Raw genomic sequence first — 57,671 nt, 5'->3', positions numbered from 1 at the left:
GTTATCCCCGAAATCCAGAGACCTTTCGTCTGGTCTGCAAACAAAGTCCGTAATTTTATTGATTCCCTTTACCATGGTTATCCTGTCGGATATCTGATTACGTGGCCCAAATCAGATATTTCCCTCCGAGGGGGTGAATCATCAATCCGTGAACGTGTTTTGATTGATGGTCAGCAACGGATGATGGCACTTCGGGCAGCTTTGTTAGGGAAAGAGATCCTAACAAAAAAATATAGAACCCAGCGAATTCAAATAGCCTTTCATCCTGATAAGGAAGCGTTCGCGGTGACGACTAATGCTATCCGTAACGACCCAGAATGGATTTCTGACATATCTACTGTTTTTAACTCTAATTCGGGTTTGCTTCGATTGGTTGATGAGTACTGTGAGAGAAACGATGAGGTTGATCGATATGAAATGGGAGAACGTATAGGAAGGCTTTATGAGATTCGGAATAATTCTCTCGGTGTTATTGATCTCAATGTGGACCTGAATTTAGGAACTGTTGCAGAAATTTTTCGACGCATTAATGGGACAGGTGTGAAATTAAATGCTGCGGATTTTATTATGTCGAAAATGGCTGCAAGTGAACAATATAGCGGACACCTCCTGCGCCAATCCATTGATTATTTTTGTCATCTAGCGACTGTTCCAACTGCTTATGAGCAATTAGTTGATGCTAATTCTATTTTTGCTAGTAGTGATTATTTTCACGCACTGGAATGGCTAAAAGATTGGAGTGATAATATCTATGTACCCGCTTACACGGATATGCTTCGGGTGGTTTTCACGTATGAGTTCAAACGTGCGGACTTAAACAATTTAGTAGACTCGCTCTCGGACGGCTCGGCAGAAAATACATTTCAGCGACTTAAGAACAGTATACGGGCATACATAAATGAGACTAATTTCAAACGTTTTATAGCGATATTGCGATCAGCAGGATTTACAGATGCCTCAATGCTTACGTCGAGAAACGCTGTCAATTCTGCGTACATCCTATTTTTGACGTTACGTACCAAGAATATGGATTCTGGGCGAATTGAAAGATTAGTCCGTAGGTGGTTTGTGATGTCAGTCCTTACAGGTAGATATAGTGGTGAACCACAAGCCACTTTGGGTGAGGATGTTCGAGGTATGAACGCTGAAGGTGGAGCAGAGGTGTATCTTGCAGGACTGGAACGAGCTGGACTTTCAGACGCTTTTTGGAATGAGGAGTTTAGGCAGAACCTGAACCTATCAGGCTTTAAAAATGTTTATTTTAATTTATTCCTCGCAAGCCAAATTAAAGTAAATGACAAAGGTTTTCTATCTCGCGATATTACAGTCCGAGACCTTTTTGCGGGCCAGAGAGACATTCACCATATATTTCCGAAGAATCACCTTCAGAGGATAGATGTTGCTGACAGTAAATACAATCAACTTGCTAATCTTGTAGTGACCCAAGAGGAAATTAATCGTTCAATTGGTGATACTGCCCCCGCAACGTATTTTTCAGAGCTGCAAACAGCATGTGGAGAGGGTGAATCTCGCTATGGTGGTATAGACAACCTCGAAGATTTGAGTGCTAATTTCAATGCGCATTGTATTCCCTTCAGCGGGACAGACACGGCAATTTTTGAAAATTACGATGAGTTTCTGGAGGAGCGTAGAAAACTTATAGTGGCTAAGATACGGGACTACTATCAATCCTTATAACGTAAATTGAGGAATTTATACGGTGAATAATACAACTGAACCTATCAACGCAGCCCCAACAGCGAGGTATGATAGACCGCTTAGTGGCGTGAAAAACATCCTTACGGATGCGCTTTACGAGATGGGTTATGATAACACGTTGGTAGACGTACTCATAGAAAGAAATATTATTGACTTTGACCTCGTTGACTATACGAAGCATGTCATATACCAACTTGAAGAGTACTATGGAGAATCCGCTTTATGGGGTGATCTTGAAAGTGCTGTTGCTATTGAAAGTCTTGAGGCTTCTTTGACCGGAGAACTTGGGGAAACTTGGAGTGCTTCTGAGGGCACCACTTTTCAAGAACGGATCCGAGATACGATCACCGAACCAATTGAGAACTTGGGGTTGAAAGCGGTTTTATGCTATGATTTGCGGAATAGCTCTACCTTATCCGAAGAATTGGAAGGTGTAAAACGGAATTTGGCAATTGACTATAGGGAATCTGATGCTTATCTTCCGCATATTGATCTCGTTGTTTATTCTCCCCGAAACTCGCGCATCATCGCTCTAATCGTCTGCAAGGTTAATGTAGAAAGACAAATTTTTGATATAGCTTATTGGAAACTCAAACTTCAGACAAATGAAAATAGTGCTGCCATCAAATACTATCTCATCACAACCGATATAGACAAGACCTTAAAAAGTATGGATTTACCACATATCCACCATCGAGCCATTATTGAAACGGAGATCGATAGTACATACGTTCTAACAGCCAAGCCATTTGCAGAAAACGGCAAAGTCAAACTCTTTGAACATTTCATTGATGATCTTAAACAGGTCATCAAAGAGAGTGAGTCGTAGAAGACAGGAATCTGGTTATACGTGTGCAGACCGATTTGCAGTTCTGGAAAATTTATCTTGATACATGTTGTCTGAGTCGGCTTTTCGATGACCAGACACAAACTCGAATTCGCCAAGAAACCGAAGTGATTAGCTGGATTCTTACGCAATTTCGTATCGGACATTGGTACTGGGTCTCCAGCGATGTTTTGGTAGATGAAATAGAGCAAATCCGAGATTTAAACCAACGTATGCAAAGCAAAAATCGGCTAACCCAAGTGCACCAGACTATTCCGCTTGGAATCAGCGAAATATCAAGGGGTAAACAACTTGAAGTATTAGGGTTTAAGGAGTTGGATGCTTTGCATCTTGCTTGTGCTGAGAGTGGTTCTGTAGATATTTTTCTTACAACAGATGATAGACTACTCAGAGGAGCGAAACGTAATAACTCGTTCCTTCGCGTTCGGGTCGAAAATCCTTATGTGTGGTTCCAGGAGGTACCAAGAAGTGAACGTCTTAGAGATGACAGATAGTGAACTTTATGAGATGGGATTTAAGATCCTCACCGATAAACTCGGTGCCTCTGAAGTGCCACGCTTCATTCGGCAGTGTCAACCCGGCACAGGTGATTATTCCGTTGACCGACATAAGTGGTTAGATGATGAAGATATTGACACTATCGTCAAGCGGATCCAAGAGAGTCGCGCGGCAAGAGAAGCAGAAGAACGCGCACGTGCTGAAAGATTCGCTGCACCTCAAAGCGAAATCAAAAAAATGGCGGATCTTGAGGTTTTTGAAATTGGAAATCAAATCCTTGTTGAGAAACTTGGCATTGATGGGTTCATCAGGTTTACTTGGCACTGTCAGGAACTTAACGGCGGTCATCCTCGGGACCTAATTAAAAATGAGAAGGATGCTGAGGAAAGGATTAAACTTTACACGATAGGCTTAATACTAAATCCAAGGATGGTGGAAACTTACATCAGACGTGGAAACGCCTATAGGTACATTGGTGAGTATGATAAAGCCATTAATGACTATAGTGAGGCGATAAAGATAAGACCGGATTACGCGGAAGCCTATTACAATCGCGGCAACGCTTATCGGGATAAAGTTGATTTTGACAACGCTATCGTGGATTATACCAAGGCAATAGAACTCAAACCTGATTATGCCGAAGCCTACTACAGTCGCGGTAAAGTTTACGCAGAGAAGGACCAATAACTTGATGAACATCGCAAATGCCCCATGCTCCTGGGGCGTACTTGAGTTTGAATTAGACGGCAAAGCACCCGATTACGTCCAAGTGTTAGACGAGATGAGCACCATCGGCTACACCGGCACCGAATTAGGCGATTGGGGATTCATGCCGACAGATGGCGCGCAACTTCGTGCTGAACTTGAAAAACGCGAGTTGAAAATGTTAGGTGGATTCGTCGGCATCGCACTCGCTGATCCAGAAACACACACAGCCGGTGAAGCGAAAGCACTCGACCATGCTCGGTTGATGGCAGCTGCCGCCGGTGAAACACCCTTCATCGTGCTTTCAGATGAAAACGGGGTTGTAGCGGAGCGCATCCGCTATGCAGGGCGCATCCGTCCCGAACACGGTTTAACGTCAGAACAGTGGGATACTTTTGTGGACGGTGTGCATCGTATCGCTCAGACGGTGAAAGATGAAACCGGACTCCGAACCGTTCTGCATCCGCACTGTGCAGGATACATAGAAACACCAGAAGAGATTGACACACTCATGGAACACACCGACCCAAACCTGCTCGGATTGTGCTTCGATACGGGACATTACCGATTCGGCGGTGGTGAGCCGCTTGAGGCATTTACGCGGTACACCGATCGGATCTGGCACGTTCATTTCAAGGATTGCCATCCCGATATTGCTAACCGTTCTCGCGAGGAAGGGTGGGACTACTTTGAATCGGTAGGTAAAGGCGTTTTTTGCGAGTTGGGCAAAGGTGAGGTCGATTTTCCAGCGTTTATTGGGGAGTTACGGAAGCGGAACTACGACGGTTGGATCGTCGTCGAGCAAGATGTTTTACCCGGCATGGGCAGCCCTTATGAGAGTGCCGAGCGGAATCTACAGTATCTGAAGTCAGTAATATAGTATCATTTTTAATTGAATACTTTTCCAAAAGAATGAATTGAGCCTATCACCAGACGAAATCCGGGATTGATTTCTGTGAGTTTGCGCGTCGCATTCCTAATCCTGCCAATCCTTATTCTGACGACAAAATGAGTCCAAAATCCGTGTAATCCGCGATTCACGCAACTTATAACTTATAACTTATAACCAACAACTATCCTACAACCTATCGACTGTATACGCCTCCAACAACGCTTCGTCCAAATCCACACCGAAACCCGGTGCATCGTTTAGGCTGAAAAGTCCATCTTCGGGAGCAGGTCGCAAAAGACGATACAACTCATTTTCAACACCGTCGCGAGAAGGACCGAAAGTCTCCGCCATACACGGCATCGGAAGGCACGCAGTGAGATGTAACCCCCAAGGTGTCCCGGCTTGGTGGAGCCACGTCGGAATCTCCTGCGCAGCGGCTTCTCGAGCGATACACAGACATTCCATAAAACCGCCCGCCCAACTGATGTCTGGCTGAATCATATCCGCCGCCTTCCAACGCAACAGTTCACGGAACCCGTATCGCGTAAATTCATGCTCCCCAGAGACGATCCATGTCGGCTGGATATCGCGAACTAATTGCGCCATACCTGCGTAGTCATCCAGCGGTATCGCTTCCTCGATCCATTTGATGTCCACGTCAGAAGCCGCTTCAGCAAAACGGAGCGTATAATCCACATCCCAACGGAGATAGATGTCCGTCATCAATTCTACATCCGCGCCGATGGCATCCCGTGCGGTGTGTATCATCTCCACGTTTTCCGCGAACCCGTCTTTACCTTCCGCAAGACCATTTCGGAGCGGCAGCTTACAAGCAGGGAACCCGTTTTCGGCGTAATAGCTGACATCCCCGCCTGTCGCATAAGCAGGAATCTTAAGGCGCGGAGAATCTGTGATGAGGCTATAGACAGGCGCGCCTACAATCTTCCCGCATAGGTCAACGAGTGCAAGTTCTACGCCGCTTAAGGCATAAATAACCACGCCACGCCTTCCGTAAATTGAGGTGATGTGATAGAGACGGTCCCAAATCTCTTCGACATCAAGAGGATCGCGTCCGTGAACAAAATGCTGGAGATGTCTCTCAATAATCAGTGCACCCGCGAGTCCACCGCCGCCGAGTCCGTATCCCTTTAAGCCTTTATCCGTCGTTATCTCGACAATTAACGCTCCGGCTTGCGCTGCGAATGGACCCCGCCAGTCAACGTGCCCTGTTTGAGCAGCTGGTTTCTGCCACTCACCGCCTTTCGCAAACCCCAAACTCGGCATCGCGCGAGGGTTCAAATTGACGTGCCACGTGCGAATTCCAGCAACAGTGTGTCGAGTTTTCGCACGCGTTTTCCACTCAGATGCCAGATGGTATTCCTTAGATTGCATAATGTTCCTCCTTAACCCATAACCCACAACCCATAACCCAATAACAGATCACGACGGCAACGCAAAATAGCCGATCCCCGTGAAAAACCCAACGATCATCCATAGACCTACCATCACGTATTCCCCAAAGATTAAACCGAAAGCGACAGGACGAATCTTCCGATAGGTTGAGGCACCGCCAAACTTGAGTGCCATGTATTTGATGAACCAGCCAACCAGAATTGACGACCAGAGATGAAACGGTGGGTATGTTGCTCCCAGTAGATAGCCGATCGGGTGCAACGACCACCAGACGAAGTTCTGCCGCATCCAGAGCATGAAGCCTGTAAATCCCGCGCCTGCAATCATGCTGTATACCTCGTCCCACTTCGTTTCAATCGGGAATTGGATAAGGCTGCTCATCCGTTGAAAATAGTTGCGAGGTGCTACCACAAAAGTCCAGCTCTGTAGGAATAGCGCGCCTTTATCGTAAATCAACGTTAGCGATGCGTAAACAGAGACGAGGGCTGCGACAACAATTGCGATGCCTAAGATAGGGATGAGCCGCCGCCGAGCCAATCGCACCTCGTCCGCCGCCTTAAAACTGTGGAGGAAGTTCGGCATCATGAATTCGCCCCAATCTCTTAAGAACGTCCGTTGGAAACTCAATATCGCCAAACTCTTATGTCCTAATGCATTAGAACCTAAGGTAATATCAATGTACTCTGAGGGAAAAAACGGTGCCTGCACAAGCAGTAACCCACCGTTGACGACCATCCACGTTAGCACAACAGATGTGATAAAGATAGAAAGCAGTGTAACCAAGGCGACCCATGTTGTTATGCCAGCGACAACTAAAAATATAACGAGCGTGATAAATCCCAAGAAAAATCCGAGCAGCGCGACGCGGTATGAAACCGGTTCGTTTGAGTCGTCTATATGTCGTCCGCCCGGTCCTGCCCGTTCCATGCCAAACGTCTTTCTGAAAATTGTCCCAATATGTTCACGTCCCATCCAAAAAACCGCAGGCACAAAGACGAGATACCCACCCATTACTTGACGGCTGCAACTAATCCATGGACCGATGCTCAGACCGATCGCATTCATGATGATATATTGGAGTTTGAAGAAGAGATAGAAAAACCAGAGGCTGAACGACACCTCAAGCGTTAGTAAAGAGGCAATCCCGATAACCGAAAAATAGATGACAAACCGCATCGCGGGCCACCATCCGAGCGTATGCCACGGTTTCTCCGTAAAAACTGTGTAAATATTGTAGATGAGGGGAATCTCTGGCACTTTCGGAAAGTGGGCGTGTAATCCGTTGATGAGGTGCAACACGACAGGAAGTGCCATCCCTGCCCAAAGCAGTCTGCTTTTGAAAAAAGAATTAAGAAGACTGCCACGCTCAGGTTCCGCGGCGAGTTGTATCGGAATCTGAATTAAGGGGAACGAGAATCTTTCACGTTCTACCCACTGCTTTCGGAGAATCGTTGAAAGGCAGAGCGTTGTGAAATAAAAAATAAGAACGAAAAGCCCCCAGATGAGGAGCGGTTCCAGCCAGACCATCCACGGAACACTTTCTGCGGGACCGATGCCCTCATAAAAGTCCGTTACAGCCTGCGGTTCCGTAACAACAAGCCATTCTGGGATATGCGGATGGAGCGTTTCTGACCAGTCATTTTCCGTTGTGGCGAAGTACCGGACCGCAACCAGTGATGGCAGCAGAAACTGCAACAATCCCATTGACGGGATGCCCACTGCAGCAATCAGCATGATCCAGATGACGGTCAGTTCAAGCGCGGAAAAAGCAAAACGTCCGCGCCGCATCAGTTTGCGCAACGGCACATTGACGAGAAATACCAGAAGGAGGATCCCGAAGATTGAACCGACAGGGAGGTGATTCCCCGCAATCTTGGAGTTTTGTAGGTAATAATTGTTGTAAGGCGTGACTGCACACATCGCCGCTACTAACAACAGACCTACGAGGATAGCAGGAAATCGAATTTTTTGGCGTGACGTGTTGTCAAAGCTCGTAGGGGCGAGGTTTCCTCGCCCACCATCTACCCTCCGCTCCGATGATTGTTGCTCCAAAGCCTTGCTCCTACGTGCGTCAGCCTTCTTCTCTTACTGAAGGACTGTAGAGACAGATTTCGGCATCCACGACGCGACCATCAGGGAGTGTGTATTGATTCGGTGTCCCTCTACCCCACGGTTCCTTAAATTCTCGGCTTCGCACCTGATCCGCTGCTTTCTGCGCAGCGACGGCTTCCCATGAGAAGTCTGCCATGAGCTGCTCGTGCAGGGATGCCGCTAACTCCCTATGTGCTGCCTGACCGGCGAGGTTCTCGAATTCGTCCGGATCTGACTCTAAATCGAAAAGAATGGATTCATCTTCAGGGAAGGCAACATACTTATAGCGGGGCGTTCGGAGCATGCGCATCGGACCCGTCGTCTGATTTGACCAGTACTCGGTAATAGCAGTGTCGCGCCAACCTTCACTGTTCCCGGACATAAGGTTCGTCAGATCGTCGCCGTCTAAGCCCTCAGGGATTGGGATCCCAGCCCTTGCACACAGGGTCGGGAAAAGGTCGTTTAATTCGACAGGTGCTGTCACTCTCGCTTCGTGCGATTGTGTTGAACTTCTATCTGACACAATTAACGGCACGCGTGCCGCCGCTTCATAGTAGCTTGATTTCCACCACTGTCCGTGTTCTCCTGCCATCTCGCCGTGGTCGGTTGTGTAGACGATAATTGTATTATCCAAGAAGCCGTCACGTTCTAAGAGCGCGAGTAAATCCCCGACGGTTTCATCTAAGAACTCACAACAGGCGTAGTAAGCCGCTCGCGCTTTCCGGGCTTCTTCCAGTGGAATGTCCTCTGTGTTGAAGTTATCTCGTAAGCCTTTTGCATAGCGGTGTGTCTGCTCTAAATGTCCCGGCGGGATATTGGGCATATCTACATTGTCGGGAAAATACTTATCGAAAAGGCGTTTCGGGGCTGTCAATGGGAAATGGGGACGGCTATAACTCGCGAGCAAGAACCACGGCTGTTCCGACGGTTGCGATCTTAAATATTCAAGCGTCTCTGTGTTAATAACCCGTTCTTGCAGGAGGCTGGTGGGAATCTCCGTGATACCTGCCAATCGCGTCCGTTGTCGTGTACCAGATGATATCAGGGGGTCTGTCTGATGTCCAGCATGGCCGCGCAGGTCGCCATAAGGTCGGGATTGGAAGCCGTTGAGTTGTTCTTTTCCGCCGAAGTGCATCTTACCAACAAGTGCGGTCGCGTAGCCGTGTTCTGCGAAATGTGCTGGCATCGTGAGGTGTTCGGGGAAAAGAATTGACCCGTTATTCCATGCCGAACAGCGGTGGGCGTGTTTGCCAGTCAGCATGCACATCCGAGAGGGTGTACAAAGGGGGACTTGGCAATAAGCACTCTCAAAATAGGTGCCGGATGCTGCAAGTTGGTCCAGATTCGGGGTTTGGACAATTGTATTCCCTTCACATCCTATCGCGTGTGGACTGTGTTCATCACTCATTAAAAATAGAATATTCGGTTTTTGCGCCATCAATCAGTAAATCTCCTGTAACTTTATAAATGTGCCTTTGTTGTTTCACCTGACCTACGTGTGTGCTTAGAAAGTATGATTATGGAAAGCGTGTATTCAATTTAGTTTACACGATTTATGAAGGATATGCAAGTAGAATCTGAGGTGGATTAGGAGGATAAAAAATAGACGCTATCATGATTTAATTGGGTTAGGACTTACAAAAGTAGCTGCCTTTATTTTTCAGACGGTTTTGCCTTGCGTTTCGTGATACCCATCGCCAATGCCGGTAACACAGCCTCAGAAATATCAAGAGAGTAGTCAAAAATCACCCACCCTGAACCCCCTAAGGAACGGGACAGATAGATCTGCTCAACAACAGCATCTGGTTTCAGAAGAGAGTTAGAAGCCGTCGCACCTATACCCGGATAGATAGCGAACCCTTTGGGCAGTAAAGCAAGTTGGTTGTTTAACAATTCCGTAAAATAGTCCGTATTTTCTGTATAGTTCATCGGGCACACAAAGTCGATATAGCCAGCCTTTGCCCATGCAATCCAATCCTGTCCTATGGAGGTAACGCATGCTGGATAACTTCCGAAAACTGCTGCGGAAATTTTGATCTCAGGATCCACTTCACGTGCCCGTTTGTGCAATAAACGCACCAGACGTGTTATCTGTTGCGTCCGCCACGCAATGTAACGATCGCCGTGTTCCCCTGTCCTTGGTAGGACTTCCGCGGGCCATTTCTCAATTTCCTGTCGTGTTGCACGCACAAATCTTTCACGGCATGCGTCGCAGTAGCAGGCATGGCTTCCCGGATAACGGATATAATCCAAATGGATACCGTCTACATCGTAATTTGTTATAATTTCCAGGACACTCTCCAACTCCAATTGAACATTTTCTGGATGCGATGGGCAAAGCCAGTTAAGGGGTTTGCCAGTTGCAGAGACTTGTGTCCGTCCTGCCTCCCGCAGTTTTTCAACAAATTCTTTCGGCGCGCCTTCCAAGTTCCATGTGATTTTCCATACATGGACCCCCAAGCCGTATTCACGTGCCGCTGTCACACATTGTGCGAGTTGATCCCCGTATTGCGAAAAGGTTTTGCTTTGAGGTAAGACCTGACTCGGATAATGTGCTACACCCGCCCACGCCATATTCGGAAGAATCATGTTAATCCCCGCCGCCGCTAATTCTTTGGCAGACCGGTGCCAATCTCCCGGATACGCACCGAGTCCGGAGTGATTCCATACGGCGCGTCCCTCTGTTTCGATGCTGGTGTGTGATAAGAAATAGGCTTTTGAAAGTATTTCACGGCTTGCGCGGGCTGTGGTTATCGCTGCTTTGTAGTTCTTGGCTTGGTATGCAGCGCGCGTCTGCTGCATCAGATCACTTCCTGTTTTTAAAGCCTGTATCGCTTCCTGCACACCGCCTCGTTGCACAAACTGCTCCAGTTTCTCAAAAGTCTTTGTGTGTCCGATAGCAGGCATCGCCGCTATTGCCTGTTCAGCAAGCACTTGCCAAAATTCTGGCACGAGGTGTCCTAAGAGTGCCGCAAGTAATCGGGTCTTCGTTTGAATGTCATCAGGGAGAAAAATGTGACTGAAAAAAACGCCTGCCTCGTTCATAAAAAGCGCAGGTAAACCGGTCGATTTCCCCGTTGCATCGTGCCAATAACCGATGATTTTTGTCTGAGATGTTGTGGGCTCCGCCACTGTAATGTTCCATGAGGCTTGTCTGACAGCGGTGGGTATATCGGGTACTTCAGGCGCCCGCAGCTGAATAGTGGAGAATCGTCCGGGTGGATCGTCTTTTAACCAATCCGTTTGCTGTAAACCCAGCAGAGGTGCCACTGTATTTGGGAGGTTATAGGTTACAAAAAGTTTACCTCCCTTTGCAACAAAATCTTGCAAGAGTCTTGTTGTTTGAGGGGTTACTGTGGAATTTAAGGGGAGAATAATTAACCGCCGAAATTGCAGTGCCGCTTTAGAAAGCGACGCTTCTTCGAGCGTGTCCGCGGTGAACCCGATACTGTTGAGTATTCGGTTGAATCGCTTGCTAACAGAACGGGCGTATTGAACATCGCCTTCTGATGTTTGGGATGTAACGGATGGCAAAACGATTGCAATCTTCGCCTGCTGTGCGGACACAAAATTGTGTCCATTGACGATCCAAAGCGTCGCGCATACGAGGAGGATCTGCCGGATAATCCCTTGACCTCTGGCGTTTACTGGAAGATGGGTGTGCGAAATGTTGTCTGCTGTGTATGATAAATTTTTGCTGGCAAATCGAGTCAAAAAGGTCATCTCTTTCTCGCAATACTTTTAGCCGAAAATTTTGGGCTTTGCCTCTGGACAAAAGGGGATTCCCCGGTCTTGCCCAAAAATTCGTCAACGCCTTCGGCAACCGCAGTGGCTATTTTGGATTGATACGCCGATGTTGCGAGTTTCTGGCGTTCTGTTGAATTTGAAAGAAAACCTGTCTCAATTAGGACAGCAGGCACCCTTGTTCCAATCAGAACTACAAAGCGGGCATGCTTAACGCCTCGATCTGCTGCCCCGGTCGTTTGTACCAATTTTCGTTGTACATGTTCTGCCAAACGTCTGCTGTCCTCACTCTTGCTTTCTTGGATGATTCCCTTTAGTAGGGATTCGAGTTCTTGGATGCTATAGCCGGAATTTATATTTTCCCGCGCTGCAATCTGTTCTGAAGCTTTGTCTGTACTGCGGACATCCAGATAATAGGTTTCGATACCGTTCGCTTGCGGGCTTCCGCTGGCGTTGGCATGGATGCTCAGAAAGAGGTCCGCCTTATGTCGCGTTGCGAATTGGGTGCGTTCCTTGAGTGGAATAAGACGGCTGGTCTCTCGTGTCATTAATACAGTATAACCTTTTGCAGTTAAGATCTCTTTGAGTTTTTTTGAAATACTGAGAACAACCCCTTTTTCTTGGATCACGCCATCCCCTAATGCTCCCGGGTCTTTGCCACCGTGACCGGGATCAATAACAATCGTTTTTGCCATCAATCCAAACTCACGCGTCAGTGATTCCGGGTCTAACCCTTTTTTAGCCGATGTTGACGCTGAAAGTTTTGGTTTCGGTTTCGATTGTGTAGGTGTCTGTTTCGGTTTGTTTGGCTGCTCTGCAAAAGTCTGTTTCGGTGTGTCTGTCTGTGTTTGTACAATATTTTCAGGAGACGATACTACTTGTTTTCGTTTCGGTTTGAATGCCTGTAATTCCACGGAAACGGCGGTAACAATTTCCTTATTTGTTGAAGTGCTGATGAGATTGCTATAGAACGTCTCGGCGCGTGTGAGGGAACCTTGCCTCGCGTATAAGCGCGCCAATTCTAATTGTGCGTGATCCAACAACCCAGAGTCAGCGTAGCGGTTTTCTATCATCTGGTATTGTGTGATAGCTTGATGATCTTGGTTAATATGGTCGTAGCAACGTCCTAACCAATAGTGAGTGTATGGTACGTACGGCGAATTGGGGTAGGTATGAACCAGTTCTTGAAGTGCCTTGATTGCGTGTTGGGGTGCTTCGGGGTCGCCGTTCTTAATGCTCCACATCCAACTGGAAGCAATCGCATATTGTGAATCATCGGCGAAGGGTCCTTGGGGATCTGTATCAATAACTTTTTGAAACTCAGGAACCAAGGCGCGCCACTCTGCAGTGGTAGCCTCTTTTTCACCGCTTGCATACGCGTGATGGTGCAATGAAACCTCTTTATAACCTGACATACTTGTACATCCTGCCAATACTGCCAGAAAGACTATTGGCAGACACAAACTATATATTTTCACGTTTTTTTCCTCTCTCATTATATTTTTTTCGCTATTTTATGTGCCTTAAAATAAAACGGAATTTTTTCAGTTTTCGTTACTAAATTGTACCATCGCGATCCGATTCATCTCTGCTTTGTAGAACCTAATGCTGTGATTCTCTGTTGACCTCCATTGCAATTCGTGCTAAATTGATTTTCTATGTTTGTTCCGAGTACAAGGGAAGGAAACTCATGAAACTCACGCCTCAAGAAATTCAGCTGTTTCGTCACAACGGCTTCATCAAATTCCCAACGCAGCTGCCTATGGATCGGGTAGAGGCACTAAAAGCAGCGGCGTTAAAGGACATGACGGATGTTGTAGAACCTGTAGCGAGGCAAGACGGTAGAATCATCCGAATTTCCGCAATTTGGGAACGCGGTGGTATCTTTCGTGAGACAATCACCTGTGATGAGATCCTCAATCCATTGGAATCGCTATTGGGTTCGGATATAGAATATGTATTGAACCGCCACAATCACATTTATCTCAGGGACGCAGGTTCAAGTCATTCGCTTGCGTTGCATCGTGATGTCCGCCACTGGTCTCGCACAATCGCCACGGTTCTCGTCTATTTGGAAGACACGAATTTGGAGAATGGTTGTACGCGTGTTGTACCAGGGTCTCACCATCTACCTGCGTTCGCAACGCTTAAGGATGACACAGTTCAGGAGATTGCCGCATCACAAGCCATTCCGTTGCCAATGCCAGCGGGCGGTTTGCTCGCTATTGATAGTATGATAGTTCATTCTGCGGGTGTTAATCACACTGATGGCACGCGGATGAGTATGACGCTCGGTTACCATAGTGCCGATGAACTCGTATGGGAAGACAACCCCAGAAGGGTGCTTGTTCGCGGCACGCGACCATATCGCGGAAACGATAAACCCCGAGAATAATTAAGGCGAACTTGCAGGTGAGACTTGAAGAAATCAGCTGTTTTCATTTTTTTTCAAAAAAATCCCATTTTTTCTTGACAAACGTCAAACGATGTGGTATACTTAATAACGTCCTTGAGATGAAAAGCCTCTTGATGACGAGATTGAAAGATGACGAGATTGAAAAATTTGGGCGGGTAGCTCAGGTGGCTAGAGCGACAGCCTTACAAGCTGTAGGCCACAGGTTCAAGTCCTGTCCCGCCTACTTGCTGTGACTGTCGTGAAGTGAAAAGTTTCTCGATTGCGAGGTTAAAAAAGAAGTAAAAATATTATGGGCTCGTGGCGCAGTTGGTCTAGCGCGCCTGCCTGTCACGCAGGAGGTCGCGGGTTCAAGTCCCGTCGGGCCCGCTTTGATTATGCCGAATTAGCCACACGTTGTGTCCTACAATGCTGTGGCTTTTTCGTTATAGGACAGTTTACCACAGAATCTCTATCTAAAAATCTCACTTTAAATGCAGGCTTGCAAATAGAACTTCACTATAGAGGAGCGGAACCGTTGTGCTCGATCTTAAACTTATTCGCGAAAATATTGAAGCTGTCCGCCAGATGTTAGCGGACCGCCACATTGAGGCTGATTTGGATCGGTTGGTAGAATTAGATACGCGTTGGCGTGAGAACTTGACGTATACACAATCCCTCAAAGCACACCAAAACAAGGTATCCCAACAGATTGCCCAGCTAAAAAAGCAAAAACTGGATGCGACAGAAACAATCACGGAGATGCGGGAACTCTCCCAAAAAATCAAAGAACTCACCGCCGAGGCTAACGATACAAAAGCCGAAGTAGATGCAATCCTATTGACGATTCCGAATATGCCGGAGGCAAGTACACCTGTCGGTGTCGGTGAAGAGGATAACATCGAAATCAAAACGTGGGGTGAATTGCCCAGTTCCGATTTTGAACTCAAACCGCACTGGGAAATCGCTGAACAGTTGGATATTGTCGATTTTCAACGCGGTGCGAAGGTGGCGGGAAGCAACTTTGTCCTCTTTAAGGGTTTAGGGGCTCGGTTGGAACGCGCCCTGATTCAATTCATGCTTGACCTGCACACCACCGAACACGGCTATACGGAAGTATCTCCGCCGTTCCTCGCCAACCGACCGACAATGACTGGCACGGGTCAACTTCCGAAATTTGAGGCAGATATGTATCGGTGTGACAGGGATGAGGAGAATCCTGACAGCGATCTATTCCTGATTCCGACGGCTGAAGTGCCTGTGACAAACCTCTTCGCTGGTGAGATACTTTCTGCAGATGAGTTGCCTATCTATTATACCGCTTATACCCCCTGTTTCCGACGCGAGGCGGGTGCTTACGGTAAGGATACACGCGGCTTGCAACGCGTCCATCAATTCGACAAGGTAGAGATGGTGAAGTTCACAACGCCTGAGACTTCCTACATTGAGCACGAGTCGTTATTAGAAAATGCTGAGAGTGTTTTGCAGGCACTCGGTTTACCTTATCGCGTTGTGCAACATTGTACAGTGGAGCTCGGCTTCGCCGCTGCGAAATGCTACGATATTGAGGTCTGGGCACCGGCGAGACAAAGGTTTTTGGAAGTATCCTCGTGTAGTAACTTTGAGGCATTTCAAGCGCGGCGTGCGAATATCCGATTCCGTCCAGAACCCGGCGCGAAACCGGAATTTATTCACACACTCAATGCGTCTGGCACGGCATTACCTCGCGTCGTTATCGCACTCCTTGAGACGTATCAGAACCCCGATGGCACGGTTCGTGTACCTGCTGTCCTACAACCCTATATGGGCGGCATGACACAGATTGGGTGATGCCATTGAAACGCAACGACTCTCCAGAAACCGACTCGCTCTATATCAATTTGTCGGTTCCATCCGCGGTCGGAGGACTTTCAATTCCTTGAGTAAGACATCTTTTTTTTCTCTCTCGTCCTGTTTAAGTTGTTCTGTGTCTCCGACGTTTGTTTCCACCACAAATCCTGCGTCTTTGATCATCTGGAGCGTGCGTGATGCCCCTGTCCCTGTTGCGTTCAGATAACCCTCTATAAACATCGAATTTGCCGGATAGAGTGCCATCACTTCCATACTCCGTAGATGGTGTTCCCTACCTGCTGCCACCCGTATTTCGGCGCGCGGATTCAAGAATCGGTACAGACATAGTACGCGTAGACAATAGTCAGGATTCAGTGTCGGTGTTTCTATTAATTGCGTTCCAGCGATTGGAAGGAAGAAATTGACCGGTAGCGAAGCCACCTCAAGTTCTCGCAGTGCTTTTGCGACTTGGATTAAGTCATCTGTCTGTTCACCCATCCCAACGATAACACCAGAGCAGCAAGCCAGTCCAACCGTCTGTGCGGCTTGTAATGTTTCCATTCTATCCTGATAACTGTGTGTACTACATATCCTTGGATAGTGGGCTTCAGAAGTATTCAGATTGTGGTTCAATCTATCCAATCCTGCAGTTTTCAGCGTCCGAGCTGCCTCTACATCAATCAGTCCAGCAGAGAGACAGACTTCAATCGGGTAACGCGCTTTCACAGTGCTAATCAATTCAGCGAGGTGTGCGACCCGTTTACGTGAAGGTCCACGTCCGCTCATTACGATACAGTAGCGGTATGCCCCTGATTCGTAAGCACGTTCGGCTTCTGCTAAAATCTCAGCATCGGGTTTTAGAGGATACGCCTCAATATCTGCTGTCGCGGAATTCGCCTGTGCGCAGTAGTGGCAATCCTCTGGGCAATAGCCGTTCTGGGCATTGTTCAGGATATGTAATTGGACTGTATTTTGGAAATAGGTTTTGCGCACCTGATACGCAGCATCCAAAAGCGGTAGTAATTCCACCTCTGAAGCGGTTAAAATCTTTTCGCAGCAGGTATCAGAGATGCGTTCATCTTGAAGACTTGTGGATGTTAATTTTTCGTAAAATGTTGTTTTCATCTTTCGATTTTCTCTGTTCTATCAGAATTTTAGGGCTTGTATATTTTTCGTCAGTCTGTCCCTAAACATCCCATACAATGTCAATAGCGTTAAAGACTGGACCTTCGGTGCAAACACGTTGATACTCGAAGCTATTAGTGCCTGTGCGGACTGGACAAACGCAGCCGAGACAGACACCCAGTGCACATCCCATCCGATTTTCCATAGCGATTTGGGCGGGAACTTCAAAGCCCACTGCTATCTTTGTAACAGCAGCTAACATGCCGTGCGGTCCACATGCGTAAATCGTCGGATGTAGGAAGGGTTTGCAACCCTGACTCCCGCGCTGCTTCAGTAGGTCTGTGAGAAGGTCAGTGACATAACCGTGATGACCTACGCTTCCGTCGTCTGTCGCAATGTGTACTGTGATGCCAATGGATTCTAAATCCGATATACTCAAGAGTCGGGCGTGATACTGTGCGCCTACTAATCCGATCGTCTCTATACCGTTCTTACGTAATGCCACGGCGAGTAACATGAGTGAGGCAATACCGGCACCACCGCCAACAAGAATTGCGGGTTCTGGTTTTGGTGTGAAGTTGAACGTATTGCCGAGCGGTCCTAATACTTGCAATCGCGCGCCTTTCGGCATTTCTGACAGATGCTTTGTCCCATCCCCAATAATTTGATAAAGCATTGTTATTTCGCCCCCTTCTACCGTATAGATGGTAAACGGACGACGGAGTAAAAGCCCAGGACCTTGTGGAATCATAACGTGGATGAATTGTCCTGGACGTGCATACTGTGCAATCTCAACACACTCACAACGCAATAGGTAATGCGCTTCTGCTACTTCCTCATTTGACAGAATAGTTGTATGGATGTCATAATTGTTTGACAAACGGTCATTTCGCATAGCATATATGTTACCACGAAAAGCGGGATATAGCAAAGTTATTCGGGGGTAAAAGAATTTGCTTGCAATTTTTGCGAATTATGTTACAATTACGCGCCAAGGAGAATCGCAAATAGTGGAAAATATATTGAAGTTTCGCAACGACTACCGTTTCAAAATCGTCCAGTTTACCGATATTCATTGGCACAACGGTGAAGCACCGGATAAGCAGTCGGCAGCGTTGATGAAACAGATAATGAAAGCCGAATCCCCGGATTTAGTTGTGCTAACAGGCGATATTTTGGCTGGTGGTGGCTGCGATGATGCTGCTGACTCCCTCCGACAGGTTATCAAGATTGTTGAATCGGGAGGCATTCCATGGGCAGCGGTTTTGGGCAACCACGATGACGAAGGCAACGCCGATCGCCATAAACTCATGGCGGTTATGCAGGAAAGCACGCTATCCCTTGCTCAACCCGGACCTGCAGAAGTGCCTGGGGTCGGGAATTACATTTTACCCATCCACAGTTCTGAGGGGAGTGTAACAACTGCCATCTTATATTTTATTGATTCGGGCAGTTACGCCCAAACAGATATTGGCGGCTACGACTGGATCAAACGGGAGCAAATTGCTTGGTATCTGCAAGAATCCGCGAAGATTACCGCTGAAGCCGACTATCCACTTCCCGCACTCGCCTTTTTCCACATCCCGATCCCTGAATATAACGAGGTATGGGATTTTCATACCTGCTATGGTGTGAAGTATGAGGATGTTTGCGCCCCTCGGGTGAATAGTGGGTTTTTTGCTGCGATGCATGAGGCTGGCGATGTAATGGGGACCTTCGTCGGGCATGAACATATCAACGACTTTTGGGGTGATTTGCATGGGATCCGGCTCTGTTACGGGCGCGCCACGGGTTACAATACTTATGGTAGAGATGGATTTCCACGCGGGGCGCGTGTGATTCTATTACAAGAAGGTTCGCGGCAATTTGAGACATGGCTTCACCTTGACGATGGTACGACGGTCCATGAGCAACCCGAGCATACGCCGCGCCAGCGAACTGTGGCTGGTGAGAGTGGGTTGTACGGTGTATAACGAATTTAGTTTTCATTTTTTAGGAGGAAAGTGTGAGAGCAAATTCCCAAATCTCTATCCGACACGAAGGAAAAATCGCAATACTTGACATTACCGGGTATCTCACCGATGCTTCTGAACCTATATTAAGTAAGGCTTACGCCGATGTTGAGGTTCAGAATGCCGAAAAGGTCTTGCTCAATTTTGAACGGCGCAGCTTCATTACAAGTAGTGGGTTCGGTGAGATTATCAGATTGCTCTGGAAAATGCGAGACAAAGGTCAGACTTTACGCGTCGCACACCCGTCTAGACAAGTTCGCAATATTTTTAATACCATTGGGCTTACACAGAGTATCGGTGTTTTTGAATCCGAAGCGGCGGCTTTGGAAAATTTCTAATCTGTTTTTTCCTTTCGGGTTTCGTCTCAGTTCAAGGGAAGAGGGTGTACATATTCATATTTAGCACTATACCTAATAAACTCCAAAGGCTTCCGGCAAGGAACTGACCGAATACAAAGCCCAAGAAGAGTGGTAACGCCTTGCGATAGGCGCGCACCCCACCGCCAGTGAAAAGTATCTGTTTAAAAAGCCACCCTAAAAAGATTGAGAACCACATCCAACCGATAGCCCATCCGTTCCCAACGGCGTAGCCGACAGGATAAAACGGCCACCACAGAAACTGGCGTTTCAGAAACGTCAGGACACTGGTGAAGAGAAAACCAAAGACGATATGTTGGATAGCCGGTATATTCGGTGCTCGCGGTGCAATAATCCAACTTTGTAAGCGGTTAAATTCACCAATTCCCCACCGGGCAAACCGGTACTCATAATAGAGTGCCACATGCCCAACGATCGAAACGATTGTCCCCACAATTGATGCCACAATTAGAGCGATGACCAATCTATTCTCATGCAAACGGAAATGCCTACTAATCTTGAACGCTTCCAGTTGATGTGGCATTGGATGGCATCGGTAGCCGTATGCTAACCACGACAGCAACGTGGTGTTCGTTAGATTTTGGGCACCCAAGGGTCGACTCCCTATGAACAGCAACATAATCCTGTCCGGATGCATATTGTGGAGTTCATGTGTCGGTGGTCCCAGTTCAGCACGCATCCGTGTCATCCCCAGACACAACACCAAATAGATGCTGAAGTAACCGAGCGCGATCCACGGCGACAACCCCGCGAAATACCAGAACGCCAACACCGACCCCATACCGATCAATAGCCCAAAGACGGCGAGTTGATATAAACCGTCTTTGGATCTAAAGGAAAACACACCGCTGAGGACTTCAAAAATTTGTCGTCGGCTTGTGACAAGGGCGAGAGCACCGATGCCGATCCATGCCCCGCCGCGCTGCACACCTTGTAAACCGATAGCGGTTGTCCAGCCTGTTGCACTGAAAAAGACGCGCTGCGCGCCCCAAAATAGATAGAAAAACCAAAACGATAATGCCAACTCCAGTGGCATCAAGTATCCAAACCCTATCGCAAATGGATAAACGTAAATGGGCAAACGTCCCACTGCATTCCACGGACGTTCAGAAAAATAGAGTTGATACTTGATTTTCAGCGCGGGGATCGCGGGAAAGAGGTAGTTCAGTCCTGCCAGAATCTCCAACCCAAACGCGATCCCGAAACCGAGCCAAATCAGCTTGTTGCGAAAGAGCGCAGATGTATTGCCGAGCAGCTCGACTGGCAGTGTTGTCAGTGGATAACTCAACTTTTCGTGATCGACCCACTGCCTTCTGATGATAATATTGACGCAGAGCATCATAAAGAGAAGAACGATCACCAAGCCGCTCCACGCCACAATCGGCCACATCCACGCTTGCAAGTAATGTTCCTGCCAAAACGTATCGTCGCCCTCAAAGTAACCCTGTTTCGCGTGATGTCGGTGCGAAACCTTTGAAAATCTTTTTCAGGAGTGGGTTGATGAGTGCTAAGAGGAAGAATGTAAAGAGAACTGTCGGAAAGATAGAAAAGTCGGTGAGTTCCCAAACGACGCGATTTTCTGCAGAGATAATCCAGTAACAGGTGAGGATAATGAGGGCTGAACCCAGAACGAGGGTGCCGACAATGAACCGAAACGTTGATGGCTTTTCGACATCTTCGCTTGTGTGTGACGCTTTGTGATTCATGTTTATAGTATATCATATCGGTTAGTATGGGGCAAACGATACGTGCCTACTTGATAGGGCTATTTAGCTTTCCGCTTTTTTAGGCGTTTTTGGTTCCCAGACCCGGTAGGGGCGGTTTCCTAACCGCACCGGATCCTTGAAAAAAGACGCGAAACTCAATAATTCCCTTAAAACTAAAGGTCCCTAACCCATTGATTTGTTCCCGTGGTTTATGCTATAATTCCCCTAACATCACAAGCAAAGGATTCAGGTATGGCAATCAAAAAATCCCAACTCTACGCAAAACTATGGCAAAGTTGCAACAAACTGCGCGGCGGTATGGATGCCTCCCAATACAAAGATTACATCTTGACGCTGCTGTTCATGAAATACGTCTCTGATAGGGCAGAAAGGAATCCCCGCGAGGTCATAAAAGTCCCAGAAGGTGGAAGTTTCGCTGATATGGTGAAATTAAAAGGCGACAAGGAGATTGGTGATAAGATCAACAAGATTATCGCTAAATTCGCTGAGGCAAACCACCAAATAAGCGACTTTAATCAGGCTGATTTCAATGACGACAATAAACTTGGCAAAGGCAAAGAGATGGTGGATCGCCTCTCTGGACTCGTGGAAATCTTCAACGACCTTGACCTCAGTGCAAACCGCGCTGAAGGGGATGACCTTTTAGGCGATGCTTATGAATATCTGATGCGGCATTTCGCGACAGAGTCTGGCAAAAGCAAGGGGCAGTTCTACACACCTGCTGAAGTTTCTCGTATTATGGCGAAGGTTATCGGCATTGGTCCTGATACCCAAAGGATAAATACGATATACGACCCGACCTGCGGTTCCGGTTCGCTACTGCTGAAGGCAGCCGATGAAGCACTGCGCGGAATTAGTATCTATGGACAGGAGAAGGACAATGCCACCTACGGACTCGCACGGATGAATATGATACTTCACGGTAATGCCAGAGCAGAGATAAGTCACGGGAATACACTCTCTGCACCTGATTTTACAGATTCAGCTACCCGTCTCAAACGCTTCGACTTTGCTGTAGCGAATCCACCTTTTTCTGACAAAGAGTGGATGACCGGGTTCACTCCTAAACAAGACGAATATGCACGTTTTGAATACGGCATCCCGCCTGCCAAAAATGGCGATTATGCGTTCCTCCTACACTTCATCGCATCCCTCAAAAGCACAGGTAAAGGGGCAATCATCCTACCACACGGCGTGCTATTTCGCGGCAACAAAGAGGCAGACATCCGCAGAAACCTCATCGAACGTGGGTACATCAAGGGCATTATTGGTCTGCCTGCCAATCTTTTCTACGGCACCGGCATCCCCGCCTGTATTATCGTTATTGACAAGGAAGGTGCCGCACATCGGACTGGTATCTTTATGATAGATGCCAGCAAAGGTTTCCTCAAAGATGGCAACAAAAACCGACTTCGCGCACAAGACATTCACAAAATTGTGTCTGTCTTCAACAAACAGACTGAAATCGACGGATATTCCCGTATGGTGCTGAAATCTGAAATTGTTAACCCCGCTAACGCCTATAACCTCAATATCCCACGCTATATTGACAACAGCGAACCCGAAGACCTCCACGATCTCAACGCGCACCTGAACGGTGGGATCCCAAACACCGATATTGACGCGCTTGACGACTATTGGGAAGTGTTCCCTACATTACGCCAAGAGTTGTTCAGAGCAAACGGCAGACCCGGTTACAGCGACCCACAGGTGGAAACGCAACACGTAAAAACGACCGTCCTCTCACATAACGAGTTCACAGACTACCAGCAGCGGGTAACCGCTGTCTTTGAGAGGTGGCGCAGCACACATGAACCGCTGTTGGGTGGTATGGATGCGAATACCAAGCCAAGAGATGTTATTGATGCACTCTCGGAAGACCTGCTGATGCAATTCGACAATTTACCGCTCCTTGACCCTTACGATGTCTACCAGAAACTGATGGACTATTGGGATGAGGTGATGCAGGACGATGTATATCTCATCACCATAGAGGGGTGGGTGGAAGCATCGCAACCGCGCGACCTCATCCAAGACAAAGACCTCAAGGAAACTCCCGACCTTACTCTTAAGAAAAAGAAATATAAGATGGATCTGATTCCACCGGCATTGATTGCAGCACGCTATTTCGTCGGTCTACAGGAAGCTGTTGAGATCTTGACGGCAAAGCAAGAGGCTGCTGCGAGTGCGTTAGCGGAATACATTGAGGAACACACCGGTGAGGACGGATTGCTCACCGATGCTGTCAACGACAGTGGCAATATCACCGCTAGCAGTGTCAAGGAACGCTTGAATTCCCTCAAACCGCAGTTGCTGCTGCTCCGCGGGCCAGAGCGAAACCTCATGGACGAAAGCAATGCCCTTAAGCACTGTCTCTCGTTATTTGATGCAAAATCCAAAGCGGACAAGGCAGTAAAAAAGACACGCCTTGCATTGGATGAATGGGTGTTAGCGCGCTACGCAACGCTCACCGAAACGGAAATCAAGCAACTCGTGATTGACGATAAATGGTTTGCCACAATTCAAGCCGACATTACAAGCGAAGTGCAGCGGTTGACGCAGAACCTCACCGAACGCGTCAAGGAATTAGAGGAACGCTACGCACAACCCTTGCCATCTCTAACGCATGAGGTGCAGGGGTATAGCCTGAAAGTTGAGAAGCACTTAAAACGATTGGGAATTTCACAAACGACATCTGTCTGAATCGCGGGTTATCGCGGACTCCACAAATTTCCGTGCGCTTGTTGTAGCACAAACTTTAGTTTGTGCATCTATAGCTCGCAAACTAAAGTTTGCGCTACAAGTAGAAACTTTTCATCCACTTTGTGCACGGATAAGACACAGGCTATCAATTAGGATAGAAAACATGCACACCACAAAAACACACGTAAAAAATCCATCTGATACCTCTGACGAACCCCAGAACTCACAACGATTTAGCGGTAAATGGGAAACAAAGCGGTTGGGCGAGATTTCGGATGTAAATCCCCAGAATTTCTCAAGTAATACGAATCCCAACTACGAATTCAACTACATCACACTTGAGCAAGTTGATTCTGGAAAATTACTCGGTTATTCTGAAGAGGTTTTTCGGACTGCACCTTCAAGGGCGCAACGTATACTTCGGAATGGCGACGTTCTTATGTCAACTGTTAGACCAAACCTTATGGCACATCTATTTTTTCACGGTCAAGTGCCGAATGCAGTTTGCTCAACGGGTTTTGCTGTCCTCCGCGCCAAACACGACTCATCCGTTCCTTATTTTCTATTTTCCCAACTATTTAGCGAGGGTGTGAATGACCAGATTGACAAAATACTTTCAGGCTCAAATTATCCTGCTATCAATAGCCGAGATGTTAAATTAATTGAGATTCCCTGTCCTCCTCAAGTTTCGGAACAACGCGCCATCGCCGCCGTCTTATCAGATGTAGATGGGTTAATCAACGCATTGGACGCACTCATCGCCAAGAAGCGCGCCATCAAGCAAGCCACCATGCAGCAACTGCTCACCGGCAAAACGCGCTTGCCCGGCTTCAGCGGGGCATGGGAAACAAAGCGGTTTGAAGAACTATTTAGACGATTAAACGGGAATTTCCATAAAATCCAAGCCTCTGAATACAGCGTTAATGGGTCCCACCCAGTTATTGATCAAGGCCAAAACGCTATTGTCGGATATTCAGATCAAACAGAAAAACTGTTTAAATGTCCAGCAGATGGAGTGATTGTATTCGGAGACCACACCAGGATATTTAAGTTTGTTGATGTGGACTTTTTAATTGGAGCTGATGGAACGCAACTGCTTGCAGTGAAAAGAGATGATATGACGAAGTTTTTCTATTATCAACTTTTAACAAAAGATATTCCTAATACTGGTTATAATAGACATTTCAAGTTCTTAAAGGAACTCACATTCAAAACTCCAAAATCAGATGAACAACGCGCCATCACCGCCGTCCTTTCGGATATGGATGCCGAGATCACTGCACTGGAGCAACGCAGAGACAAAACCATCGCCATCAAACAAGGCATGATGCAGCAACTCCTCACAGGGCGGGTGCGGTTGGTCAAACCCAAATAACTGGCGTAAGCAACATTTATTAAGGAATTATGATATGCACAAGAAAATAGATAATAGAAAGGATTATATACACAATCATTTCGTACCAGAATTTTATTTGAAAAATTTTACATTTGATGGCAACAGATGTTGGATTATTCGCAATGGAAAAATTTTCAGCAATAGTATATCGACTATAGCTTATGAAGATTACCTCAACTCACATGAATATGAAATATTTTTAGGCAAAAATTATGAAAAAATATTTAGTGAATGTATAAACCAAATGCTACTTGAAACAAGGTTGTATAATTTAGGTTTATATCCTGCTCTATATTCGGGGTGCTGGGATTTCCTATTTGATTTTGTAGCATTTATGTGGTCTCATAATAAATATACTCGGGAAATGGTAGCACAAGAAATATCAGATAATTTGAAACAAAACCCCAAATTTTCATCAGTAAACCATGATATTAGATGCAATGATTTTTATGCTCAGGATGTCTTTGAATCCATAAGAAATGCTATCGCTGGCTCGCGAGCCGTAATAAGAGTGAATAATAGCAAAGAATTTGGATTTATTACATCGGACAATCCATGTCAGATTGCTCGAGTTAATGAGGATCTGCTAAGAAATATAAACTCACCTGAGGTTTTTGAAAAACACAGTAACTTTGCAAATAATGTTAAAGGTAATTACAATGTACAAGTTTTAGAAGGAACAAAAATAGTTGGTGGCAAAATCAACATAAATCTTGATGATGATTCAATCTTGGCGATGCCATTAACACATGACATATATCTGATGATGTTCAAAAATCAGGATGCGGCCGAATTTGTGATGAAAGAGACATCTTTTTTAAAAAATGATATTAGATATGCATGTAATCAATTCACGTCCGCGAATAAAAAATATGAATGTTATTCAAAAATAAAAGATTCTTTAAGTGTTCCAATAGCCTGGCCAGTCTAAAATTGGGAGTAACCCCGCTCGTAGTAGGGCAATTCATTGCCCGTTTCTGAGCGGAGACGTGCGATAAATCGCACTACTACGAACTTACTAACGCTTACGCATTCTTCTTAAAGTCCCCTGATAAGGGGATTTAGGGGATTAAAGTATGGAAAATACTGCTTTTTTGTGTCCAAAGGTCCGACATTTGCCCATCTTGTGTAAGTCCTATTAAGTTTAGAGAAGGAATGTAAATGACGAAACCCCACGAATTCCCAGAAGCAACACTCGGAGATCGGTTGCATACACTCGCAAAGTCGGGTGGGGGCCTGTGCACAACGATGAGTGGAGGAGGCGCGTTCCAGAAAAGAACTACAAAAATAGGGGACTCGTTTCTGGAATTTATCACGGCTCCGTAGACTTCCTATGGACGTGTTTCCAAAGCGCGCCTGTCAACAAGAAAACTGACACAAATCGTGTATATCAAATGAAGTACCAACTTGAGGTATTGAATGCCATTACCTAACCTGAATCATGAGGGCGAATTGCCAGAGGGAATACACCCCGCAACGATTGATGAAGTCGTTGCTCAATTTGGTAGCGGAACGGAACAACGGATAATTGTGACTGAGCGTTTGAAACGCATCTATCAACTTGCTAAGGCAACAGGTCACCTTCAGCAATTACTTATTTTTGGAAGTTATATCACTACAAAACCGGAACCGAATGATATTGACATCATACTTATCTTTAATGATAATTTCGACATGAGAACTTGCAGTGAGGAAGTGAAAAAACTTTTGAACCATCAACAAACGGAAAATGAATTTGGAGCCAGCATTTTCTGGATACGTCCGTCGTTACTATTGTTAGAAACCCTTGAAGAATTTATTGAAGGTTGGCAGGTTAAACGTGACGGAACTCGTCGCGGTATCATAGAGGTAAAAAATGATTCAGAATGATAAGGAACTCAAAACGAGCCAAGAACGTATAGCGTATTTTCAAAAGTTACTCCTACAATTGAGAGTTCAAGCCACGCCTGAAGAATTTCCGTTCGTTTCAAGTGGCTATCGGATGGAGATAGAGAAAATGCAAGCAGAAGTTCTTGACTATCTAACCCGACATATTAGTGAAAAGGCGCGAGCTATGTCTATCAATACCATAGAGAAAGATTTTATTGATAAAGTCTCGGCACAGATTCGGGTTTCACCTGATGGCAGAGATCGTTTTCGCGTGTTTACCCCTTTCCGGTTTGACGACGGTGATCACATAGCCATTGTTCTAAAAAAAGAACAAGGCCGTTGGTTACTCTCAGACGGAGGGCATACCTATATGCACCTGACCTATGATATTGATGATAAACTTCTTCATACTGGAAATCGCAAGAAGATCATCTTAAGGGCCCTTTCTCTCTTTGACCTTGAAGATCGCGATGGAGAATTAATACGTGAGGTATCGAATGGCAATTATGGTGAGGCACTCTATGACTTTGCCCAGGCACTGCTAAGAATCGCCGACGTATCCTATTTGTCAAGGGAACGGGTTCAATCCATATTTACGGAAGATTTCCGCACCTTGTTGAATGAAAATGTGCCAAAATCGCGCATCTGTTTTGACTGGAGCGATCCAGAACGAGATCCACAAAAAAACTATGTCGTAGATTGTCGAATTAACGGGATGCAGGAACCGCTTTTTGTGTTTGCACTTAACAGTGATAATAAAACCCGCGATGCTACAATTGCTCTCTATCAATTCAAGGAGTGGCAGATCCCGTTCCGTTCTCTGGGCATCTTCAAGAATAAATCGGATATCAGTCGCAAGGTGCAGGAGCGTTTCAGCGATGTATGCGATAAAACGTTCTATAGCCTGATCTTAAACTATGCGAGTATTCAAGAGTATCTCGTCGGTAATATCGGCAATACCGAAGAATTAGAAACCAAAAGGAAATGGTAATTCATGATACCTCACCCAATAAATTGAAGAAATGGGAACAGGGACGTTAGACATGATCCGCCGTTTCAGTGATGCCGGCTTACCCGAACCCGAATTCACCGACACCGGTGGATTTAAGATAACAATTTGGCGTACTACATATCCAAAGCAGCCAGAGTCACAGCCAGAGTCACAGCCGAAGGGCCTCAAGTTCAGCGTACTAAACCTACTGACCAGGGGTCCAATGCAAAAATCCGAGTTATCCAGAAACTTAGGGCAAAGGGTCGTCTCAGGGCCCCTGAATGCAGTCGTGCGGAGACTCCTAAACGAAGAGATGATTGAATACACACTGCCAGAGAAACCTAATAGTCGTCTACAGAAGTACCGGCTGACAGATAAAGGAAGGAACGAACTCGCGAATCTAAAATCAGGAAATGCAGTATAATACCAATTCTAATTGATAATTCCTCTTAAAAGGTTGACTATTTTTCAGCGATGCTCGGTGCGGTTAGAAACCGCACCTACCGGGTGTGGTGTGAGTGGGTTCGGTTAATGCGAGATAAACTTTTAGAAATGGTATAAGATGCAGTATATGTAGATTGGTAGATGAACGGGCCCCAAAAATCATTCGGGGAGAAGGAAGGCATGCACATCATTCGTGAAACAGAAAAAGATACACAAAAACGCGTCATAGAATTCTTCCAAGATGCCTTGAACTATACCTACCTCGGCAATTGGGCAGATAGCGTTAACGAAAACAGCAATATCATCCCTGAAGACCTTGCTGACTGGCTGCGGAAACAGAACCACGACCCCAATATTATCAGTAAAGCCGTGTATCAACTACAACAAGCAGCGAAAATCGGTGGAAGTCGAACGCTTTATGATGCAAACTTTGAGGTCTATGAACTTCTACGCTACGGCGTAAAGGTGCAACCGGATATCAGTGAACACCATAAAACTGTCTGGCTCATAGATTGGAAAAATCCTGAAAATAACGACTTCGGTATCGCCGAGGAGGTCGCGATTAGAGGAAAACACAGCAAACGTCCCGATCTTGTGCTGTATATCAATGGTATCGCTATCGGTGTGTTAGAGTTAAAAAGTGCCATCGTCTCTATTTCTGAAGGTATCCGTCAAAACCTTGCCAGCCAAACGGAGACGTTCATTGAGTGGTTTTTTAGTACAGTGCAGCTGGTGATGGCAGGAAATGAAACTGAAGGATTGCGTTACGGCGTTATCAAGTCACCTGAAAAATACTGGTTGCGATGGAAAGAAAAGCCTGCACAGTTAGAGACCGAGAACAATCCGTTACTCAGAGAACTCAGTCAATTTTGCAACAAAGAACGGATGCTTGAAATCCTACACGATTTCATTGTATTTGATGCGGGGATAAAGAAAATCTGCCGTCATAATCAGTACTTCGGTGTGAAGGCAGCCCAAGCGCGCGTCAAGCGTAGAGAAGGCGGGATTATCTGGCACACACAAGGCAGCGGAAAAAGTTTGGTGATGGTCTGGTTAGCAAAATGGATTCTGGCAAACAACCCTAACGCACGGGTCCTCATCATCACTGACCGCGTAGAATTGGATGAACAAATTGAAGGTATTTTTCATGGTGTCAAAGAGAATATTAAGCGAACAAAGAGCGCGGATGATCTGAAGCAAGTGCTTAGCGATTCTACAAATCGGTTAGCCTGTTCTCTTATTCACAAGTTCGGCAAGTCGGGAGAGATAGAAGACACAGATGTTGATATCTATGTAATGGATTTAAAGCAGAATCTTTCCGATGGTTTACGTGTAAAGGGCGAATTTTTTGTATTTGTAGACGAATGCCACCGCACACAGTCGGGCAAACTCCACAAGGCGATGAAGGAACTCCTTCCCAACGCCATGCTAATTGGCTTCACAGGCACACCCTTGCTAAAGCGCGACAAACAACGGAGCATTGAGACATTCGGTAAATTTATTGACACCTATAAATATGATGAGGCAGTCCATGATGAAGTCGTGCTTGATCTGCAGTATGAGGCACGCGATATTGACCAGAATCTCACTTCGCAAGACCGTATTGACCAATTTTTTGATAGCAAAACCCGCGGGTTAAACGATGTCGCGAAAGCGCAGCTCAAGGAACGTTGGGGAACGATGCTAAATGTGGAAAGTTCAATGAATCGCCTACGGAAAATAGTCGCAGACATTGTTTTAGATATGGGCACGCGCGACCGATTGAAAAGTGGGAAAGGGAACGCAATGCTTGTGGCAAACAGTATCCTCTCTGCTTGTAGGCTCTACAATCTATTTCAAGATACACCTTTGCGAAGGAAATGCGCCGTTGTGACATCCTATAGACCGACCACAGAATCCATCAGATTGGAAGAAACAGGGGAAGGGCTCACTGAAAACCAGCAGAAATACAACACCTATCGAGAAATGCTCGCAGCACATTTTAACGAATCACCAGATACAGCAATACATAAGGTTGATCAGTTTGAACAGGAGGTCCAGAAACGTTTCATTGAAGAACCGGCGCAGATGAAGCTCCTCATCGTCGTGGACAAGTTGCTCACAGGTTTTGACGCACCCCCTGCCACCTATCTTTACATAGACAAAAGCATGCAGGATCACGGGTTGTTTCAAGCAATTTGTCGCGTTAATCGCATTGATTCTGATGACAAGGAATTCGGCTACATCGTGGATTACAAAGACCTGTTCGGATCTCTGAAGCAAGCAATGACAGACTACACGGGTGAAGCGTTTGAAAACTATGATATCGAAGATGTAGAAGGGTTATTGAAGGATAGGCTTGAAAAAGGCAGGGAACGATTAGAGGACGCACGCGAAGCGATTAAAGCGTTATGCGAACCCGTGGATCCACCGAAATATATCCAAGATTATATCCGTTACTTCTGTAGCGACGAAAGCGCAAACGCTGAGCAGATCAAAGCGAAAGAGCAGAAACGAATAAAACTCTATAAATTGACTGCAGCCTTAGTGCGTGCTTATGCTAACCTTGCAAATGAGATGGAGGCGGCAGGATATAGTGCCGCGGAAGCAGGGAAAATCAAAAAAGAGGTAGCAGACTACGAATATGTACGTCTACAAGTAAAACTGGCAAGTGGGGATTATATTGACCTGAAGATGTATGAGCCTGATATGCGCCATCTCTTGGATACTTATATCCAAGCCGAGGAGAGTGAGACGCTCTCAACATTTGACAATATGCCGCTTGTTCAACTGATTGTGAATAAGGGTGCTGATGCGGCGGTTGAGAAATTGCCAGAAGGTATTCGCACAAATCCAGAGGCGATCGCAGCAACAATAGAAAACAACATTCGACGCGTCATCGTTGACAAATCAGAAATCAATCCCAAATACTATGAGGATATGTCACGACTGCTTGAGGAACTCATTCGTCAGCGGAGACAGGATGCCATCAATTATCGGCAATATCTATCCGAGGTTACGAGTTTGAGCAAACGGGTTATTGATCCTACTGCAAACTCGGACTATCCCCCAGATATCGATACACCACCAAAACAAGCTCTGTTTGATAACTTACCAGACGATATGCCTGTTGATCGTAGAACTGCGATGGCAATAGCGATAGACGAGGCTATTATGGATGCAAGAAGTGATGAATGGAGAGGGAATGGATTTAAAGAACTTGAAGTCCGTAATGCCATCGAGATAGTTATCTTGGATGATTTTGATGACGATACCATTGACGTTGATAAGATGTTTAATATTGCAAAAAACCAAGATGAATACTAAAATAGATAATTATCATATTGAAGTACGGGGTCTCTCCATACAGATAGTCCGTAAAGACATTAAGCATTTCTATATCAGTGTCCATCCGCCGAACGGACAGGTGCGTGTGTCTGCACCGCTGCGACTTGACGATGGTGCCGTGCGGATGGCTATTATTTCGCGTTTAGGATGGATTCGCCGGAAGCAGTCAGCGTTTATGAAACAAGAACGCCAGTCAGAACGCGAGTATGTGTCTGGTGAAAGTCATTATTTTGCAGGTAAACGTTACAGACTAAAAGTAACAGAGCAGGACCGACCACCAACGGTTCGCTTGCTTAACAATACGAGGATCGGATTAGTCGTACGTCCAGGAACAGATCGCAATAAACGGGAGGCGGTACTTTACGAATGGTACCGTGAACATCTCCGCACACAACTACCACCCCTCATTGCCAAATGGGAACAGAACATGGAGCTAACTGTTAACGAGGTACGTATCAAAAAAATGAAAACGCTTTGGGGCTCCTGCAACATTGAGGCGAAACGCATCTGGCTTAATCTTGAATTGGCGAAGAAACCGAAATCGTGTCTGGTGTATGTATTGGTGCATGAGATGGTGCATCTACTGGAGCGCACACATAACGATCGGTTCCGTGAATTGATGGATCGTTTCCTACCACAATGGCGAACATATAGGGATACGCTCAACCGTGCCCCCTTGGCACATGAAGATTGGGGATATTGACTTAGAAACCTTTATACTGTGTGAAACTGTATACATCTGCAACAGGAACTTGTACGCGAGGAAAAGGTTATGCCATCTCGTGCTTTGGAAAGCTGTAGCATCTTACCTAACATCGATAAAATACTCGTCATCCGCGTTGACGGTATCGGGGACCTGCTGAATTCGACACCAGCGATCTCATTGTTACGAGAGAATTACGCATCCGCGGAGATTGCAGTATTGACGCGTCCACTCAACGCACCTGTGCTGATGGGGAACCCTGACGTTGATAGAATTCTAATCTTTGCACGTAATGGCGAACACCGTGGACTCAAGGCCCGACTCCGATTCTATTGTGAGCTACGTCGCGAAGGGTTCCAACTCGTAGTGGCGATGCAGACGGCAATGTGGTCTCACCTTGTTGCCTTGCTTTCTGGAGCACCCTACCGTTTAGGGCGTTATCAGAAGCGATTCAGGTCTACGCTCACGCACGCATGGCGCGGCAAGTATCCGAAAGGTGAAACCCACGAAGTCGATCGGAACTTGGAACTGGTCCAATTAATCTGTAGAGGCGACGGGAGACGGAAACTGAAATTTTATCTGTCGCCTAACGAAATTGATACCGCAAAGGTGCACCTTGCCTCATGGGGAATTGGTGCTAACACATTTCTTATTGGTATCCATCCGGGTGGCAGTTCGTTTGATAAACGTTGGCCCGAAAACCGATACGCTGAACTTGCTGACAAGCTGGCGCGACAGTATCACGCCACAATTCTTCTCTTGCATGGTCCCGAAGAGGCGGCGTTAGCACACGATATTCAACAGGCGATGCAGTCCCGTGCTATCGTTCATGCACCGGAAACGATTCGCGAGTTAGGAGCACTGTTGTCTTGTTGCAACTTGGTGATCTGTAACGATTCAGGTCCGATGCATCTCGCTGCAGCGTTGGATGTTCCCCTGGTGGCAGTCTTCGGTCCGACAGATCATGTCGCATGGCATCCGTTGAGCGAAAACGCCTCTATTGTACGGAGAGATATGCCGTGCTGGCCCTGTAGCGCGCATAAGTGCAAAATCGGATGGGAATGCACGAAGAAACTGCCAGTTGAACCGGTTTGGGAAGCTACGACAAAGACCATAGAAGTGAGGCCGAAATGAAGATTGTTGTCGTCGGTTGGGGCACAACAGGAGATGTTTATCCTGTCTTAGCATTGGCGGAACGTTTACTTGAAAGGGGACATCAGGTCCGTGTCTGTGCCTTGGCACTTTATAGAGACAGGGTTCTTGAAATCGGCGCGGAATTCTATGAAATCGGAGTCGAGTTTGATTTAGGAGAGTTTCACGCTGCGTTGGATGCTATTATTCCTAAACGCGATCCGCTCGCGATGATGCATCTTATTGTGGAGGAGGGAATTGTACGCCGTGGTGAAAAGTGGTATCGGCACTGCCTTGCTGCGATGAAGGGTGCGGATTTGGTAATTTGCCATTCAGTCGATATTCCCGCCCAAGAGGCTGCTATCCGAAATGAGATCCCGTGGTTTACTGTAACGTATTGCCCTGCTATTATAAAATCTCTCGATTTTGCACCGTATCCGTTTCCGAATTGGGGACGCGCGTTCAATGCAGTCGTCTGGAAAATAGCGCAACTCCGTCTTGGGTCGAGTATAGATCCGCTTTTTAATCAATTTATTGTCTCCGTCGGTGGTAGACCGCGGGCTTCCGTAATGTTAGAGAAAATGTATTCACCGTATCTTAATCTCATTGCTGCATCTCCAACTCTCTGTCCGCCTGCAGATTTTCCACCGAACCACAGATTCACGGGTGTCTGGCATCTCGCGTCTCCGAGTTACGCGCCACCCCCTGAACTCGTGGATTTTTTGGAAGAAGATCCACCCCCTGTCATCATCACATTCGGCTCTATGGGTGGATCCAATGGACGTGAAACAACGGAAATTTTGATTGATGCTGTCAGACGAACGGATCAACGCGCGATTATCCAAGCCGGATGGGGGCAACTCGGTACGCCGGAACCACTACCGAATATCTTCTGTACGGAATATGTTCCCCATCAGTGGTTGTTCCCACAAGGGAGCTGCGTTGTACATCACGGTGGCGCAGGCACGACAGCTTCAGTGTGTCGAGCGAAGGTCCCTTCTGTTGTTGTCGCGCATAACGCAGATCAGCCCTACTGGGGAAAACGTCTTTCAGATTTAGGCGTTGCTCCCAAGCATCTGCACCGTCGAAACCTCACCGCCAAACGTCTGGCAAAACGCATTCAAAAAGTTTTAGATACACCTATGATGAAAGAACGCGCGCGGACATTGGGGACACAAATGGAATCAGAGGATGGATTGACTACAGCTGTTGCTCTGATAGAATCCTTTCAATAACCGAACCGCAAGGAAATTAGCAAAATGAAAAAAATCCTTGTTTTCAGCTTCAGTTTTATTGGCGATGTCGTCCTCTCTACTGCCGTTATTCAACCGTTACGGACACACTTTCCAGATGCCCACATCGCTTTTCTTGTCGGATCACGGGCGTTTGGTCTTCTCGCGACTGCGCCGCATATTGATGCGACCATCGTTCACGACAACCGAGGGAAACACGCCGGCTGGAAAGGCCGACTGCGTCTCATAGAAACCTTGCGATTTCACAAGTATGACATCGTTGTCAACCTACGGGACAGCTTCACAGCGCGGTGTATCGGTGCGAAGCATTGGGGGATGGTACGTGGGGACAGTAACCAGCATGCTGTAACCCGATATCTTGAAGTACTTCAGGAATATGGCATTGACACAACAGGCGCGCGTCCGCATTTGCAGTTAACAACGGAGGAACAGACCACTGCGCACCGTTTTCTTATTGAAGCCGGTTGGACATCAGAGCGATTATTGATTGGTATTCATCCGGGTGGGAATTGGAAATACAAGTTGTGGAACGCGAAAAACTACGCGCAGGTCGCAAGCACTTTAGCAAAGGAATTAGACGCAGCAATTTTACTCTTCGCCGGCCCCGACGAGCGGAAACTCCAAATGCAGGTTGCGCAGATGATGGATAATCCCCCGATTCTCGTCACGACAGAAAATCTGCGTCGCCTTGCGGCGTTAATCTCGATGTGTGATGTGTATATCGGCAATGACACAGGACCGATGCATATCGCTGCAGCGGTGGATACACCGGTGGTTGCTCTATTCGGTTCAACCGATCACATTCGGAGCGGTCCTTATGGCGATAAGCATACGGTTGTCCAGAGTGGAATTGATTTGGGGTGCAACCCGTGTCATCCGGGTCAGGATCCGGGCGGATGCGGTGCTGGCAGTTGTGAAGTGATTGCGGGGATTACGACTGAGCAAGTATTGGAAGCAGTAGCGCGTTATACTTCCCAGGCTTGAGGTATTGTGAGTGTCTCAGGCAACATCTTTCGATTTTCTTAATTCAGGTTTGAGAATCAACCCACCCTTCTCGTCCTTAATTATTGGATATCAAGAGGTTACCAATAGGCAAATGCCAAGTATCAGTAACGCCGTAAAGCAGACAAAGAAAATAGTCGGTACAAAAGTTTCAACGACAGTCAGTCGCCAATAGGTTTTCTGCTCTCTGCCTTCAGCGAGTAGATCCCATTCTCGTTTGAAAAATGGATAGGCGAGTTTTTCTTCCAATTCATGCAACGCTTTAAATTTACCAGAATTCAGTTGGCGATAAGAACGAATGACAATATACCACGCCGACGCCAAGAGCATACCAAATAGCCCAAAGCCCACCATGAGCCATCCGAGCGGTACTCCGTTTTCACGTTGCAGGAAAGCGGAAAAAAGCACTGCCAATCCGGACAAGACCAGCATGTAGAAACGGTTTGCGGTGCCCCGCTGCTTGCTGACACTGTCGGCAAGTTCCGCGTGGAGTTTGTAGATTTCTACCAATTCCTGTTTTTCGTCCATGTTATTCGCCTAATTGTTACGTGCCTAATTTATGTGTGGCTATTATACTATGTTAAATTTAAAATATCAAATCAAATTCTCAAAGAGAGCATATAAAGTTTTTGTCCAACCTCAAATGTTGGGTTTCATTAATTTTCAGGTTTTTCGGAAGAATTCGTGTATACTCCGGGATAAGTCTATGCTCACGTGCTTGTTGCTGAGGTTCGCTTACTTGCTCTTCCACTGCAATCGCAAACTATTCAACACGACAGACACACTACTAAACGCCATCGCAAACGCTGCGAGCATGGGGTGGAGTTCCCGAAGCATATTCGGCACGAAAGGTAACGGATACAGCGCGCCTGCTGCGATAGGGATTAAGAGGATGTTGTAGAAAAACGCCCAGAAAAGGTTCTGTTTAATCGTGCGCATCGTCGCGCGGCTGAGCCGAATTGCTTCGGGGAGTGCCTGCAAATCGCTGTGCATCAGCGTCACGTGTGCTGTCTCCCTTGCAATATCAGTGCCTGTGCCGAGTGCGATGCCTATATCGGCTTGTGCTAATGCGGGGGTATCGTTAATACCGTCGCCTACCATCGCGACGAGACTTCTGTCTTTTGCTTGTAAGGTTTTGATAGCGTTTGCTTTGTCTTCGGGTCGGAGTTCCGCCATAACCTCACGAATCCCTGCTCCTGCAGCGATCGCATCGGCAGTGTTGCGGTTATCCCCAGTCATCATGACCACTTCACAACCGAGTCTCTGGAGGTCCGTAATAGTTGCTTGTGCTTCCGGTCTCAACGTATCTGCGACAGCGAGGAGTCCTTCAATGTGTCCGTCAACAGCAACCCATAACACTGTTTTCGCCTCGGCTTGCAGACGTTCTGCCGCTGCTTCAAAGGTCCTTGTCGGAATGTTATGTTGTTGAATTAAGGGAAGGTTGCCAATCACGACGCTATCTTTACCGACCTGTGCAGTTATACCGTGTCCAGTGACCGCTTCAAATGCACTGGGTGTTCCAATGTCAAGCCCGCGTTCCTCAGCTGCGCGGACAATTGCTTTGCCGATAGGGTGTTCACTACCACGCTCCGCAGCGGCAGAGAGTTGTAGGAGTTCCGATTCATCTTTCTCTGTGAGAATATCGGTAAGTCTGAGTTTTCCCTCTGTCAGTGTGCCTGTTTTATCGAGGACAATTGTGGTTAAGTCGCCTGCGCGTTCCAGTGCCTCGCCGTTTCGGAAGAGGATACCACGCGCCGCGCCGATACCAGTTCCCATCATAACGGCGGTTGGGGTGGCAAGTCCCAATGCACAAGGACAGGCTGTGACGAGGATTGCCACTAAGCGGAGCATTGCTGGGGTGAATCCGGCTCCGACGAGAAACCACCACACGAGAAACGTCACAATGGCAATCCCTGTGACGACAGGTACAAATACATTCGTGACTGCATCGGCGGCGCGTTGGATAGGGGGTTTGCTCTGTTGCGTTGTTTGTACCAGTTCGATAAGGCGCGCAAGGGCTGTTTCGGTTCCGATATGTGTGGCTTCCATTGTGAGCATGCCGCTCTGATTCATCGTCGCCGCTGTCACAGGATCGCCCGGGGTCTTATCTACAGGCATGCTTTCGCCGGTGAAGACGCTTTCATCAATGGCACTTTTACCGCTACGCACCACGCCATCAACAGGAATACTTTCGCCGGGACGTACAAGGAGAACATCTCCCACACCGACCTGTTCAATCGGGATGTGTTGTTCTTCACCGTTTTGTAAGCGGCATGCTGTTGTAGGGAAAAGCTGCGGGAGCTTTTTGAGAGCTGTGGTTATCTGACCTCTGGCACGTGCTTCCAGAAGTTTCCCTAACTTAATCAATGTAATGATAACAGCGGCTGTCTCAAAATAGACGTGGCTCCCAAAGCGTGCCCCTAAGTCGGCCCCTAATGCAATCGTTACAACGAGGCTATAGAAAAACGCCACGGATGAACCCATAGCGACGAGCACATCCATATTGGCGGATCGGTTGCGTAGGGCTTTAATACCGCCGATGTAATAGTCCCAGCCAACATAACCCTGTACTGGTAACGCCAAACCAAACATTAGCCAGTTCACCCAATTTGCTGATGCCCACGCCCCTAATAGATTCATATCTCTGCCCATGCTGAGCAGAAAGAGTGGGAGCGTAAAGATTATCCCGACAGTGAATTGCAGCTTCTGCCGTCGGGATTCCGCAGCACGGGCTTCGTCTTCTTCGCCTTCGTCAACAACCTCGAAACCGAGGTCCCGGATTTTGTCAACGATAGTTTCTTCGTTGAGCGTGGAGGCATCGAAGGTGACGGCGGCGTATTCGGTAGCAAGGCTAACTTCTGCAGCAAGGATACCATCCATCTTTTTTAGGTGATATGTGATGGTACTCGCGCAGCTCTCGCAGTGCATTCCGGTGATGGGGAGGTTCAGCTGCTGTTCCATATTTTTAACTATTAAATCTGGGCACCGCTCCACTACGTTTCGCGGTGGTTTTAGTTAATTCTAACCGCCTCTGGAACTTGAAAAAAGGTTCTTTACCAATTTTAGCACATCGCGGGCAAGGGACGCAAGGCTGGATATAATAGGCGAAAGTCTTTCAGTTAGTCTAAATGGACAGGTAGACCTGTTTCAAGGGATTCGTTGGCAGCGATGGATAAAATGGCGGTTTTCGCGGCATCGGCATAAGGTGATCGGATTGCGCTGCCATCTCCTGTGCGAACTGCCTCAATAAAGGTGCTATCCATGTCAATCGTGCAATTGTTTTCTGGATTCCACGTGGTTTTCTCATCGGCAGTGGAGAGCACGAGCGCGCGACGGAGATGGTATTCAAGCGAACCATCTTCACAGAAGATGTCTAACCCAGAACGCCGCAGCCCATTTGTTGTGAAACAGGCGGAGAACATTATCCCGAAAACACCGCTCTCAAATTGCAGAGAAACCGCAGATGCTTCTTCAATATCGTAATCGGTGTCCGGAATCAGATCGTAGCGTGCCACAGCGTAGACGGTTTTGACTTCGCCGAAGAGGTAGCGCGCCATATCAAATTCGTGCGTCGTCTGCTCCATGAGCTGCCCACCCGATTTTGCCTTCTCACGCCACCATCCACCCGGCATTCCGCCCATCCAATAGCCCATGAAGAACCCAACGCGCCGTGACGCAAGGAGTTCTTGCGCTTTGTCGATAATATCAAGGTAACGTTCCTGATACCCAGCAGCGGTGATGATGCCTTTTTCTTCTATCTCCGCTGCGATTTCCTTTGCTTCCTCGGCATCCATGTGTACCGGTTTTTCCACAAACATCGGGAGTCCAGCGTTGATAACAGCGCGTTCTGGGGCACCGTGGGCAAATGGCGGGATTGAGATATAGACGGCATCTAATTCCTCGCTCGCCAACATCTGATTGTAATCAGCGTAGGCTTTACCGCCGTATTGCGTCACAGCCTGCTCCGCTTTTTCGAGTACAATATCACAAAAGGCGACGAATTGTGAGCCACCAATTTCGGTTAATTCGCGTAGATGACGGTTCATGTTGCCACCTGTACCGATGAAACCTAATCTAACGTTTGACATTTTTTAATTATTGTCCTTTGATAGTCGTTAGCAGTCGTCTGAACCTGGATTTTCATGATTTTAATGACTGTGATTACAAGACATTTAATCACAGCAAATCTGATAATCTCATACAGGACTTACGTAATTTTGACTGCAGCCCGTTCTGTTTGATGCGAATTTTCGGAAAACACAGTGTTCTCGTGCCACAAACTGGGAAGTTTGTGCTACAAAAGAGCAGCATGCGTAAGCCCTATCATAAATCATAGTTCAGACTTTTACCGATGGTTCCTGACGACCAATCACCATTAAAACACTGAATTTTGTGCTGGATTGAGCATCAGTGATGGTAAAATACCGATAAGCAACACACCAATCGCTGCGATAACTAATCCGATGACAAGGGTTGAGGAATACGGACTAAATTCCAACTCCTCTTCCGGTTCACGCATATACATTGTTACGACGACGCGCAGATAATAGAATGCTGATATGGCAGTGTTAACGGCACCGATAATAACGAGCCAGATATGCCCTGCACCAACTGCAGACTTGAAGATGTAGAATTTCCCAACAAAGCCAGCAGTCGGTGGAAAACCGGCGAGCGACAAAAGCATGACCGTCATAAACATAGCAAGCAACGGTTTTCGCAGTCCGAGTCCGGCATAGTCGGAAATCATGAGACTCTCGCCATCAGCGGTTTTTGCCAAAATAACCGCACCGAATGCTCCAATATTCATCACGCAGTAGACAAGGAGGTACAGCATTGCGCTGGAGATACCTTCGCTGTTTGCCGCTGCTAAACCTATCAGGATGTAGCCGGCATGTGCAATACTCGAATACGCCAACATCCGTTTGATGTTGGTTTGTGCAATCGCAATGACATTTCCAACCGTCATTGTCAACATCGCTAATAGAATGATAACGCCGCTCCATTCGACTTGCAGGTTTGGTAACGCCTCCATGAAAATCCTCAGGAACGCCGCAAATCCCGCTGCCTTCGGTCCTGCCGAGATAAACGCCGCTATCGTTGTCGGCGCGCCCTCGTAGACATCGGGTGCCCACTGGTGGAACGGGACGATCGCCACCTTGAATCCGAACCCAACGATCAACAAAAACATTCCTGCTAACAGTAGTGGTGATTTATTCGGAGCCGCAATTGCCTCAGCGATTGCCGGGACACTCGTCGTTCCGGCACCACCGTAAATCAACGCAATGCCGTAAAGGAAAAACGCGCTTGCAAACGCACCGAGCAGCAAGTACTTCATTCCCGCCTCGCTTGAAGCAGGACTCTCTCGGAAGTAACCCGCCAAAATATACAGCGATAGCGACATCAGTTCTAAGCCCAAGAAAATGATAATCAACTCGTTGCCTGCAGCCATCAACATCATGCCGAGCGTCGCAAGCAGGATAAGTAGGTAGTAGGGACCCTGCTTTCTGTCTCTACCCCCTAAGTAGCTTATTGAGATCAGGGCAACTAAAATTGTTGAGACAAGGAAGATAATATTAAAAAAGAGAGAGAAATTATCTACCTTAAGCATTTCGCTGAATTGAGTGCCAACTGTGCCTGCTTGATGCATCTGAATGGAGACCCATAAGGCGATTCCAGCACCAACGATTGTCATCCAGCCGAGAACCGTTTTTGAAATAGAATCAAAAAGGTCGAAGACGAGGACAATAAGCAACGTCAAAGCGATAATCAGTTCTGGCATCAGCAATTGCCAGTTAATCTCTATCGGCATTCAAAAACTCCTTTTTCCCGGCTATCGGCTGTTGGCTATCGGCTATCGGTAGAGCAGTTAGGACAGTGAAGTAATACACAACCACCACACACCGAAAGCCGACTGCTGACCGCCGACTGCCATTATAGGAACACAAACGTCACAATCACAAAGAGAGGGAATAGAATCACTACTGACCAGAGCATGTATCCAAAGAAACTCGGCATGCGAATACCACTCTGTTCTGCAATCGCTTTTACCATGAAGTTCGGGGCATTGCCAATGTAGGTATTTGCACCCATAAAAACCGCTCCAACGGAGATGGCAATTAATAATCTGGCAAACTCAAGATGTTCTGGATTCGTTAATTGACCTGACAAAATTTGTGGTACAACCGTCTCAGTCAGGTGTAATTTCCCGAGTGCCGTGTTGAAGAACGTCAAATATGTTGGCGCGTTGTCCAAGAAACTGGACAAAATACCCGTAATCCAGAAATAGTGAGCAGGTTGTTTCATAGCACCAATTAAACCTGCCAGCGCACCGTTCTCTCCTGCTTTCAGAATTGCTAACGCTGGAATGATTGTCATAAATATTCCAGCGAAAACTTTTGCGACCTCTTCAATTGGCTCCCATGAAAATTCGTTGGATTGACGTAATTCGCCACTAAAGGGTGTATATTTAAGGGATAGTAGCCCCATAACAACAATCAATACTTCGCGAGCAATATTTTGCCAATACACATGAACGCCAAGAATATTGACTTCTCCCCACTTGAAAGTACCGCTCATTAGAACGGCAGCAATGATACCGAATAGGAAGACGAGGTTAAAAAGCCCTTCTACGCGAACGGGTTCGTTGGTTCCATCGTCTGGGACGACACCGCCCTCCCGTTTAAACATAAAAGTGTCAAATATAAAGAAGAAAATAATCAATATCACGCTTATAAATAACATGTGCGGCAATAATGCCGTCGTTGTCCAGAAGAAAGGCACGCCGCGGAGAAACCCGAGGAATAGCGGTGGGTCTCCTATTGGTGTTAAAGAACCCCCGATGTTACTTACAAGAAAAATGAAAAAGACAATTAGATGAACCTTATTCTTTCGGTATGCATTTGCTCGGATTAAAGGACGGATCAGGAGCATTGATGCCCCGGTAGTTCCGACCCATGATGCAATCACAGTGCCGATTAACAGTAGGAATGTATTGAGCATCGGTGTGCCACGCAATGTGCCACGCACAAGAATCCCACCTGCGACTGTGAATAAGCCCCACAAAAGGAGGATGAATGGGATATAGTCTAATAGATAGATGTGCAGGATGTCGTAAAAAGCATCTCCACGAAAAGCAATCAGATACGGGATCGCGAAGACGGATGCCCATACCAATGACATCTTTCCACCGTGATGCACAAGAAAGTGTGAATCTAAAACGAGTGGGAAAATCGCAATTGAGAGTAAGATACCAACAAATGGAATAATACTCCAGATAGGCAATTTCGCGCCATCTACTCCATGGTGCGCTCCATCGGCATCATCTGCACCGAATGCCTCCATTGAGACCAATAGGGCAAGTCCGACAATTATACAAAGAATAAGACAAGATGTGAGTTTAAATTTCACTTACTTCGTTTCTGCCTCCTTTTCAATCTTTTCATGCTGTGCAGGCTGCGTTCCGTGTAATGCGAGTTGACTGTTTGATGGTTCTTGTTTTTCCAGATGTCCGATAGCAGATTGCGCCTGCACCTGTGTTACAACAACGTCTACTGACTTTTCCATCTTACTCAGGAAAGGCTTTGGATAGACACCGATCCAAACGATGAACAGCAAGATTGGCAGCATCACAACGATTTCGCGAGCATTCAGGTCGGGTAATTCCGCGTTTGTCTTATCCAATGTTCCGAACATTACCCGTTGGAACATCCACAGCATGTACACAGCTGCAAGGATTACACCAACAGTTGCGAAAATTACGTGTATTTTAGAGAAAGCCCCCTCAACAAAACTGCCGAACAGGATCATGTATTCACCGACGAACCCATTCAAACCTGGGAGTCCGATTGACGACAATGTCACAACCATAAAAATTGTGGCGAAGATTGGCATCTGCTTTGACAAGCCACCGAAATCGACGATCATCCGACTGTGTCGCCGTTCGTAGATCATCCCAACTAAAAGGAATAGTGCTCCTGTGCTTAAGCCGTGATTAACCATTTGCAATACACTGCCTTGGATGGCTGCAGGGTTTCTTGAAAAAAGACCTAACACAACAAAGCCGAGGTGACTTACACTTGAGTAAGCAACAAGTTTCTTGAGGTCCGGCTGTACCATAGCGACCAATGCTCCATAGATGATACCGATGACCGCAAGTGTAACAATCAGGGGTGTGAACTTAGCCGCCGCGTCTGGAAAAAGTGGTAGGCAAAATCGGATGATGCCGTAAGTGCCCATTTTTAGCAAAACGCCCGCAAGGATGACGCTGCCCACTGTAGGCGCCTCAACGTGTGCATCCGGGAGCCATGTGTGGAAAGGGAAGAGTGGCACCTTAATGGCAAACGCAATGAAGAATCCAAGAAATAACAGGTCGGAATGACTGAAGGGACCACTGAGCGTCGTCAGGTCAAAACTATTGTTGTTCTGGAAATAGAGTGCTAAAATACCAACAAGCATCAGCGCACTGCCTGCCATCGTATAAAGAACGAACTTCACCGTAGCGTAAATCCGCCGTTCTCCGCCCCAAATGCCAATTAGGAAGTACATCGGAATCAGCATGGATTCCCAAAACACGAAGAAGAGGAACAGATCTAATGCACAAAAGACCCCTAACATGCCGGTTTCGAGGGCGAGCAGCGACATCATAAAGCCGCTCAATCCTTTCTCAACCGAATTCCATGCGGCGAGAATACACACCGGTGTGAGGAAAGTCGTCAGTAGCACTAACCACAACGAAATGCCGTCAATGCCGATATGGTAACTTATACCTAAACCCGGAATCCACGCGTGTTGAGTGACATTTTGAAATGCTCCAGTCGTTGCGTCAAATCCCGTATAAAGCCCTAACGAGATAACAAACGTTAGAACCCCAATGGCAAGTGCAATACCTTTAATAGCGGTTGCGCCTAAGCCCCTGAGCAACGCAATCGCTATCACACCGAGCAGTGGTAAAAAAATGACTGTTGAAAGTAACAAGGAAACCTCCTTTAGGACAATTCGATTTTCAGCAATAGGCACGGCCTACCGTTCGCGATTTTCATACGCACTCAGAATAAATCATGAACCGAACAGGCTCCAGATCGAACCAGCGGACCAATCACGTCTACGCTCCTCTTCTCGTTTTAATTCGCGGAGGCGTTTTGAATAAGTATCACGAGGGACACTGTTTTGCCACCATATTTTCAACTTGCGATTGAACGCGGAGATGTCTTTCTCCGATTTCCCACAGTGGTCCAGCACCCATGCCCCTAATCTAATATCATTGTGAATCCGGACAGCGGCTTCCTGAAACGCTTCTGCTGAAATGCCCAAGAAGGACAAAATTCCAGCATCTTGCTTGGAGGCAGCACCGTACTTATAACTTCCAATTTCACCAACATGGTCAGCCCGCGCCTTATCTGTCAATCTTGCAACACCACAAATGCCAGCTACTTCTTTATTAATTAGGTCCCGTGGGCGGAAAGTCCTCTTTTTTTTCATCTTTCTTCCCTCGAAAAAAGGTTTAAGCGAAAAACAGATAGTACGCAAGGAACAACACTATTCCCAGAACCATTGAAACAATGTACGCTTGGACGATCCCTGTTTGGAGTCGTCGGAGCGTGCCGCCAATAATTTGAACAATCGAAGCTACACCGTTGACAATTCCATCAATAACGCCATTGTCCACGATCCGCCACAGTAGGTAGTGAGAGCCGTTTTTGATGGGCTGCACAATGAGTGCATTGTAAATCTCGTCGATATAGTATTTGTTGGCAATCAGTCTATGGAGTGCATTGGTGGGTTCCTCAGACGGCACGCGTTTGCTGTAACGCATCCATGCGAACGCAATACCCGCCAAACCGACGACTGAGGAAATAACCATAAATAAGACTACATTACCCGATGCCTCATGGTGTGCTTCTGGAAAAACGTTTTTTGTGAAGTGGTGGAACCAACTATCATGTCCACCCCAACCTAAGAGTAAGCCGATTAGAGCCGAAGGGATTGCTAAAATTGCCAGAGGGACCCACATCACCGGTGGTGATTCATGTAGGTGTGAAGCAACGTCGGGTTCGACCCGAGACTCGCCATAGAACGTCACAAAAATCAGTCGGAACATGTAAAATGCTGTCAGGAATGCTGTGACCAACCCTATAATGTAAATCAGCGGCGAACTCCCCCACGCACTGTGTAGAATTTCGTCTTTGCTCCAGAAACCGCTCAGAAATGGGAATCCGGCAATGGCAAGCGCACCGATTAAAAAAGTCCAATGCGTTATTGGCATTTTTGCTTTCAAACCGCCCATCCTTCGCATATCTAACTCGTTCGCCATTGCATGCATCACGCTGCCAGCGGTAAGAAACATCAGACCCTTAAAGAAGGCATGCGTTACCAAGTGGAAAACGCCAGAGGCATAAGCACCAACACCGACCCCAAGGAACATATATCCCAATTGGCTTACCGTGGAATAGGCGAGGATGCGTTTGATGTCGTTCTGTGCCAATGCAATCGTCGCCGCGAAGAACGCAGTCAAAACGCCAATCCATGCGACAACTTCACCTGTATGCGCTATGTTGTAAAGCACGGCGGAGCGCGCTATCATATACACGCCTGCTGTTACCATTGTTGCAGCGTGAATCAACGCACTAACGGGAGTCGGGCCTTCCATCGCGTCTGGTAGCCACACATAGAGCGGAATTTGTGCCGATTTACCTATCGCGCCAACAAAGAGTAGCAAGGTTGCAATTACGAGGGTACTACCTCCAAAAACTTTCTGAAAATTATCGGCTTCGGCAGCATCGAATATTGACGCAAAATCAAGCGTGCCAAACGCTGCAAATAGCGTAAACATGCCCAGCAGGAAACCGAAATCACCAATCCTGTTCACAATAAACGCTTTTTTTCCAGCATCCGTCGCTGACTTTTTGTCGTACCAGAATCCAATCAGCAGGTAAGAACAGAGTCCAACACCTTCCCACCCGACAAACATCATGAGATAGTTGTTGCCGAGAACCAGGATTAGCATTGCGAACACAAATAGATTCAAGTAAGCGAAATAGCGGGTATATCCTTCATCACCATGCATGTAGCCGATTGAGTACACGTGGATGAGGAACCCTACACCCGTGATTACTAACAACATTACTGTCGTTAGTGCATCCACTCGAAACCCGATATTGAAGGCGAATGATTCTCCCGTAATCCATTCATAAAGTGTTTCGTCAAGAGGCGTACCACCGCCCTGAAGACTGGCAAAGGCGATGATTGAACAGATGAGGGAAATAAGCACTGCGACCGAACCGATCCACCCACTCAGTTTCTCATTCCCTTTAAGCCATTTCCCAAGCAATCCGTTAATCAGGAATCCAACAAGTGGGGCAACTAACAGGACAACAATTAATTCAAGTGACATATTTTTATCCTTCTTTATCCTTTCAACGAATTAACTTCGTCCACATTAATCGTTTCACGATGCTTGAAGACGCTTACGATAATTGCAAGCCCAATCGCAACCTCTGCAGCAGCGACAGCCATCACAAAGAAAACGAAGACTTGTCCGGTCGCCTCACCCAAACTACGACTGATTGCTACAAAGGCGAGGTTTGCTGCATTCAACATCAGTTCAATACACATGAAGATGATGATGGCGTTTCTACGGACAAGAACGCCTATTACCCCTGTTGTGAACAGGAGTGCGCTTAAGATAAGATAGTACTGTAGTTCCATGTAAAACTTTTTCTCCTCATGCCTGTAGATGCTATCGTCGAAAATATTTTAATTTTCACTTTGGCTTTCACGTTTCACCAGAACGATAACTCCAATTAACGCCGCCAACAAAATGAGCGAGGTAACCTCGAAGGGTAAGAGATACTTACTGAACAGGAGTTCGCCAATATCATACGTCGTTGTGTTTGGAGATACCGTAGCCGGTTGTGCAGAGGCAATCGCGGTATTATTGAGGACGTTTGTAGCGATATAGATGCCTTCAATGGCTAAGAGAATACCTAAAATTATCGCAAAGCCCTTTAGTTTTCCGCCGATGGCTCCTTTCACCGAGAGTGTTCCGAGGTTCAGCAGCATAATCACAAAGAGGAAGAGCACCATGATAGCACCCGCATAGACAATCACTTGTACAGCCGCAACAAAGTGTGCACCTAACAACAGAAACAGTCCTGCTTGTGCGAAAAAGGTCACGACAAGCGAAAGCGCGCTATAAATCGGATGCCGAAATGAGATGACGGCGATTGCGCCAATCAGCGAGACCGCTCCAAAGAGAATAAATAGAATCTGTTCTGCATTCATTCGTACGCCTCCTATTCTATTGCGTCGAGAGCCGTCGGTGTAAGCCGATTGTCACTATCTTGTGTTACTGGCTTTGGGGCATCCATCACAAGCAATCCTGCTACAATAGATACAACAATAAATCCAGCAACTGCGTTGCCGATACCTACTACCAAGCGAGAGTTAGTTATTATCCATAGGGTGCCAGTTACAACGATTGAAGTTAACGTAACGGGCAACAAAAATTTCCAACCGAAGTTCATAAGTTGATCATACCGGAACCGCGGCAGCGTCCAGCGTACCCATATAAACACGAATAGGAAAATGGCGGTTTTGGCAAAAAAGATGCCGAATGAGATAACGCCACTCCACACGGGACCCCCTATATTTTCTAAGCCAAAAAAGTGCCAGCCCCCCAGGAAAAGTGTCACCGTCACAGCAGAGCCGACAATCATGTGCATATATTCTGCCATGAAAAACATCGCAAACTTCATACTACTGTATTCGGTATGATAGCCCGCCACAAGTTCTTGCTCGGCTTCCGCGAGGTCAAACGGTAAGCGGTTTGTTTCTGCAAACATTGCTGTGACGAACGCTAAAAAGGCGGGGAAATGAATCAGGAAATTCCAATGCCACGGATACGCGCCTTGCGCTTCGGCAATTACCCGAAGGTGGAGCGAACTCGTCAGCATCAGCACCCCGATAATCGCCAATCCCAGCGTCAATTCGTAGCTAATCATCTGTGCAGACGAACGTAGACCCCCTAAAAGCGAATACTTGTTATTAGATGCCCAAGCCCCCAAGACGACCCCGTAGACACCAAGGGAGGTTATCGCTAAGATATACAGGATCCCGATGTTGATATCCGCAACCTGGAGGGGTATTTCGTGTCCGAGGACCGTGATAGTACTCCCAAACGGCACGACTGCGATTGTAACCAATGCTGGTATCAAGACCATTGCCGGTGCAAGCACATACAGCGGCTTATCTACATGATCGGGGATGAGATCCTCCTTGAAGAGGAACTTAATTCCGTCGGCGATTGGCTGTAAAATTCCTTGAAAGCCGACCCGATTCGGTCCAAGTCGATCCTGCATCCATCCACTCACTCGGCGTTCTGCCCAGATCATTGCCATTACGCCGATAATTAGTAGATGCGCGATGAAGAGAATCTTGACGATTGAGCTGATAATTAAAACGAGAAGTTCTGAATTTTCCATTTTTTTAATTATTATGTCTGGACGTTGCCTCCGTTGTCGGCAACGATCTAAAATTGGTAAAAAAACCTATTTTAGATTAGAAAAAGTTTGTAACAATTGGAATCCTGCCCTGACAACGGAAGGGCAGTGCAAAAGCAATCGTTAAATTACCAATTTAACCCCTGCGTCTCCGATGTTTTGATGCGTTGCGTCCCCATAGCCCGGCACATTTTCTGTAATAGCGAGCGCAATCTCACCCGCGAAGTGATAGTTCATCTCACCCCCCAACTGTTTGGCAAGCTGCTGCGTGATCTCCCAATCGGCTCGCGCTTCACCGGGTGGATCAATCGCCTTGCGAATCCGCTGTACCCAGCCGGTTGAATTCGTGAAGGTCCCGTCTTTCTCTGCGAAAGTCGTCCCGGGTAGCACCATATCTGCTAATTGTGTAATTTCTGAGGGCAGGATATCTTGCACGATGAGGAAGTCAACGCTTTCTAATGCGGCTTTCTCTGCATCTTCGAGAGGACGTTCCGGCGCACCGCTGACGAGGTAAACAACTTTTGCACCTGAAACCTTTTCCCAAAGTGCATCACCTTCTAAAACGACGTTGCCGTTTGCAGAACCGAGGATCGTTCTTGCACCTGCCGTGTTCGGATTCTTATCCGCTTCGATGGTGAATTGTGGGAATTTGTGTGCTTCGCCCGGCAGCTGCCCAAAGAGTCCTAACGCAGTCGTTTTCAGGACATCGTGTGCGAACTGCTGTAAAACGTAGTTGTCTTCATTCGTTGCTTGCGCGGAACCGATAACAAGGATATCCTCAGCCTCTACTTCCGACAACTTTTCTGTAATTACCGACAGCGCATCTGCCCAGTGTGTTGGGGTTAACTCGTCATCAACCCGTTTTAGTGGGAGTTGGAGCCGGTCATCGCTGTTCACATAATGGTAGCCGAGACGGCCGTCGTCACACATCCAATACTGGTTAATATCTCCGTGAAAACGCGGTTTCAATCGGTAAACGCCATCGGCTTTGTATTCTACAGTGATATTGCAGCCAACACTGCATCCCGAACAGACACTATTCGCCTGTTCCAAGAACCATGGACGCGATTTGAACAGAAAATCTTTGCTAATCAATGCACCGACAGGACAGATATCAACCACATTTCCGGCGAGTTTATTGTCCAACAATTGCAGGGGCGCACCCTCATGGCTTCGCGGAATATCAATTTCATCGTGAGAACCACGCTGGATTAAACCTAACTCACCGCTGCCAGAGACCTCCTCACAGAATCGGATGCACCGCGTGCAGACGATACAACGTGTCGAGTAGAGCAAAACGTCCGGTCCTAAATCCTTCTTCGGCGGCACATTTTTGACTTCGAGGTAACGACTTTTATCACTGCCGTGACGGTGGCTAAAATCTTGCAAGTCACACTCACCGGCTTGATCGCAAACCGGGCAATCCAGCGGATGATGTATGAGCAGGAATTCCAGAATATCCTCGCGTGCTTTTTTCACACGTGGGCTATCCGTTTGAACAATAAAGTCGTATTTTCCGTCAAGTTTCCTATCTGGCGGCGCGGTTCGGACTGTGGTCGTACAGCCCGTTGCCAATTGTCGGTCTGGTACAATCGCGCCAGCGGGTGGAAAGAAAACGTAAGGTTCAACGAGACACATTCGGCAATTCGCAGGACGGCTCAGCCCCTGATGATAACAGTAGTGAGGGACCTCGATGCCGTGTTGCCTCGCTGCCTCAACTATATTGGTTCCATCTTCAACCTCTACCTCGAGGTCATTTAATTTAATAAATGCCATATTTTAATTTTTCCTTCCTACAGGTCAGCGAACTCTTTCGGAACAAACCGCTGTTGATACGCGTAATTCTCCTCCGGTGGAACTGTGGCTTCAGCAACAGGTAAGGTAACCAGTTTACCTTCTCGGATAGCGGCTTCAAACTCAGGACGGAATTTGCGCATATAACTCACGGCTGGCCACGAGACAGCGATGCCGAAGACGCAAATTGTGTTCCATGTCATCGTATCTACATTTGCGATGTTGTTAGCAACACTCTCCAGCAGGTCTAAATCTTCGTAAATTTCTTCTGTTTCGCCGGTATCCCCCCATCTCCCATTTTCAGCAACACCGAATTTCGGACGGGTGATAGTGCTTTTGCGTCCGTTTCCGTCGGCAATACGCTGAACAATGTCGCGCACCCAGGGTGTCCCCCAACGGCACGGCGTACACTGTCCACACGACTCATGTGCATAGAACTTCATGATATTGAGTAAGCAATCAACGATATTCCGAGTCTCGTTCATGACCATAATGCCACCCGAACCGAGCATAGATTTGGCGAGTGTGAGTGAAGTAAAATCAAGCCGCGTGTCCAACTCATAGTGCGTTAAGATCGGTGCAGAACTACCACCGGGGATCACCGCTTTCACCTCTTCGCCGCGCAAACCGCCTGCGACCTCAATGAGTTCAGTGGATGTCAATCCGAGTTCAAGTTCATAAACCCCCGGTTCGTTAACATCACCACTGATGCAGTAGAGTTTCGTGCCTGTGTTAGGGTCAGGGGTCGGCGGATCCGACCGTGTATCGGCGTACGTGGGTCCCATCTGGGTGTACCATTCAACACCGTTACCTACAATAAAAGGAAGATTGCACAACGTCTCGACGTTCTGTACGACCGTCGGTTTTCCAAACACGCCTTCAACCGCGGGAAATGGCGGCTTGTTGCGGGGTTGTCCACGCTTCCCCTCAAGCGATTCAATCAAACCTGTTTCTTCACCGCAGATATAAGCACCCGCACCGGGGTGTGTGTAGATGTCAATGTTGAGTCCTGTGCCGCGAACATCTTTTCCGAGGTACCCTTTTTCGTAAGCCTCCTTGATAGCGGCATCCAACATCCTTTTTCCGAGGGTGAATTCACCACGAATATAGACGTAGGTCGTCTCGATACCCATCGCGTAGCAGCAGATTAAGATGCCCTCAATCAACAGGTGTGGATTCTTTTCCAAGACGTAGCGGTTACTAAACGTTCCCGGCTCGCTTTCATCGGCGTTGCAACACAGGTAACACGGCTTTATGTCTCTGGGGACGAAGCTCCATTTCAAACCCGTCGAAAATCCGGCACCGCCTCTCCCTTTCAACCCGGAATCCATCACCATTTTAGCAATATCTTCTGGTTGATATTCGGCGATAGCCTTTTCAAAGCGGGTGTAGCCCTCGTATTGGCGAAAGACATCAAACGTGTTAATGTCAGGCACATCCAGATGTTCGTAGAGAATTCGTTTTTCCTCGAGCATGCTGTCTCCTCTACAGATTGTCTAACTTTAGTATAGCAAGCAATGTAAAGCAAAGACAAATTTTGTGCTTTAATAGCACAAAATTTAGCTTGCAAGCTTCGCTAAAAGCTCATCAACCTTTTCGGGGGTCAAATTTTTATATAGATCGTCGTTCACCATGATAACTGGCGCAACATCGCACGAAGCGAGACATTCCACCTTCATGAGCGTGAACTTGCCATCAGCAGTCGTACCTTTCGCAAGATTGGTTTCAGAAGCGACATCCGTCTCCAATTTCTCCTTGAGATAGTCCAAAACAACTTTGCAGTCCCGCAAGGCACAAGGCAATGTATGACACACTCGAATCACGTACTCACCTACCGGCTCTTCAAAGAACATCGGATAGAAAGTGACGACATCCTTGACCTTCATCAAGGAGACTTCGAGTTGCTCTGCGACGTACTTCATGACAGCAGGGGTAATATAGCCCGCCTGTCTCTGTGCGAGATGGAGCGTTGGCAGCATCGCTGCCTCCTTAATTGGATACCGCCCTATCAACGCGTCGAACGCACGCTGATTTTCTTCGTTAAACGCGAAAGGCGTTTCGATTTGAATGAGTTCATCTGACATCTACGTTTTCCTTCAACTTCACATAAGTAAATTTATTTCTTACAACTAAATAACCCTGAGCGTTGGGTTTCACTGCATTCAACCCAACCTACACGTCTAAAAATTCACTTTAAAATGTTACACCAGTGTAACATTTGACGGACAGCGGTTATTGGTATAGAACCCAGTCACCGTAAGGGTTCATGGATATATTTTTCTCCGTTGTAAAAAAAATAATTTGGCGAAAAGTGTAACATTTAACAGTTGATAGATAACCTTTTAAATTGACGCATATTGCGGGTCTTAGTAATTCCCGTAAAACTGAATACGATTGCCTTCTGGATCGCGAATGTCGAAAATGGCATGCCCATCGTTATTTTCAAGTTTTCGTAATCGTTTCCCTTTCGATTTTATGTGTTGGTGAACAGCACTCACGCTTTCAACGTGAAACATCAGTTTTTGTCTTCCTTCGTTGGGTTTGCTGGCACTATGGAGACACAACGTGCAAGCACCTGCATTAAAGCGGAAAAACCGGTGTTCTGGGAACGGCTGGTCTTCGTCAGGTGTCAATCCAATGACATCCCTGTAAAATGCAATAATACCCTTCATGTCTTTGACAAAGAGCATAATACCTTTGAGTTCCATATTTTTAACTCTTAAATCTGGTCACCGCTCCACTTCGTTTCGCAAATCAACGGTATGAATGCCTTATGGCATTCCCCGGGTTTCTGGTTAAGTTCAACCGCCTCTGGTATAGCAACTTTAACTTGAGAGTTTCGCTAAGATGTAATTATCTTTTTTCAGGGTTAAATTCTTATCAATCCGTCAAGTAGAAGTACGATGCTCCATTTAGCGATCTAACTCCCCGGCAATAACGTTCAGACTTCCCAACACAGCCACAGTGTCAGAGACCATCCCGCCCTCCAACATGTGCGGTAATGCTTGGAAATTCAAGAAACTCGGTGGACGGATACGGATACGGTAACCCGTTCCACTCCCATCACTGACGATATAAAATCCGAGTTCTCCGTTCGGGGATTCAGTTGCACAGTAGTGATCGCCTTTTGGAACCTCTACACCGTGTCCATCCATAATCACTTTGAAATGATGGATTAACCCCTCAATATGTCCATAAGCGTCCTCTTTATTCGGGAGCATAATTTTGTTATTTTCGGAGTTGACCGGTCCATCAGGCATATTATCGAGGACTTGGGCAATGATACCACAACTCTGAATCATTTCTTCCATTCGCACGAGGTAACGGTCATAGGCATCACCGTTAGTGCCAACGGGCACATCAAACGTCACCTCATCGTAACTGGAGTAGGGTTCAGCCTTACGCAGGTCGTGCGCAACGCCGGTTGCCCGGAGACAGGGACCCGTCAAACCGTAGTCAATGGCATCCTCACCTGAAATAGGGCCAACGCCTTTCGTGCGATCCATCCAGATACGATTTCGGGTGAGTAGCGTGTGGGTTTCTCGCAGTGCCTTCGGGAAGTCGGTGATGAATTGTTGGATATCTTCCTCGCAGCCTTGATAGAGGTCTCGGAGGACCCCGCCGACACGCGTGTAACTGGTTGTCAACCGCGCACCTGTTGTTTTTTCAAAGATGCTGTACAATTTTTCACGTTCACGGAAGCTGTAGAGGAATACTGAAAATGCCCCTAAATCCAGTGCTGCGGTCCCCAGCCAGAGCAGATGGTCTGCGACTCTTGAGAGTTCTGCCATCAAAATACGGATGTATTGGCACCTTTTCGGCACCTCAATACCGAGCAATTGCTCGACTGCAAGCACATACCCGAAGTTGTTCGACAGCGGTGACAGATAGTTCATCCTGTCCGTTACAACGATGTATTGGTTGTAATCCAGATGTTCACCGAGTTTCTCAAATCCTGTGTGAAGGTAACCGGCGTGCGGGGTTGCCTTCAAAATGGATTCGCCGTCGAGTTCTAACACAATGCGAAGGGTGCCGTGCGTTGCAGGATGTTGTGGACCGAAGTTGAGAACCATCTTCTCGCCTGTCGCGCGTTCCAACCCACTTTGCATAGTATGTATACTCCTTTTTTATAGACATCAGCTGTCGGCTATCAGCAATCAGTAAAGACGCAAGCGTTACAGAAAATCTCTTTTCTTAACTGACCCCTGAAAGGGTTGCGTAGCAACCCGTGCTGACCGCTTTTTTTATACATTCTGCTTGTCAAAATTGAACCGTTCGCGTTCGCCGCGTCCTCGAAGTGGGTAATCCTTACGGAGTGGGTACCCCTCAAAGTCGTCTGGCATTAAGATCCGACGCAGATCGGGGTGCCCCTCAAAATGGATACCAAACATGTCATAAGTCTCGCGTTCCAACCAATTTGCCGCTCGCCACAAGCCTGCAACAGATGGGATGCTCAAGTCGTTTTCATGCACAGGGACTTTAACCCGAAAACGGCACTGTCCTTGATAGGAGTAGAGCTGATAAACGACCATGAATCTGGCATAGTCGAATTGCATTAACTCCGATTCCATCTCCGAATTATCCACCGCTGTGACATCGACAAGGTAGGTATAGGCAAGTTCGGGATCTGTTTTCAGATATTCCAGAACGGCGTAAGCATGTTCTTTACGCACAACAGCGACGGCGGTGCCGCGGACTTCATCCTGTGCTAAAAGCGCGTCTGCGTAATCTGCCTCTAATTTTTCAAGGACAAGAGGTTTCGACTGTTCTTCGACTTCTTTCTCTTCATTCATAAACCGCCTCTACTCCTTTAGGTAAGGCACCACTATCAATTTTTTGCTGCACCTGCAGCACTGCATCAATCAGGTCTTCGGGACGTGGTGGGCATCCGGGAATATAGACATCCACAGGAATGAACTGATCTACACCTTGGATAAGGGTGTAGGTGTCAAACACACCGCCGCAAGAAGCACACGCTCCCATTGAGATTACCCATTTCGGGTCGGGCATCTGGTCGTAAATACGTTTCAAGACCGGCATCATTTTGATGGAAATTCTGCCGGAGACGATAAGGAGATCCGATTGGCGCGGTGAAAAGCGGATCGCCTCAGAGCCAAATCGAGAGAGGTCGTATTTGGAAGCCAAAGTTGCCATCATCTCAATCGCACAGCAAGCCGTACCGAACGGCATCGGCCACAAAGAGTTCTTTCGTCCCCAGTTGACGACCTTATCAATCGTCGTTGTGATGATATTACCGTCCTGTCCGGTATCTGGTCCAAAGTCTAATCCCATGTTAAGCCTCCTTTCTTCCAAGCGTAGATATAGCCGAGAAAAAGAATACCGATAAACACCAGCATTTCAATTAAAATAAACAAACCACTTGTTTCAGAGAATTTCTTGAAGACCAATGCCCAAGGATAGAGGAACACCACTTCAATATCGAAGATGATGAAGAGCATCGCGATAAGGTCGAACCGGATGGTAAACCGCTGCCTCGCATCACCAACCGGGCGGACCCCGGATTCGTACACGGAGAGTTTAACGGGGGTTGGGCGTTTCGGACCAAGAATATGCGTCAGGGCAAGGTTAACCGCCGCAAAGATAACAGCGAATAGCCCTAACAGTAAGATCGGAAGATAATCTATTAACATTGTTTTTAATCTATTTTGTCCTCACATATCTTAATATTGAATCGCAAACTTCGCCAACAGGAAAGGTTAATGCAGACTCACAAACAGATTTTTCTAACACACTTCATATTTTCTCATATTTCAAAAACATTGTCAAGTTTTTTTGAAAAAAAATAAAAGCCGGTGACAAAACAAAGGTCTTAAAGCGGTTTTGTTTTGTTATCGGCTTTCAGTTGTCGGCAATTTTGTCTGAATCACGGATTTGATTTTAACGCTCCCCACATTGTCGTAAGTTTTGCTCCCGGCGTTACGGGTAATCCTCCCCGGTCTGGGATTCCTTCCCCGGTGATGGTAATGTTGTCAAAGCGCGCTGTGTAATTCGCAAGCCCGAAACCGGCACCGCCTGTCGGGTGGGACGCGATATTCTCTGTCTTTATCTTGAGTTCTTCACCCTCATGTAAGAAGACAAAAGGATCTCCTGTTTCCGCGATTTTCTTTTTATTTATTTAGGACTTACGCAAAATTAGAAAATGAGTTGATATATTCTCAGTCGTCGCTTA

49 protein-coding genes and 2 tRNA genes (1 of these 51 running past the window's edge) are annotated in these 57,671 nt (G+C 47.0%); 23 read left to right on the top strand and 28 right to left on the bottom strand.

Annotated features, from left to right (window positions below; translation table 11 throughout):
- The 5 genes in view from OXN25_13725 to OXN25_13705 are tightly spaced (at most 23 nt apart) and all read left to right on the top strand, a layout consistent with a single transcriptional unit that may run on beyond the window.
- Positions 1–1,698, top strand: the 3' portion of a protein-coding gene (locus OXN25_13725; GenBank protein ID MDE0425915.1) for a DUF262 domain-containing protein. It extends 75 nt beyond the left edge of the window; only the last 1,698 of its 1,773 coding nucleotides appear in the window; its start codon lies off the left edge, out of view; the stop codon is at positions 1,696–1,698.
- A gap of 22 nt (positions 1,699–1,720) precedes the next feature.
- Entirely contained in the window at positions 1,721–2,548 is an 828-nt protein-coding gene (locus OXN25_13720; protein ID MDE0425914.1) for a BsaWI family type II restriction enzyme, read from the top strand.
- A 23-nt stretch (positions 2,549–2,571) separates the two neighbouring features.
- Positions 2,572–3,060: a PIN domain-containing protein gene (locus OXN25_13715; GenBank protein ID MDE0425913.1), complete on the top strand. Its 489-nt coding sequence runs from the start codon at positions 2,572–2,574 to the stop codon at positions 3,058–3,060.
- Entirely contained in the window at positions 3,035–3,751 is a 717-nt protein-coding gene (locus OXN25_13710) for a tetratricopeptide repeat protein (protein ID MDE0425912.1), read from the top strand. Before OXN25_13715 ends, OXN25_13710 begins: the two co-directional genes overlap by 26 nt.
- Before the next feature lie 4 nt (positions 3,752–3,755).
- Positions 3,756–4,649, top strand: coding sequence for a TIM barrel protein (locus tag OXN25_13705; protein MDE0425911.1), 894 nt, complete (start codon positions 3,756–3,758; stop codon positions 4,647–4,649).
- 198 nt (positions 4,650–4,847) lie between these two features.
- On the opposite strand, the gene OXN25_13700 is transcribed toward OXN25_13705, so the two are convergent.
- The 5 genes from OXN25_13700 to OXN25_13680 form a co-directional block, all read right to left on the bottom strand.
- On the bottom strand, positions 4,848–6,053 hold the full coding sequence (locus tag OXN25_13700) for an L-rhamnonate dehydratase (GenBank protein ID MDE0425910.1): 1,206 nt from the start codon (positions 6,051–6,053) through the stop codon (positions 4,848–4,850).
- 48 nt (positions 6,054–6,101) lie between these two features.
- Positions 6,102–8,126, bottom strand: a complete 2,025-nt coding sequence (locus tag OXN25_13695; protein ID MDE0425909.1) for a hypothetical protein — start codon at positions 8,124–8,126, stop codon at positions 6,102–6,104.
- A 19-nt stretch (positions 8,127–8,145) separates the two neighbouring features.
- Entirely contained in the window at positions 8,146–9,603 is a 1,458-nt protein-coding gene (locus OXN25_13690; protein ID MDE0425908.1) for a sulfatase-like hydrolase/transferase, read from the bottom strand.
- Between the two features lie 215 nt (positions 9,604–9,818).
- Complete coding sequence (locus OXN25_13685; protein ID MDE0425907.1) at positions 9,819–11,888, bottom strand: family 10 glycosylhydrolase; 2,070 nt, start codon at positions 11,886–11,888, stop codon at positions 9,819–9,821.
- Positions 11,885–13,324, bottom strand: coding sequence for an N-acetylmuramoyl-L-alanine amidase (locus OXN25_13680; protein ID MDE0425906.1), 1,440 nt, complete (start codon positions 13,322–13,324; stop codon positions 11,885–11,887). The genes OXN25_13685 and OXN25_13680 overlap by 4 nt, the downstream gene beginning before the upstream one ends.
- A 275-nt stretch (positions 13,325–13,599) precedes the next feature.
- Between OXN25_13680 and OXN25_13675 the strand changes: the two genes are divergently transcribed.
- The 4 genes from OXN25_13675 to serS all read left to right on the top strand — a co-directional run bounded on the left by OXN25_13675 (position 13,600) and on the right by serS (position 16,131).
- The gene (locus OXN25_13675) at positions 13,600–14,304 is read left to right on the top strand and encodes a phytanoyl-CoA dioxygenase family protein (protein ID MDE0425905.1); all 705 of its coding nucleotides are present in this window, start codon (positions 13,600–13,602) and stop codon (positions 14,302–14,304) included.
- Between the two features lie 170 nt (positions 14,305–14,474).
- A tRNA-Val gene (locus OXN25_13670) sits at positions 14,475–14,548 on the top strand.
- 68 nt (positions 14,549–14,616) lie between these two features.
- Positions 14,617–14,691: transfer RNA gene (locus OXN25_13665), tRNA-Asp, on the top strand.
- A gap of 150 nt (positions 14,692–14,841) precedes the next feature.
- Positions 14,842–16,131, top strand: a complete 1,290-nt coding sequence (gene serS / locus OXN25_13660; protein ID MDE0425904.1) for a serine--tRNA ligase — start codon at positions 14,842–14,844, stop codon at positions 16,129–16,131.
- A gap of 45 nt (positions 16,132–16,176) precedes the next feature.
- Here serS and bioB read toward each other — a convergent pair whose 3' ends face one another.
- Positions 16,177–17,256 carry a biotin synthase BioB gene (gene bioB / locus OXN25_13655; protein MDE0425903.1) on the bottom strand — a complete coding sequence of 360 codons (1,080 nt, stop codon included), beginning with the start codon at positions 17,254–17,256 and terminating at the stop codon, positions 16,177–16,179.
- Positions 17,257–17,317: 61 nt separating this feature from the next.
- On the bottom strand, positions 17,318–18,151 hold the full coding sequence (locus OXN25_13650; GenBank protein ID MDE0425902.1) for a dihydroorotate dehydrogenase electron transfer subunit: 834 nt from the start codon (positions 18,149–18,151) through the stop codon (positions 17,318–17,320).
- Positions 18,152–18,266: 115 nt separating this feature from the next.
- Between OXN25_13650 and OXN25_13645 the strand changes: the two genes are divergently transcribed.
- Positions 18,267–19,229, top strand: a complete 963-nt coding sequence (locus OXN25_13645; GenBank protein MDE0425901.1) for a metallophosphoesterase family protein — start codon at positions 18,267–18,269, stop codon at positions 19,227–19,229.
- A 32-nt stretch (positions 19,230–19,261) separates the two neighbouring features.
- Complete coding sequence (locus tag OXN25_13640) at positions 19,262–19,606, top strand: STAS domain-containing protein (GenBank protein MDE0425900.1); 345 nt, start codon at positions 19,262–19,264, stop codon at positions 19,604–19,606.
- A 31-nt stretch (positions 19,607–19,637) separates the two neighbouring features.
- Here OXN25_13640 and OXN25_13635 read toward each other — a convergent pair whose 3' ends face one another.
- Both OXN25_13635 and OXN25_13630 read right to left on the bottom strand, forming a co-directional pair.
- The gene (locus OXN25_13635; GenBank protein MDE0425899.1) at positions 19,638–21,047 is read right to left on the bottom strand and encodes a hypothetical protein; all 1,410 of its coding nucleotides are present in this window, start codon (positions 21,045–21,047) and stop codon (positions 19,638–19,640) included.
- 31 nt (positions 21,048–21,078) lie between these two features.
- Positions 21,079–21,351 carry a hypothetical protein gene (locus tag OXN25_13630; protein ID MDE0425898.1) on the bottom strand — a complete coding sequence of 91 codons (273 nt, stop codon included), beginning with the start codon at positions 21,349–21,351 and terminating at the stop codon, positions 21,079–21,081.
- A 252-nt stretch (positions 21,352–21,603) separates the two neighbouring features.
- Here OXN25_13630 and OXN25_13625 point away from each other — a divergent pair, with 252 nt between their 5' ends.
- The 12 genes from OXN25_13625 to OXN25_13570 all read left to right on the top strand — a co-directional run bounded on the left by OXN25_13625 (position 21,604) and on the right by OXN25_13570 (position 36,173).
- Positions 21,604–24,075, top strand: a complete 2,472-nt coding sequence (locus OXN25_13625) for a class I SAM-dependent DNA methyltransferase (GenBank protein ID MDE0425897.1) — start codon at positions 21,604–21,606, stop codon at positions 24,073–24,075.
- A 163-nt stretch (positions 24,076–24,238) separates the two neighbouring features.
- A complete protein-coding gene (locus OXN25_13620) occupies positions 24,239–25,450 on the top strand; it encodes a restriction endonuclease subunit S (GenBank protein MDE0425896.1) in 1,212 nt (403 codons plus the stop codon).
- A gap of 34 nt (positions 25,451–25,484) precedes the next feature.
- Positions 25,485–26,402 (top strand): DUF4238 domain-containing protein, encoded by a 918-nt coding sequence (locus OXN25_13615; protein ID MDE0425895.1) that lies wholly within the window; start codon positions 25,485–25,487, stop codon positions 26,400–26,402.
- A gap of 230 nt (positions 26,403–26,632) precedes the next feature.
- Complete coding sequence (locus OXN25_13610; GenBank protein MDE0425894.1) at positions 26,633–26,797, top strand: hypothetical protein; 165 nt, start codon at positions 26,633–26,635, stop codon at positions 26,795–26,797.
- A gap of 93 nt (positions 26,798–26,890) precedes the next feature.
- Positions 26,891–27,340 (top strand): hypothetical protein, encoded by a 450-nt coding sequence (locus OXN25_13605; GenBank protein MDE0425893.1) that lies wholly within the window; start codon positions 26,891–26,893, stop codon positions 27,338–27,340.
- On the top strand, positions 27,327–28,331 hold the full coding sequence (locus OXN25_13600) for a DUF1828 domain-containing protein (GenBank protein ID MDE0425892.1): 1,005 nt from the start codon (positions 27,327–27,329) through the stop codon (positions 28,329–28,331). Before OXN25_13605 ends, OXN25_13600 begins: the two co-directional genes overlap by 14 nt.
- A gap of 31 nt (positions 28,332–28,362) precedes the next feature.
- Positions 28,363–28,755: a hypothetical protein gene (locus OXN25_13595; GenBank protein ID MDE0425891.1), complete on the top strand. Its 393-nt coding sequence runs from the start codon at positions 28,363–28,365 to the stop codon at positions 28,753–28,755.
- A 200-nt stretch (positions 28,756–28,955) separates the two neighbouring features.
- A complete protein-coding gene (locus OXN25_13590) occupies positions 28,956–32,081 on the top strand; it encodes an HsdR family type I site-specific deoxyribonuclease (GenBank protein MDE0425890.1) in 3,126 nt (1,041 codons plus the stop codon).
- A complete protein-coding gene (locus tag OXN25_13585) occupies positions 32,071–32,805 on the top strand; it encodes a SprT family zinc-dependent metalloprotease (GenBank protein MDE0425889.1) in 735 nt (244 codons plus the stop codon). Before OXN25_13590 ends, OXN25_13585 begins: the two co-directional genes overlap by 11 nt.
- 69 nt (positions 32,806–32,874) lie before the next feature.
- The gene (gene waaF, locus OXN25_13580) at positions 32,875–33,939 is read left to right on the top strand and encodes a lipopolysaccharide heptosyltransferase II (protein MDE0425888.1); all 1,065 of its coding nucleotides are present in this window, start codon (positions 32,875–32,877) and stop codon (positions 33,937–33,939) included.
- A complete protein-coding gene (locus OXN25_13575; GenBank protein MDE0425887.1) occupies positions 33,936–35,171 on the top strand; it encodes a glycosyltransferase in 1,236 nt (411 codons plus the stop codon). Before waaF ends, OXN25_13575 begins: the two co-directional genes overlap by 4 nt.
- A 24-nt stretch (positions 35,172–35,195) precedes the next feature.
- A complete protein-coding gene (locus OXN25_13570; GenBank protein MDE0425886.1) occupies positions 35,196–36,173 on the top strand; it encodes a glycosyltransferase family 9 protein in 978 nt (325 codons plus the stop codon).
- Between the two features lie 90 nt (positions 36,174–36,263).
- Here OXN25_13570 and OXN25_13565 read toward each other — a convergent pair whose 3' ends face one another.
- The 19 genes from OXN25_13565 to OXN25_13475 all read right to left on the bottom strand — a co-directional run bounded on the left by OXN25_13565 (position 36,264) and on the right by OXN25_13475 (position 57,132).
- Positions 36,264–36,719, bottom strand: a complete 456-nt coding sequence (locus tag OXN25_13565; GenBank protein ID MDE0425885.1) for a hypothetical protein — start codon at positions 36,717–36,719, stop codon at positions 36,264–36,266.
- Positions 36,720–36,926: 207 nt separating this feature from the next.
- Positions 36,927–39,152, bottom strand: coding sequence for a heavy metal translocating P-type ATPase (locus tag OXN25_13560; protein ID MDE0425884.1), 2,226 nt, complete (start codon positions 39,150–39,152; stop codon positions 36,927–36,929).
- Positions 39,153–39,310: 158 nt separating this feature from the next.
- The gene (locus OXN25_13555) at positions 39,311–40,279 is read right to left on the bottom strand and encodes a Gfo/Idh/MocA family oxidoreductase (protein MDE0425883.1); all 969 of its coding nucleotides are present in this window, start codon (positions 40,277–40,279) and stop codon (positions 39,311–39,313) included.
- Positions 40,280–40,566: 287 nt separating this feature from the next.
- The gene (locus OXN25_13550; GenBank protein MDE0425882.1) at positions 40,567–42,000 is read right to left on the bottom strand and encodes an NADH-quinone oxidoreductase subunit N; all 1,434 of its coding nucleotides are present in this window, start codon (positions 41,998–42,000) and stop codon (positions 40,567–40,569) included.
- Positions 42,001–42,122: 122 nt separating this feature from the next.
- A complete protein-coding gene (locus OXN25_13545) occupies positions 42,123–43,532 on the bottom strand; it encodes a sodium:proton antiporter (protein MDE0425881.1) in 1,410 nt (469 codons plus the stop codon).
- A 66-nt stretch (positions 43,533–43,598) separates the two neighbouring features.
- Complete coding sequence (locus OXN25_13540) at positions 43,599–45,164, bottom strand: NADH-quinone oxidoreductase subunit M (GenBank protein ID MDE0425880.1); 1,566 nt, start codon at positions 45,162–45,164, stop codon at positions 43,599–43,601.
- A gap of 81 nt (positions 45,165–45,245) precedes the next feature.
- Positions 45,246–45,668, bottom strand: coding sequence for a DUF5069 domain-containing protein (locus OXN25_13535; protein MDE0425879.1), 423 nt, complete (start codon positions 45,666–45,668; stop codon positions 45,246–45,248).
- A 22-nt stretch (positions 45,669–45,690) separates the two neighbouring features.
- A complete protein-coding gene (gene nuoL, locus OXN25_13530) occupies positions 45,691–47,580 on the bottom strand; it encodes an NADH-quinone oxidoreductase subunit L (protein ID MDE0425878.1) in 1,890 nt (629 codons plus the stop codon).
- Positions 47,581–47,594: 14 nt separating this feature from the next.
- The gene (nuoK, locus tag OXN25_13525; GenBank protein ID MDE0425877.1) at positions 47,595–47,894 is read right to left on the bottom strand and encodes an NADH-quinone oxidoreductase subunit NuoK; all 300 of its coding nucleotides are present in this window, start codon (positions 47,892–47,894) and stop codon (positions 47,595–47,597) included.
- Positions 47,895–47,942: 48 nt separating this feature from the next.
- On the bottom strand, positions 47,943–48,470 hold the full coding sequence (locus OXN25_13520) for an NADH-quinone oxidoreductase subunit J (GenBank protein ID MDE0425876.1): 528 nt from the start codon (positions 48,468–48,470) through the stop codon (positions 47,943–47,945).
- 11 nt (positions 48,471–48,481) lie between these two features.
- Entirely contained in the window at positions 48,482–49,669 is a 1,188-nt protein-coding gene (gene nuoH, locus OXN25_13515) for an NADH-quinone oxidoreductase subunit NuoH (protein ID MDE0425875.1), read from the bottom strand.
- Positions 49,670–49,810: 141 nt separating this feature from the next.
- Complete coding sequence (locus OXN25_13510) at positions 49,811–51,463, bottom strand: molybdopterin-dependent oxidoreductase (protein MDE0425874.1); 1,653 nt, start codon at positions 51,461–51,463, stop codon at positions 49,811–49,813.
- Between the two features lie 17 nt (positions 51,464–51,480).
- Positions 51,481–52,956, bottom strand: coding sequence for an NADH-quinone oxidoreductase subunit NuoF (nuoF, locus tag OXN25_13505; protein MDE0425873.1), 1,476 nt, complete (start codon positions 52,954–52,956; stop codon positions 51,481–51,483).
- 84 nt (positions 52,957–53,040) lie between these two features.
- A complete protein-coding gene (locus OXN25_13500; GenBank protein ID MDE0425872.1) occupies positions 53,041–53,565 on the bottom strand; it encodes an NAD(P)H-dependent oxidoreductase subunit E in 525 nt (174 codons plus the stop codon).
- A 282-nt stretch (positions 53,566–53,847) separates the two neighbouring features.
- The gene (locus OXN25_13495; protein MDE0425871.1) at positions 53,848–54,189 is read right to left on the bottom strand and encodes a VOC family protein; all 342 of its coding nucleotides are present in this window, start codon (positions 54,187–54,189) and stop codon (positions 53,848–53,850) included.
- 204 nt (positions 54,190–54,393) lie between these two features.
- Positions 54,394–55,590 (bottom strand): NADH dehydrogenase (quinone) subunit D, encoded by a 1,197-nt coding sequence (gene nuoD, locus OXN25_13490; GenBank protein ID MDE0425870.1) that lies wholly within the window; start codon positions 55,588–55,590, stop codon positions 54,394–54,396.
- A 135-nt stretch (positions 55,591–55,725) separates the two neighbouring features.
- Positions 55,726–56,274: an NADH-quinone oxidoreductase subunit C gene (locus OXN25_13485; GenBank protein MDE0425869.1), complete on the bottom strand. Its 549-nt coding sequence runs from the start codon at positions 56,272–56,274 to the stop codon at positions 55,726–55,728.
- Positions 56,267–56,773, bottom strand: coding sequence for an NADH-quinone oxidoreductase subunit B (locus tag OXN25_13480; GenBank protein MDE0425868.1), 507 nt, complete (start codon positions 56,771–56,773; stop codon positions 56,267–56,269). Before OXN25_13480 ends, OXN25_13485 begins: the two co-directional genes overlap by 8 nt.
- Positions 56,764–57,132, bottom strand: a complete 369-nt coding sequence (locus OXN25_13475; protein ID MDE0425867.1) for an NADH-quinone oxidoreductase subunit A — start codon at positions 57,130–57,132, stop codon at positions 56,764–56,766. Before OXN25_13475 ends, OXN25_13480 begins: the two co-directional genes overlap by 10 nt.
- Positions 57,133–57,671: the final 539 nt, after the last annotated feature.

The sequence above is a fragment of the Candidatus Poribacteria bacterium genome (genome assembly GCA_028820845.1).
Taxonomy (GTDB): domain Bacteria; phylum Poribacteria; class WGA-4E; order WGA-4E; family WGA-3G; genus WGA-3G.
The sequence above is the reverse complement of the archived record's forward strand: the minus strand, read 5'-3'. Positions and strand labels throughout refer to the sequence as shown.

Bases quoted from the DNA above. Each gene is read 5' to 3' on its own strand.
- nuoK (MDE0425877.1), bottom strand. From the start codon at position 47,894: ATGGAACTACAGTACTATCTTATCTTAAGCGCACTCCTGTTCACAACA.
- OXN25_13485 (MDE0425869.1), bottom strand. From the start codon at position 56,274: ATGAATGAAGAGAAAGAAGTCGAAGAACAGTCGAAACCTCTTGTCCTT.
- nuoD (MDE0425870.1), bottom strand. From the start codon at position 55,590: ATGCAAAGTGGGTTGGAACGCGCGACAGGCGAGAAGATGGTTCTCAAC.
- waaF (MDE0425888.1), top strand. From the start codon at position 32,875: ATGCCATCTCGTGCTTTGGAAAGCTGTAGCATCTTACCTAACATCGAT.
- OXN25_13650 (MDE0425902.1), bottom strand. From the start codon at position 18,151: ATGCGAAATGACCGTTTGTCAAACAATTATGACATCCATACAACTATT.
- OXN25_13520 (MDE0425876.1), bottom strand. From the start codon at position 48,470: ATGAATGCAGAACAGATTCTATTTATTCTCTTTGGAGCGGTCTCGCTG.
- OXN25_13630 (MDE0425898.1), bottom strand. From the start codon at position 21,351: ATGAATCACAAAGCGTCACACACAAGCGAAGATGTCGAAAAGCCATCA.
- OXN25_13620 (MDE0425896.1), top strand. From the start codon at position 24,239: ATGCACACCACAAAAACACACGTAAAAAATCCATCTGATACCTCTGAC.
- OXN25_13690 (MDE0425908.1), bottom strand. From the start codon at position 9,603: ATGGCGCAAAAACCGAATATTCTATTTTTAATGAGTGATGAACACAGT.
- OXN25_13565 (MDE0425885.1), bottom strand. From the start codon at position 36,719: ATGGACGAAAAACAGGAATTGGTAGAAATCTACAAACTCCACGCGGAA.
- bioB (MDE0425903.1), bottom strand. From the start codon at position 17,256: ATGAAAACAACATTTTACGAAAAATTAACATCCACAAGTCTTCAAGAT.
- OXN25_13700 (MDE0425910.1), bottom strand. From the start codon at position 6,053: ATGCAATCTAAGGAATACCATCTGGCATCTGAGTGGAAAACGCGTGCG.
- OXN25_13590 (MDE0425890.1), top strand. From the start codon at position 28,956: ATGCACATCATTCGTGAAACAGAAAAAGATACACAAAAACGCGTCATA.
- OXN25_13535 (MDE0425879.1), bottom strand. From the start codon at position 45,668: ATGAAAAAAAAGAGGACTTTCCGCCCACGGGACCTAATTAATAAAGAA.
- OXN25_13605 (MDE0425893.1), top strand. From the start codon at position 26,891: ATGCCATTACCTAACCTGAATCATGAGGGCGAATTGCCAGAGGGAATA.
- OXN25_13555 (MDE0425883.1), bottom strand. From the start codon at position 40,279: ATGTCAAACGTTAGATTAGGTTTCATCGGTACAGGTGGCAACATGAAC.
- OXN25_13550 (MDE0425882.1), bottom strand. From the start codon at position 42,000: ATGCCGATAGAGATTAACTGGCAATTGCTGATGCCAGAACTGATTATC.
- OXN25_13685 (MDE0425907.1), bottom strand. From the start codon at position 11,888: ATGACCTTTTTGACTCGATTTGCCAGCAAAAATTTATCATACACAGCA.
- OXN25_13610 (MDE0425894.1), top strand. From the start codon at position 26,633: ATGACGAAACCCCACGAATTCCCAGAAGCAACACTCGGAGATCGGTTG.
- OXN25_13575 (MDE0425887.1), top strand. From the start codon at position 33,936: ATGAAGATTGTTGTCGTCGGTTGGGGCACAACAGGAGATGTTTATCCT.
- OXN25_13615 (MDE0425895.1), top strand. From the start codon at position 25,485: ATGCACAAGAAAATAGATAATAGAAAGGATTATATACACAATCATTTC.
- nuoH (MDE0425875.1), bottom strand. From the start codon at position 49,669: ATGGAAAATTCAGAACTTCTCGTTTTAATTATCAGCTCAATCGTCAAG.
- OXN25_13625 (MDE0425897.1), top strand. From the start codon at position 21,604: ATGGCAATCAAAAAATCCCAACTCTACGCAAAACTATGGCAAAGTTGC.
- OXN25_13475 (MDE0425867.1), bottom strand. From the start codon at position 57,132: ATGTTAATAGATTATCTTCCGATCTTACTGTTAGGGCTATTCGCTGTT.
- OXN25_13595 (MDE0425891.1), top strand. From the start codon at position 28,363: ATGGGAACAGGGACGTTAGACATGATCCGCCGTTTCAGTGATGCCGGC.
- OXN25_13680 (MDE0425906.1), bottom strand. From the start codon at position 13,324: ATGTCAGGTTATAAAGAGGTTTCATTGCACCATCACGCGTATGCAAGC.
- nuoL (MDE0425878.1), bottom strand. From the start codon at position 47,580: ATGTCACTTGAATTAATTGTTGTCCTGTTAGTTGCCCCACTTGTTGGA.
- OXN25_13495 (MDE0425871.1), bottom strand. From the start codon at position 54,189: ATGGAACTCAAAGGTATTATGCTCTTTGTCAAAGACATGAAGGGTATT.
- OXN25_13585 (MDE0425889.1), top strand. From the start codon at position 32,071: ATGAATACTAAAATAGATAATTATCATATTGAAGTACGGGGTCTCTCC.
- OXN25_13480 (MDE0425868.1), bottom strand. From the start codon at position 56,773: ATGGGATTAGACTTTGGACCAGATACCGGACAGGACGGTAATATCATC.
- OXN25_13500 (MDE0425872.1), bottom strand. From the start codon at position 53,565: ATGTCAGATGAACTCATTCAAATCGAAACGCCTTTCGCGTTTAACGAA.
- OXN25_13510 (MDE0425874.1), bottom strand. From the start codon at position 51,463: ATGGCATTTATTAAATTAAATGACCTCGAGGTAGAGGTTGAAGATGGA.
- OXN25_13560 (MDE0425884.1), bottom strand. From the start codon at position 39,152: ATGGAACAGCAGCTGAACCTCCCCATCACCGGAATGCACTGCGAGAGC.
- nuoF (MDE0425873.1), bottom strand. From the start codon at position 52,956: ATGCTCGAGGAAAAACGAATTCTCTACGAACATCTGGATGTGCCTGAC.
- OXN25_13675 (MDE0425905.1), top strand. From the start codon at position 13,600: ATGAAACTCACGCCTCAAGAAATTCAGCTGTTTCGTCACAACGGCTTC.
- OXN25_13545 (MDE0425881.1), bottom strand. From the start codon at position 43,532: ATGGAGGCATTCGGTGCAGATGATGCCGATGGAGCGCACCATGGAGTA.
- OXN25_13705 (MDE0425911.1), top strand. From the start codon at position 3,756: ATGAACATCGCAAATGCCCCATGCTCCTGGGGCGTACTTGAGTTTGAA.
- OXN25_13570 (MDE0425886.1), top strand. From the start codon at position 35,196: ATGAAAAAAATCCTTGTTTTCAGCTTCAGTTTTATTGGCGATGTCGTC.
- OXN25_13600 (MDE0425892.1), top strand. From the start codon at position 27,327: ATGATTCAGAATGATAAGGAACTCAAAACGAGCCAAGAACGTATAGCG.